A 57354-nucleotide genomic window follows, 5' to 3' on the forward strand; every position below is an offset into this window, starting at 1 on the left:
CCACCGGGCGCGGCTGGGGGGGGCGACCGGCTCGTGGGCGGCGGGCGTCGACGCGGTCAACGCGCTGGTCGCCGACACGGTCCACCCCACCACCGAGATGGCGCGGGTGATCGGCGCGGTGGCGCGCGGCGACCTCGGCCAAACCATGAACCTCGACGCCGACGACCGGCCGCTGCGCGGCGAGTTCCTGCGCATCGCCAAGGTGGTGAACACCATGGTGGACCAGCTGAACGGGTTCGCCGGGGAAGTGACCCGAGTGGCGCGCGAAGTGGGCACCGAGGGCAAGCTGGGCGGGCAGGCCAAGGTGAAGGGCGTGGCCGGCACCTGGAAGGACCTGACCGACAACGTGAACCAGATGGCCGCCAACCTGACCGGTCAGGTGCGGAACATCGCTGAAGTGACCACCGCCGTGGCCCGCGGCGACCTCTCCAAGAAGATCACGGTGGACGTGAAGGGAGAGATGCTCGAGCTGAAGAACACCATCAACACCATGACCGACCAGCTGAACTCGTTCGCGAGCGAAGTGACGCGGGTCGCCAAGGAGGTGGGCACGGAAGGCAAGCTCGGCGGCCAGGCCCGCGTCGAAGGCGTGTCCGGCCTGTGGCGGGACCTGACCGACAACGTGAACCAGCTGGCCGGCAACCTGACCGTCCAGCTGCGCGACGTGAGCGCCGTGGCGACGGCGATCGCGGACGGCGACCTGACGCGCAAGATCACGGTCGAGGCCGCCGGCGAGATCCTCCAGATCAAGGAGGTGATCAACGCGATGGTCGACCGGCTCTCCATCTTCGGCGACGAAGTGACGCGCGTGGCCCGCGAGGTGGGCACCGAGGGCAAGCTGGGAGGCCAGGCCGAGGTGCCCGGCGCGGCCGGCACCTGGCGGGCGCTGACCGAGAACGTGAACGCCATGGCCAACTCGCTGACCGCCCAGGTGCGCGCCATCAAGGACGTGGCGACGGCGGTGACCGAGGGCGACCTGACGCGGACGGTGACCGTCGAGGCCAAGGGCGAGCTGGACGAGCTGAAGCGCTCGGTCAACCAGATGATCGCCAACCTCAAGGAAACCACGGAGCGCAACCAGGAGCAGGACTGGCTGAAGACCAACCTGGCCAAGTTCAGCCGCATGATGCAGGGGCAGCGCGACCTGGAAAGCGTGTCGCGCCTGATCATGTCGGACCTCACGCCCCTCGTGGGCGCGCACCACGGCGCCTTCTTCATCGCCGAGGGCGAGGGGAGCAAGGACTTCCTCCTTCGCCTGATCGCCAGCTACGCGTACAAGGCGCGCAAGAGCGTCAGCAACCGCTTCCGCCCCGGCGAGGGGCTGGTGGGCCAGGCCGCGCTGGAAAAGAAGCCCATCCTGCTGACGGGCGTTCCCGACGACTACATCACCATCTCGTCGGGGCTGGGCGAGGCGCCGCCCCGCAACATCATGGTCCTTCCCATCCTCTTCGAGGGCGAGGTGAAGGCGGTGATCGAGCTGGCCAGCTTCCTTCCGTTCAGCCAGATCCACCAGGTGTTCCTGGACCAGCTGACGGAAAGCGTGGGCGTGGTGCTCAACATGATCACCGCCAACATGCGCACCGAAGAGCTTCTGCAGCAGTCGCAGAACCTCACCCAGGAGCTGCAGAGCCAGTCGCAGGAGCTGCAGGCCCAGCAGGAAGAGCTGCGGCGGACGAACGTGGAGCTCGAGGCGCAGGCAAAGACGCTCAAGGCCTCGGAAGAAGCCCTGCGCGACCAGCAGGAAGAGCTTCAGCAGGTGAACGAGGAGCTCGAGGAAAAGGCGGCGCTGCTGGCCGAGCAGAACCGCAAGGTCGAGCAGAAGAACCGCGAGGTCGAGGCGGCGCGCGCCGAGCTGGAGGAAAAGGCGCAGCAGCTGGCCCTTTCGTCCAAGTACAAGAGCGAGTTCCTGGCCAACATGAGCCACGAGCTGCGGACGCCGCTGAACTCGCTGCTCATCCTGGCCAAGCTCCTGGCCGACAACAAGGACGGCAACCTGTCGCCCAAGCAGGTGGAGTACGCACAGACCATCCTGGCGTCGGGCACCGACCTGCTCAACCTGATCAACGACGTGCTCGACCTGTCCAAGGTCGAGGCCGGGAAGATGGACATCAACCCGGGCGACGTGCTGCTGGCCGACATCAGCAACTACGCCGAGCGCTCGTTCGGGCCCCAGGCGGAGCAGAAGGGGGTGGAGCTCAGGATCGAGATCGACACCGAGCTTCCGCCGGCCGTGTACACCGACGGCCAGCGGCTTCAGCAGGTGCTGAAGAACCTGCTCTCCAACGCCTTCAAGTTCACGCACGAGGGAAGCATCACCCTGGGGATGCGCAAGGCCGACAAGGGCCGGCGCTACGCCAACCAGATGCTGAACGACGCCGACGTGGTGGTGGCGTTCTCGGTGGCCGACACCGGCATCGGCATCGCCGCCGACAAGCAGCGGCTGATCTTCGAGGCCTTCCAGCAGGCCGACGGCACCACCAGCCGCAAGTACGGCGGCACGGGGCTGGGTCTTTCCATCAGCCGCGAGATCGCGCGGCTGCTGGGCGGCGAGATCCGGGTGGAAAGCGCCGAGGGCCGGGGGAGCACCTTCACCCTGTTCCTGCCGCTGCGCTGGCCGGGCGACCCCGATGGCCGCGGCGGCGGCAGCGAGTCGCCGGTGGTCTTCGGGTCCGGCGCGGGCGCCGGGCCGGCCATGATCGAGGCGCAGCGCCGCAACGAGGCCGCGTCTGCGCTGCAGGAAGACCGGCGGCGCTACCCGCGCGACCCCAGCCAGGCGGGGATCCACGACGATCGCGCCAGCATCCAGCCGGGCGACCGGGTGGTGCTGGTGGTGGAGAACGACCCGCACTTCGCGCGCATCCTGCTCGACATGGCGCGCGAAAAGGGGTACAAGGTGCTCGTAGCCATGGACGGCGAAACGGGGCTGGAGCTGGTGCAGGAGTACCGGCCCGACGCCGTGACGCTGGACATCGACCTTCCGGGAATCGACGGGTGGACGGTGCTGGACCGCCTGAAGCACTCGCCCGAGACGCGGCACATTCCCGTGCACATCGTGTCGGGCGTGGGGCAGCGGCAGCGCGGCCTGCGCAACGGCGCGGTGAACTACCTGGAAAAGCCCATCAGCAAGGAGGCGCTGGACGGCGCGTTCGACCGCATCAACAACCTGCTGTCGGATGGAACGAAGCGCCTCCTGGTGGTGGAGGACGACGAGACGCAGCGGCAGAGCATCATCGAGCTGATCGGCGACGACGACGTGGAGATCGTGGCGGTCAGCAGCGCCGAGGAGGCGGTGGACCGGCTGCGCGAAACGCGGTTCGACTGCATGGTGCTGGACCTGGGGCTGCACGGCGAGGACGGCTTCGAGCTGCTCGAGCGGGTGAAGGGCACCCCCGAGATGCAGGACCTGCCCATCATCATCTACACCGGCAAGGACCTGAGCCCGCAGGAGGAAACGCGCCTGCGCCGCTACGCCGAAAGCATCATCATCAAGGACGCCAAGAGCCCCGAGCGGCTGCTGGACGAAACCGCGCTCTTCCTGCACCGGGTGGAAAGCAGCCTCCCCGACGAGAAGCGCCGGATGCTGGAGCAGCTGCACAAGACCGATTCGGTGTTCGGCGGCAAGAAGATCATGGTGGTGGACGACGACGTGCGGAACATCTTTTCGCTGACGTCGGTGCTGGAGCAGCAGGGGATGAACGTGATCTTCGCCGAGAACGGCCGCGACGCCATCGAGCTGCTGAAGGCGCAGCCCGACGTGGACCTGGTGCTGATGGACGTGATGATGCCCGAGATGGACGGGTACGAAACCACCCGCGCCATCCGGGGGATGCCGGAGTTCGGCAGCCTGCCCATCATCTCGCTGACGGCCAAGGCCATGAAGGGCGACCGCGAGAAGTCCATCGCGGCCGGCGCGTCGGACTACATCACCAAGCCGGTGGACGTGGACCAGCTGCTTTCGCTGATGCGCGTCTGGCTGTACCGCTGAGCGCGCCGGGGTCAAGCACGCACCTTGCCGTGCAACTCCGTTTCAGGCGCCGCGCGAAGCCCTCGCGCGGCGCACATGCGGAGAACCCGAAGGCAACGCAGTGGCGCAGGCACCCAAGGCACAGCTGCCCGACACACCCGCGGCGTACGACCGCGACCTGGAGCGCATCGAGGTGGAGCTGCTCCTGGAAGCCGTGTACCGGCACTACGGATTCGACTTTCGCAGCTACGCGTACTCGTCGCTCAAGCGGCGCGTGTGGAAGCGCATTCACCAGGAGGGACTGAACACCATCACCCAGCTGGCCGACCGGGTGCTGCACGACCCGGCGATGATGGAAAAGCTGCTGCTGGACCTTTCCATCAACGTCACGGCCATGTTCCGCGACCCGGGCTTCTACGCGGCCTTCCGCGAAAAGGTGGTGCCCACGCTGCGGACGTACCCGTTCATCCGCATCTGGCACGCCGGGTGCTCCACGGGCGAGGAAGTGTTCTCCATGGCCATCCTCCTGGAAGAGGAGGGGCTGTACGACCGGGCCCGCATCTACGCCACCGACATCAACGAGGTGGTGCTGCAGCGGGCGCGCGCGGGCATCTTTCCACTCGACAAGATGCAGGAGTACACGCAGAACTATTTGAAGGCGGGGGGCAAGCGGTCGTTCTCGGAGTACTACACCGCGATGTACGACGGGGCGCTGTTCAACGCCGCGCTCACGCGCAACGTGGTGTTTTCGCAGCACAACCTGGTCACCGACGGCTCCTTCTCGGAGTTCAACGTGATCGTGTGCCGCAACGTGATGATCTACTTCGACCGCAAGCTGCAGAACCGCGTGCACGGCCTGTTCTACGAAAGCCTGGGGCGATTCGGCGCGCTGGCGCTGGGCAACAAGGAAACGCTGCGGTTCACGGAGTTCGAAGACCGGTACGAGGTGGTGGACACCCGCGAAAAGATCTACCGGAGGCTGGCGTGACCTCGCCGCTCATCGGGTACCGCATCGTCGTCGTGGGCGCCTCGGCCGGCGGGCTTCACGCGCTGCGCACCCTGGTATCGGCGCTGCCGGAAGACTTCGACGTTCCCGTGGTCGTCGTGCAGCACCGGGCCAAGGAGTCGGAGCTGCTGTGCGAGCTCCTGCAGGAGTGCTCGCCCATGCCCGTGTACGAGGTGACCGACAAGCAGGAGATCGGGCCGGGGGTGTTCGTGGGCCCTCCCGACTACCATCTTCTCCTGGACCGCGACGGATATTTTTCGCTTTCCACCGACGAGCCGGTGCGCTACAGCCGCCCCTCCATCGACGTGATGTTCGAATCGGCCGCCGACGTGTACGGGATGGACACGGTGGGCGTGGTGCTGACCGGGGCCAACCAGGACGGGGCCGCGGGGCTGCGCCGCATTGCCGACGCCGGGGGCCACTGCGTGGTGCAGGACCCCGAAACGTCGGAGGTGCGGGTGATGCCCCGCTTTGCCGTGCGCGCCGTTCCCGACGCCTGCGTGCTCCCGCTGGAAGAGATCGGCCCGCACCTGGCCTCCATCCGCGGCCGCCGCGTTCCCCGCTGCCGCTCGGCCGCATGACACAGGCAGCCGAGGCAGTGGCGGGCTCGCGTGCCCGCATTCTGATGGTGGACGATCGCCCCGAGAACCTGATGGCGCTGGAGGCCATCATGGAGCCGTTGGGGCACGAGATGGTGCGCGCCAACTCCGGCGAAGAGGCGCTGCGGCACGTGCTGCTTCACGACTTCGCGGTGATCCTGCTCGACGTGCAGATGCCGGGGATCAACGGCTTCGAGACGGCGCAGCTGATCAAGTCGCGCGAGCGTTCGCGCTCCACGCCCATCATCTTCCTCACCGCCATCAGCAAGGACGAGCAGTACGTCTTCACGGGGTATTCGGTGGGCGCGGTGGACTACCTGTCCAAGCCCTTCAACCCCGACGTGCTGCGCAGCAAGGTGGCCGTCTTCATCGACCTGTACCTGAAGACGGAGCAGCTGAAGGACCAGGAGAAGCGGCTTCGCGAGAGCGAGGTGCGCGAGCTGGAGCTGGCGCACCGGGCGCGGCTGCTGGAGTCGGAGGCGCGCATGGCCGAGATCGTGGGGTCGGCGCTGGAGGCCATCCTCACCTTCGACGACGACCGCCGCATCACCCTGTTCAACTCCGCCGCCGAGCGCACCTTCGGCCGCCCCGCGGCCGACGCCATGGGCCTGCCCTTCGACGAGCTGCTGAGCCCCGCCTTCCGCGGGGTGGCGCTGGAGGAGATGTGCGCCGCCGCGGCGACCCGGGCCGCGTCGGTGCTCGAGGGCAAGCCTCCGGAAGACGACGACGCCCTTCACGAGCACGCCCTCGAGGGGATGCGCGCGAACGGCGAAGTGTTTCCGCTGGAGGGCTCCATCTCGTGCCTGCAGCTGGACAGCGAGCGGGTGTACACCGTCATCGCCCGCGACGTCACCGAGCGCAAGCGCGCCGAAGAGGCGCTCCGCAAGCAGGCGGCCGAGCTCAAGTCGCTGAACCGGCAGCTGCAGGCGCGCCAGCGCGAGCTGGAAAACGCCATGGCCTCGCGCAGCCGGTTCTACGCCTCCATGAGCCACGAGCTGCGCACGCCCATCAACGCCATCCTGGGCTACAGCTCGCTGCTGCTCGACAGCATCTACGGCCCGCTCAACCCCGAGCAGTCCCGCGGCATCGAGCGCGCGCACGCGGCCGCCAAGCACCTGCTGGAGCTGGTCAACGACATCCTCGACCTTTCCAAGATCGAGGCGGGCAAGGTGGACATCGAGGTGCAGCCCGCGCCGTTCCCTTCCCTCGTGCAGGACCTGTTCGTCACCGTGCGCCCCCTGGCCGACGAGCACGGCTCGGAGCTCACGCTGGAGTCCGATGGCGACGCGGTGATCACCACCGACGCGCGGCGGGTGCGGCAGATCCTGCTGAACCTGCTTTCCAACGCCATCAAGTTCGGCGACGGCAAGCCCATCACCGTGCGCTGCCACAAGCGCGAGGACGGCGGGATGGAGGTCGACGTCATCGACCGGGGCCGGGGGATCGAGCCGCAGGACCTCGACCGCATCTTCGACGAGTTCGTGCAGCTGGCCGATCCCGACCAGCAGGTGGGCACCGGGCTGGGGCTGCCCATCTCGCGCCGCCTGGCGGTGCTGCTGGGGGGAACGCTGACGGTGGAGTCCACCGTGGGCGATGGAAGCGCCTTCCGGCTGTGCCTGCCGCCCAAGCTGGACATGCGCCTGATTTCGGGAGAGGGCCTGCCCCTCCCCACCGCCACCACCGACCCGCCACAGCCGGCAGCCGTCGAAGCGATGGACGACGATGCGCCTGTCGACGAGGAGCCGACCGGCGATGAGCCTGCCGGTGGTGAACAGGCCGGCGGCGCACCGGGTGATGACGGTGCGCCTTCCGACGACAGCGAACCGGCCGCGTCCGGTGCACCGGCTGAAGACGGGGCCGACGAGGAGGTTCCGGCCGACGCAGACGAGTCCAGCCCCGCCCCACTGGCGAGTTGAGCCGACGGCGCCGGCCACAGCAAAGAAGGGCCCTCCGCGAGATCGTCGTGGAGGGCCCTTCGTCCGAGGCGCAACGTGAGCGGGTGAACCCGCTGGCAAAGCGGAGAAGCCCCAACACGCACCGCTCGACCCGGCGGAGGTGTTCACGTTCGGGCTTCACCTGCACGCATTCTCGTGGATCCGTGTCGACTCTCTGCCGCAATGATTCGGCCCTCTCGAGCATTTGCTCGGAAGGGCCGCTTTCATTCTCCGGGTGGTCCGCCGCCGCGTCGACGACCGCAGCGACTTAACGCGATTTTGCTTACTTCCTGTCCTTGCCCAGCACCATCTCCACATACCCGTTGTTCGGGTCCGCGCCCTGGCGCAGCAGGCCGTCCACGCGCTCGGGGCCGCGGTTGTAGGCCAGCAGGGCCAGCTGCAGGTTTCCGTCGTACTTCTTGACCAACGTGGCCAGGTAGCGGAAGCCGATGCGCAGGTTTGTGTCGCGGTCGAACAGGTCGTTGCGGTTCACGCCGGCCTTGAAGTAGCGGGCCGTCGAAGGCATCAGCTGCGTGAGCCCCACCGCGCCCACCGGGCTGACGGCGCGCCGGTTGAACTCGCTCTCGGCGCGCACCAGACCGAACGCCACCTCGGGCTCGATCCCCTCGGCCAGGGCGATGTCCTCGATGCGCTCGGCGAGATCCGCGGGAATGCCGAACCGCGCAGACTTTTCGTGGATGCGCTTCAGGCGGTCGATCTCCACCTGCTGAAGCTCGATGACGCCCTCGGGGGCGGAGGCCGCAAAGCCGCTGGCGAACGGCACGGCGACGCGCCCGTCCGCGGCCCGCACGCCCAGCAGGAACGCGCACAGGAACAGCGCCACCCCGGTAAGGGCGGTGCGCGCGGCGGCGGTCAATTCAAGCCGCGGCGCTTTGCGGGCCTCGACTTCGGCCTGCAGCTTGAGGATGATTGAATGCATGGGTGGTGCCTCCGTTCTTCACAGGTCGAGCCCCCAACAGAGCAAGCGGTATGCCGGGTCAGCCCCCGTCCGGGGCGGTCCAGATTCCGCTGCGGCCCCCCTCCTTGCGGAGCAGCCGCACGCCCTCGATGACCATTCCGCGGTCCCGCGCCTTGCACATGTCGTAAGCGGTGAGCAGGGCGCACGATACGGCCGTGAGCGCCTCCATCTCCACTCCCGTCCGCGCCTCCACCCGCGCCGTCGCGGTCACCCGCAGCCCCGGGAGCGAGGGGTCGGGCGCCACCTCCACCTCCACCGAATCGAGGGGAAGGGGGTGGCACAGGGGCACCAGGTCGGCGGTGCGTTTTGCGCCCATGATGCCCGCCAATTGGGCAATCACGAGCACGTTTCCCTTCGCGGTGCGCCCTTCGACGATGGCCGCGAGGGTGTCGGGCGACATGCGGATGACTCCTTCCGCGGTCGCAACCCGTTGCGTGGGCGCCTTTTGGCCTACGTCCACCATGCGGGGACGGCCCTGCGGGTCCAGGTGGGTGAAGCCGGGATCGTCACTCATGGGAGGTGGTGGGGCAGGTGTCCCAGGCAGGTGGGGCGGCCGTGACCGCCAAGTGCAAACGAATGACTCGTCAAGAGGCGCCGGTCACGATGCGCGGCGGGCGGACCCGGAAACTTCTTCTCGCCCGGCTTCCAGCGGCGGCATCGACTCGGTCTCGGCGAGGCGCTCCACGAACACGGCGCGCACACGCTCCGTGAGCGCCTCCAGGTCTTCGCCGGGGCGCACCGTCACCGGCGGCTCGAAGTAGACGTGGATGGTAGCCGGGCGCACGGAAAAGGTATCGGGGCGCATGATGTCGTAGCTGCCCGTCACCACCGTGGGAATGATGGGGATGCCTGACTCGTGCGCCAGGACGAACGCCCCCTTCTTGAACGGCTGCAGGCGCCCCGTGCGCGAGCGCGTCCCTTCCGCGAAGATGATCACCACGCTTCGCTGCTCCCGCATCTGCTGCCCGGCGACGCGCAGGCTTTCCACCGCGCGTTCGCGGTTGCTGCGGTCGATGGAGATGTGCCCCGCGGCCTTCCACGCCAGGCCGAACACGGGCACCCGCTCCAGCTCCTTCTTGGCGACGAAGTGAAAATCCACCTTCAGCAGCACGGCAATGGCGAAGACGTCGAACCAGGACACGTGATTGGCGACGAGGATGAAAGGCTCCCCCGGCTTCACGTTCTCCATCCCGTGCGCCACCGCCCGCGACTCGCTGGACCACAGCGCAATCCGCGCCCACTGCCGCGACCACGCGACGAACAAGTGGCCTCGCACCCCGAACAGCGCCAGGATGATCGCCATCCCCCCGTAGCTGAAGGTGGCGATCGTCATCCAGAACACCATCCAGAGCGCCCGGACGATCCCCATCAGGCGCCGTCGCGGAAGTGCTGCCATCCCCCGCCCTGCACGGGCGTCCGGTGCCCCTCGGCGTCCACGAACCAGACGCCGGCGCCCCCGCCCACGCGCCCGACGCAACTTAGCGGCACCCCGAAAGCCCGCACGAACGCGTCCACGTGGGGCTGCACGGCACCGACGGGCGCGGTGAAGCAGAGCTCGTAGTCTTCACCGCCGTGAAGGCCCGCGCGCACCGTGGTTTCCGGCGAGCGAGCGCGGGCGGCGGGGTGCACGGGAAGCAGCTCGGGAACCAGGAGGATGGCCACGCCGCTGGAGGCCGAGAGGTGCGCGGCGTCGCCCGCGAGGCCATCGGAAAGGTCGATCATGGCGGAGGGCACACCGCGGCCCAGCAGCCACAGGGCCTCACGGATGCGCGGCAGCGGACGCGCGAAGCGGGCGCGCGCGCCGGGCCTGGGCTGCTTTCCTGCCTCCAGCGCCGCCACGCACGCCGCGGCGCCGCCCAGTTCGCCGGTGACCCACACCTCGTGCCCGTGCGCGGCCCCGGAGCGCAGCACGGGACGCGGCGCCTCGCCGACGACGGTGACGTCCACCACCACCGGCCCGGGCGACCGGGTGGTGTCTCCCCCCAGCAGCAGCCCGCCGACGGACTCCGCCGCCTCGCGGCACCCCGCCATCAGCTGCTGGGCGAACTCGCCCGCGTCCTCCGTTGGCACCGCGAGCGACACCAGGATGCCGATGGGCCGCGCCGCCACCGCCGCCAGGTCGCTGAGCGCCGCCGCCGCCGCACGCCAGCCGATTTCGTGGGGGGTCAGCCAGTCGCGGCGGAAGTGCACCCCCTCCACGCTCATGTCGGTGGAGAGCGCCACCCCCTCGGCGGCCACGACGGCGCAGTCGTCGCCGGGCGCCACGCGCACGTCGGCTCGCGCCCCCTCGGCCGGCCCGTTCGCGAGAAAGCCGCGGATCAGGTCGAACTCGGGGCCGGGCGCAAGGCGGGGGCCGGGGGTGTTGGGCGGACGTTCGCGCATGCAGACAACATAGTGCGAAAGCGAAGGGAAGAAAGTGCGTGAGTGCGTTCGTGCGTGAGTGCGGCACTTCGGGACATTCGAAAGAACCCGGCTGCATCCCCCAAACGAGCCGCGCCGGCACCCGAGGAGGATGCCGGCGCAGCTTCGCAGTTCACTTCCGCACTAACGCACTAACGCACTCCCGCACGATCAGTACGCCGGCGGGTCGCTGGCCGGGAACGACTCCTCGGCGGCCTCGGTCACCCGGGCGCTGCCCTTGTCCTTGTCGTCGTGCACCACCGCGCCCGCGGCGACGGACGGCGACATGGCCTCAGGCTTTTCGCGGCCGCCCAGCAGCTGGCGCAGCACGTACTGCAGGATGCCGCCGTGGCGGTAGTACAGCACCTCCTGCGGCGTGTCGATGCGAACGAGGGCGCGGAACTCCTTCGCCTCGCCGTCCTCGCCCGTGGCCCGGACGGTGACCTCGCGCGTTTCCAGGTTGCTGGAGATCACCTCGCCCACGCCGACGATGTCGAAGTGCTCGCGGCCGGTCAGCCCGTGCGACTTCACGCTCTCGCCGTTCAGGAACTGCAGCGGCAGCACGCCCATTCCCACCAGGTTGCTGCGGTGGATGCGCTCGTACGTCTCGGCGATCACCGCCTTGATCCCCTGCAGGTACGGGCCCTTGGCCGCCCAGTCGCGCGACGAGCCGCTGCCGTACTCCTTGCCCGCCAGCACCACCAGCGGCGTGCCGTCGGCCTGGTAGCGCATGGCCGCGTCGTAGATCGTGGTGATCTCGTCGTCGGGGAAGTACGTGGTGTACCCGCCCTCCGTGTTGGGCGCCAGCTGGTTGCGGATGCGCACGTTGGCGAAGGTGCCCCGGATCATCACCTCGTGGTTGCCGCGGCGGGCGCCGTACGAGTTGAAGTCCTTGGCATCGACCCCGCGCTCCACCAGGTACGAGCCCGCGGGCGAGTCCTTCTTGATGGAGCCCGCTGGCGAAATGTGGTCCGTCGTCACGCTGTCGCCCAGCAGGGCCACGGCGCGCGCCTTCACGATGTCGCCCACCGACTCGGGCGCGTCGTGCGCCATGTTCTCGAAGTACGGCGGCTGGCGCACGTAGGTGGAGCTGTCGGCCCACTCGAAGCGGTCGCCGGCGGGCACCGGCATGGACTTCCACCGCTCGTCGCCCTCGAACACGCCGGCGTAGCTGCGCTCGTACATGGCGCTGTCGATGGACGACTGCACCGCGGCCTGCACCTCGGTCAGCGTGGGCCAGATGTCCTTGAGGAACACCGAGCGCCCCTCCGGGTCGGTGCCGATGGGCTCGTTGTACGGGTCCCAGTCCATCCGCCCGGCGATGGCGTAGGCCACCACCAGCGGGGGCGACATCAGGAAGTTGGCCCGCACCTCGGAGTTGATGCGCCCCTCGAAGTTGCGGTTGCCGGAAAGCACCGAGCAGGCCACCAGCCCGCGCTCCTGGATCTCGCGCGAAATCTCTTCCGGCAGCGGCCCCGAGTTGCCGATGCAGGTGGTGCAGCCGTAGCCCACGGTGTGAAAGCCCAGCCGGTCCAGGTACTCCTGCAGCCCCGCCTTCTCGTAGTACGCGGTGACCACCTTGGAACCCGGCGCCAGCGACGTCTTCACCCACGGCTTGCGCGTCAGCCCGTGCTCGGCGGCCTTCTTGGCCAGCAGCCCGGCCGCGATCATCACCGAGGGGTTCGACGTGTTGGTGCAGCTGGTGATGGCGGCGATCACCACCGACCCGTGGTCGATCTCCCCCGCCCCGCCCGACGGCGACGCCTCCGTGGCGGCGTGCGCTTCCTCCACCGCGCCCGCGCCCTCGCCCCACACCGCGGCATCGGCGCCGGGCTGGGCCTCCTTGCCGATCGCCGTCGCGTCCTTCACCGCCGCGACGGGGGCGCCCTTCTTCTCGGGCATCAGCTCCGGCAGGGCCGCCTTGAACGCCTTCTTGGCCTTGCTGAGGGGAATGCGGTCCTGCGGGCGGCGCGGCCCGGCGATGCTGGGCTCCACGCTGTTCAGGTCCAGCGTCAGCGTGTCGGTGAACAGCGGCTCGGGGCTGGCGGCCGTGTGGAAGAGCCCCTGCTCCTTCATGTACGCCTCGACCAGCGCAATGCGCTCCGCCGGGCGGCCGGTAAAGCGCAGGTACTCCAGCGTCACCTGGTCCGGCGGGAAGATGGCGCACGTTGCCCCGTACTCGGGCGACATGTTGCCGATGGTCGCCCGGTCGGCCAGGGCCAGGCTGGCGATGCCCGGTCCGTAGAACTCCACGAACTTGCCGACGACGCCCTTCTTGCGGAGCATCTCGGTGACGGTGAGCACCAGGTCCGTCGCGGTCGCCCCCTCGGGGAGCTCGCCCTCGAGCTTGAAGCCGACCACCTCGGGGATGAGCATGCTGATGGGCTGGCCCAGCATGGCCGCCTCGGCCTCGATGCCGCCCACGCCCCACGCCAGAATGCCCAGCCCGTTGACCATGGGCGTGTGGCTGTCGGTGCCCACGCAGGTGTCGGGATAGGCCTGCGGAACGTCGCCCTTCATCAGGTTGGGGTTCTCGTCGGTGCTGAACACCACGCGCGACAGGTACTCCAGGTTCACCTGGTGCACGATGCCCGTGTTGGGCGGCACCACCTGGAAGTTCTGGAAGGCCTGCTGCCCCCAGCGCAGGAACGCGTAGCGCTCGGCGTTGCGCTGGTAGTCCAGCTCCACGTTCTGCTCGAACGCCTCGGCGGTGCCGAACGCGTCCACCTGCACCGAGTGGTCGATCACCAGCTCCACCGGCTGCAGCGGGTTGATCTTCGACGGGTCGCCGCCCAGCTGCGCCATGGCGTCGCGCATGGCCGCCAGGTCCACCACGCAGGGAACGCCGGTGAAGTCCTGCAGCACCACCCGCGCGGGCGAGTAGGCGATCTCGCGGTCGGGCGGGTCCTTGGGGTTCCACCGCGCCAGCGCCAGGATGTCGTCGCGCGTAACGGTGACGCCATCCTCGGTGCGCAGCAGGTTTTCCAGCAGAATGCGCAGCGAGTACGGCAGGCGTGACACGTCCACGCCTTCGCGGCTCAGCGCGTCCAGGCGAAAGATCTCGTAGTCGCGTCCGCCGACCGAAAGGGTCGAGCGGGCGCCGAAGCTGTCGGCCATCAACGATCTCCTGTTCAGGAACCAGAACCCAGGGTGCGCCCCGCCGCCCTCACCACCCGGCCACCCGTCCGTGCGACGGGGCGCGTACCATCGACAGTTTATCCCCCGTGGCGCGCGTCCGAAAGTCGGGACGGCGCTCCAGGAGATGGGCCTGGCGGCGAACCCCGTACGAGCGTGCAAGCGACGCTCCATCCGCCGTGCAGGACCGGGCCGAATCCGTTACGTTGTGGGCCGCGCCGGCGGGTCCGGGCGAGCGAGGAAAAACACGGGAGACGTATCCGCGATGAGCCGCGAAGTGATCCTGATCGGGGACAAGGTCCTCATCAAGCCCGAAGAAGAGAACCAGCAGACGCCGTCGGGGCTGTTTCTGCCGCAGGGGGTGCAGCAGAAGGAGCAGGTGATGCAGGGATACGTGGTGAACACCGGCCCCGGCTACCCGCTGGGCGAGGCGGCGGCGGATGGAGAAACGTGGACCGGACGCACGCGCACCGAGCTGCGCTACGTGCCGCTGCAGGCGGAGAAGGGAGACTACGCGATCTTCCTGAAGACGCCCGCGGTGGAGGTGGAGATCGACGGCAGCAAGTACCAGATCGTTCCGCACAACGCCATTCTCCTCCTCATCCGCGACCGCATCCCGCTGCCGTGAGGATCGTCGAGGACGTGGATTGAGGGGATCGAGGAGGAACTGGTAGAAGGCGTATTTTCGTGAGATACCGCCGGTCTCATCTCCGGCGGTTGAGAAGAAAGGCAGGGATCTCGTGCAGCGCCAACCCGGATGCGGACCGGCGGCTCGCGCCCGGCGGTTGAAACCGCGTCTGGAAATTCACGAAGTCCGCCTGCGCGGACTGCGGTCTACAGGGGATCGTGCGAGGGAATTACGCGAAGCTCTACCTGCACCTGGTGTGGGCCACGTGGGATCGGCTGCCGCTGATCACCCCTGAGTTGCGCGTGCCCATCTACCAAGCCCTGCACGAGCAGGCGAACCGGACCGGTTGCGAGATGATCGCGGTCGGAGGAATCCAGGACCACGTGCACGTCCTCCTGAAGATGCCGACGACGGTTTCCATCGCGGAGATCGTCAAGAGCCTGAAGGGCGGGTCCACACACGTCGTCACGCACGCCGTGCAGCGCGGCTCGTTCTTCAAATGGCAGGGCAGCTACGGCGCATTTACTGTTTCCCGCACGCACGTCCCCATGGTCCGCGCCTACGTCTTGAACCAGGAACGGCATCATCGTGAAAACCGCCTCAGCCGCACGCTCGAGCGCATGTCCGAGCACTGAAGCCGCGGCCGCAGTCCGCGAAGGCGGACTTCGTGAAGTTCCAGCCGCGGTTTCAACCGCCCGGACGGAGGCCGGCCCTAACCGCACCTCACCCGCCGACGCACGACACCACGTCGCAGCCACCCTTCATTCGTCGTCGAGTCCGTCGCCCACCGCCAGATCGAACTCGGCGTCGACTTCTGTCATCTCTGCGGCGTAGTCAGGATCGCGCCCGGCTTCCTCGTACGCAGCGTACCCCGCACGGACCTGACGGACCCAACCCGTGCTGTCCGACATGTCTTCGCGATCACGCCACATACCGATGAACGGCTCTTGCTCGATGGGGATCATGATCTCCTCGCGTGAGCTGCCTCGAGTATAGTAATCCCGCGCCGTCCAAAGCGGCAGGGTTCTGCGTCAGACGCCCGCTTCGACGTGCTCCTCGGCGCGCCCGAGGGCCACGCAGCGGTGCTCCTCGAAGTCGCGGGGCTCGATCTGGATGGTCAGGTGGTGAAGGCCGAAGCGGTCGTGCAGCACGCAGTGCAGGTCCGCCAGGATCTCGCCCGAGTGGCGCCGCTCCATCCGCTCGCCGACCACGGCGTGCGCGCTCAGCGCATCCAATCCGCTCGTGATCGTCCACACGTGCAGATCGTGCACGTCCTCCACCCCGTCCACGCCCAGCATGGCCCCGCGCACCGCCCCCAGGTCGATGTGCGCCGGCGTGCCCTCCAGCAGCACCCCCACGCTCTCCTTCAGCAGGTGCCACGACGAGTACAGCACCAGCACCGCGATGGCCACGGAGACGGCGGGATCCGCCCACGCCCAGCCGAACGCCCAGATCAGCAGGCCTCCGGTGATGGCACCGACGCTGCCCAGCGCGTCCGTCAGCAGGTGAAGCCAGGCGCCGCGGATGTTCAGGCTTTCGTCCCTGCCGCCGTGAAGGATCACCAGCCCCGCCACGTTCACCGCCAGCCCGCCCACGGCAATGATCATCACCGTGAGCCCCGCCACCGGTTCCGGCGCGCGGAAGCGATGCCACGCCTCGACGAAGATGAAGAGGGCGATGGCGATCAGCGTGGCCGCGTTGGCGAGCGCCGCCAGGATCTCGGTGCGGTGATAGCCGAACGTGCGCCGGGGCGTCGCCGGCTTCTGCGCCATCCAGATGGCGAACAGCGACAGCGCCAGCGCCCCCACGTCCGACAGCATGTGCCCGGCGTCCGCCAGCAGGGCCAGGGAGTTGGCCAGGATGCCGCCGACCACCTCCGCCACCAGGTACACCGCGGCCAGGGCGAGCGTCAGCTTCAGCCGCCGCGTGTTGCGCGCGGCGCCGTGGGAATGCGAGTGGCCGTGCCCGTGGTGATGTCCGGCGCCCATGGGAGTGCGTGAGTGCGTTAGTGCGGGAGTGCGTGAGCGAACCGCCTGGATGCATACCGCGGGAGATGGCGGAAGTTCGCGTCCGCGGCAGAAACGAAAAAGGCGCGCCGGAGCGCGCCTCGATGCGTCAGCGGGAGATGGCTTCCACGGGAGGAGGGCCGTTGCGGAGTGCGCGCAGGCCGCGGACGACGAAGAAGATGCCCACGGCGATCATTCCCAGGCTGAGCGTCTGGCCCATGGTCAGCGGACCCAGCACCGTGCCGACCGGGTCGCCCGCATCCGTGAACTGCGCGTCCGGCTGGCGGAAGAGCTCCAGGAACGAGCGGATCAGGCCATATCCCAGCATGAACACCCCGCCGAGCGTTCCCGGGGCCAGGCGGATGCCGCGCTTTCGCGTCCACGCGTACAGTCCCCACAGCACCAGCCCCAGCAGCAGCCCTTCGGCCAGCCCCTCGTACAGCTGCGAGGGGTGGCGCAGCGGCACCTGCGCCTGCACCCGGTCCCACAGCCCCGTGCGGTACGCCTGCTCGATCAGCAGCTCGCGCTCGCGCAGGGAGCCGGCGCCCGCCGTACCCAGCAGCTGCGCGGCGACGGGGTCGGTGGGAAAGCGCACGGCCCAGGGCACCGCGTCCGTCGTCACCCGCCCGTACAGCTCGCCGTTGATGAAGTTGGCGGTGCGCACGGTCACGATGGCGGGCAGAACGGCCAGCGCCAGCCCGTCACCCAGGCGCAGGAACGGCACCTTGTGCTTGCGCGAGAACCACCATCCCGCTGTCAGCGCGCCCAGCAGGCCGCCGTGGAAGGCCAAGCCGCCTTCCCAGATGCGGATGATGCGCGCCGGGTTGGCCGCGAAGGTGGGGAAGTCGTAGAAGAGGATGTAGCCCAGCCGCCCGCCCAGGATCACGCCCAAAATGAACATGAACAGCAGGTCGCCCACCGAGTCCTGCTCCATGGGCACGTAGCCGTCGCGCGCCATCTTGCGCATCAGCAGGTAGCCGGCATAGAAGCCGATCATGAACGTGATCCCGTACCACCGGATCGCCAGGCCGCCCGGGAGTTCCAGGGCGACGGGGTCGATGCGGGGGAACGGGATCTCGATCAGCCCCAGCGGGGCCAGCACCACGGCAGAGAGCGTGGAAATCAGCGCTTCGCGGCGGCCCGGGAGCGCGCCTCGGCCAGGCGCATCTCGATCACCTGCGCCTGCTGCGAGCCTTCCTTGGCGTCCGCCAGCAGCCGCTCGTAGATGGCGACCGCACCGGCGAAGTCGTTGTTCTGCTCGTGCATCAGCGCGGCCTGGGCCAGCGCCTCCACCCGCTGGTAGTCGGCACCGGCCTTCTCGCCCGCCTGCTGGTAGGCACGGATGGCTGCCGCGCGGTCACCCGCCTGGGCGTGCGCCGAGCCCAGCATCATCGACGCCTGTGCGGCCAGCCGCGAGTCGCTTCCCGCCAAGGGGGCGAGCGCGGTGACCGCCGCCTTGGGGTTGCCGCTGTTCAGGCGGATCTCCGCCAGCAGCAGGCGAGCCTCGTCGGCCTCGACCGTGCCCGCGTGCGCCTTGATGAACGCCTCCACCTGCCCGGCGCCCGCCGCGGTGCCCACCGAGGGGTTGGCGCGGAGGGCCAGGAACTGCTCGGCGGCGCGCGCCGCCTTGCTGGCCGCGTTCACCCGGTACACCAGGTACCCGCCCACGGTCACCAGCGCCACGGCCGCGATCGTAACGATCATGCGGACGTTGCGCTTGGCCCACGCGGCCGCCTCGGCGGCGCGAACGGCGAACGCGTCGTCGGAGTCGATCGTGCTCTGCGGCCGGCGGGAACGTGCGGCGGTGGACGATGCCATGCGGGGACCCTCTGACGTGTGCTGGGGAAGGGGCCGGTGGCCCCGGATCGACGTTTCGACCCAAACGAAAACAGACGCGCACGCCGGCAGGCGCGCGCGGGGAAACGCGTAAAGGTATGCCAGGGCCTGTGGTTCGTCAACCGATGGGCGGCGCGGGTACTGGGTCGCGTTCGGCACCCGGCCTCCAGGTTTCGCAACACCGTGCACCGTGCCGCCCTACTGCCTCGCGTTCTCCCTCGTGCCGCGCTATCGCTGATTCGGGGGACGAAGGGCTTCCCACGCTCCGTAAACCCCTACGATTACGCAGAACAACCCCATGAGCAGGAGGAGGACGAACGCCGCGCGATCCGATGCTGTCTCGATCTGCATCGTCTGATAGGCATCGTATGCCATGGCGAACGCCAGAGCACCAAGCGCGATTGCAACAAGGGCGAACAGAACTCCGATCAGGCTACGCATACTTTGCGATCGGACGTGGGGAAAGGCGCCGTCCAGGGACCGGCTCCTCTACCAGCCCCGGCGCTAGAAAAAAATTTCGCCGGGCGTTCGGGTGGGCTCGCGCTTACAGGGCGTCGGGAACAAGAAGCGCGCCAAGATCAGGGGGGTCCACGCCGAGCCATGCCCTACCGACCCTTGCCATGCCAGGCCTTGCCTGCGCCGGTTCGGCGGCTACCCAAGTCCGCACGGGCGCGCCGGGGTCCGTACATTCAAACTGACCCACTACCGCGGCGCGCGCGTGCTCGCGGCGCCGCGCCCCGGCTTCATTATTGCCAACGCCGGGGCGGCGCCCCGCCCGGGAACGCGCGACAGCACTCCAATCCACCAAACGAAGCCATGGCCGACCGCTACGTTTATTTCTTTGGCGCGGGAGAGACGGAAGGCAGCAAGGAGATGAAGGACCTGCTCGGCGGCAAGGGCGCCGGGCTGGCCGAGATGGCGCGCATCGGGGTGCCGGTGCCCCCGGGGTTCACCATCACCACCGAGGTTTGCCGGCTGTACCTGCGCGGGGGGCGCTATCCCGACGGGCTGCGCGAGCAGGTGGCCGCGTCGCTCGCGCGGCTGGAGCGCGCCACGGGCAAGGTGTTCGGCGGGGACGAGGCGCCGCTCCTCGTTTCGGTGCGCTCCGGCGCGGCGTTCAGCATGCCGGGGATGATGGACACCATCCTGAACCTGGGGCTGAACGACCGTACCGCCGCCGCGCTGGCCGCCGGCAGCGGCGACGAACGCTTCGCCTTCGACAGCTATCGCCGCTTCGTGCAGATGTACGCCGACGTCGTCCTGGGCGTGCACGCGGAGCAGTTCGAGCGGCTGATCGAGGACACGAAGCGCGCCCGCGGCGTCAGCGAGGACACCGACTTGTCCGCGGAGGACCTGCGGGACCTCGTCGCCCGGTTCAAGGCGCTCGTGCGCGACCATACCCAGGCCGATTTTCCGGAGGACCCGCAGGACCAGCTGTGGGGCGCCATCCACGCCGTGTTCGGCTCGTGGGACACGCCGCGCGCCAAAGCGTACCGCCGCATCAACGGCATCAGCGACGACCTGGGCACAGCGGTGAGCATCTGCTCCATGGTGTTCGGCAACATGGGGTCGGACTCGGGGACGGGCGTGGCCTTCACGCGCGACCCCTCCACCGGCGAGCGGCGGCTGTACGGCGAGTTCCTGGTGAACGCGCAGGGCGAGGACGTGGTGGCCGGCATCCGCGACCCGCTTCACATCGACGGGATGGAGCAGGCCCTTCCCAACTCGTTCCACGAACTCGTCGAGGCGGCGCGGCTGCTGGAAGACCACTACCGCGACGCCCAGGACCTGGAGTTCACGGTGGAGCGCGGGCGGCTGTACCTGCTGCAGACGCGCAACGCCAAGCGCACCGGGCGCGCGGCCGTGCGCATGGCGGTGGAGATGGTGGACGAGGGCCGCATCACCCCGGAAGAGGCGGTGCTGCGGGTGGATCCCGGCCAACTGGACCAGCTTCTCCATCCCATGATCGACCCCGGCGCCTCCGTGCACCTGCTGACGACGGCGCTCCCCGCCTCGCCGGGCGCCGCATCCGGCCGCGTGGTGTTCAACCCCGACGAGGCAGCCGAGCGCGGGGCGCACGAGCCGGTGATCCTGGTGCGCCGCGAAACGTCGCCCGAGGACTTTCACGGGATGGTGGTGTCGCAGGGTATCCTCACCTGCCGCGGGGGGATGACGTCGCACGCCGCCGTGGTGGCGCGCGGCATGGGCAAGTGCTGCGTGGCGGGCGCCGGTGACGTGCTGATGGACGAGGCGCGGCGCCAGTTCTCCGCCGGCGGCACGACGGTGAAGGAAGGCGACTGGATCACGCTGGACGGCACCACGGGGCGGGTGATCCTGGGCAAGGTGCCCACGGTAGAGCCGGAGCTGACCGACGACTTCCACCGGCTGATGGAGTGGGCCGATGGGTTCCGCCGCCTGCGCGTGAGGACCAACGCCGACACGCCCAACGACAGCGCCGTGGCCCGCCGCTTCGGCGCCGAGGGGATCGGGCTGTGCCGCACGGAGCACATGTTCTTCGAGGGCGACCGCATCGACGCCGTCCGCGAGATGATCCTGGCCGAGACGGGCGCGCAGCGGGCCATCGCCGTGGCCAAGCTGCTTCCCATGCAGCGCGCGGACTTCGAGGGGATCTTCCGGGCGATGGACGGGCTTCCGGTGACCATCCGCCTGCTGGACCCGCCGCTGCACGAGTTCCTTCCGCACGGCCCGGCCGAGATCAAGGACCTGGCCCGCAAGCTGGGGATGGACCCCGTGCGCATGCGCGAGCAGGTGGAGCGGCACCACGAGGCCAACCCCATGCTGGGCCACCGCGGCTGCCGGCTGGGGATCACCTACCCCGACATCACCTGGATGCAGGCGCAGGCCATCTTCGAGGCCGCGGTCAACGTGCAGGCGCAGGGGGTGACGGTGTGCCCCGAGATCATGATTCCCCTCGTGGGCACGGCCGAGGAGCTGAAGCGGCAGCGGAAGATCGTCGACGAGGTGGCGGCGGAGGTGTTCTATCAGTGCGAGACCCGCGTCGACTACCTGGTGGGCACGATGATCGAGCTGCCCCGCGCCGCGCTGACGGCGGACCGCATCGCGGAGCACGCGCAGTTCTTTTCCTTCGGCACCAACGACCTCACGCAGACCACGTTCGGCCTGTCGCGCGACGATGCGGGGCGGTTCCTGCCCGAGTACGTGGCGGCGGGCGTGCTCCCTGACGACCCGTTCCAGACGCTGGACGTGGAAGGCGTGGGCAAGCTGGTGGACATGGCGACGCGCCTGGGCCGCGGCGTGAAGGCCGACCTGAAGGTGGGCGTCTGCGGCGAGCACGGCGGCGACCCGCGCTCAGTGGAGTTCTTTCACGCGGTGGGGCTGAACTACGTCTCGTGCTCGCCCTACCGCGTTCCCGTCGCGCGCCTGGCGGCCGCCCACGCGGCCCTGAACGACCGCACCACGGAGCCGGAGGCGGCGCCTGCGCCGGTGGCGGATGCGGAGGTACAGGAGATCGAGGCGATGGCCGCGGACTGAGGGGGGCGGCCTCCATACTCCGCTGGGGCGACTGAAGTCGCGGCAACGACGGCCCGAAGTCCGCCTTCGCGGACTGCATGCGAACTCGAGTGCGCTGAGCCAACCGGAGCGCACCAGGCTGGCTCCCTTCCCCCGCGCGGTTTGCGGGGGAAGGGTTGGGGATGGGGGGCAGCCAGGGACTGCACGGCCGCCCTCCAATCGCTCCAAGCAGACCAGCCCACGCACCGGCACCTACAACGCGTGAGGGCCCTTCTCTTGACGATATCCGTTGCAACGTATATAATGTACTTGAGCATCGGCATGCATCACATCGACAGGAGCCTAAGATGGCCTTCAACGGAACCAGCATCCTCCCGCACCGCGTGAGCGGCGGCCTCGCCTTCCTGCGCGTGATCGTGGGCATCATCTTCGTGGCGCACGGCGCGCAGAAGCTGTTCACCTACGGCCTGGCGGGCGTCTCGGGCTCGTTCGCCGGCATGGGCATTCCGCTGCCGGGCATCACCGGGCCCGCGGTGGCGTTCCTGGAGTTCTTCGGCGGCATCGCGCTGATCCTGGGCCTGCTGACCCGGCTGGCGGCGCTGGGGCTGGCCATCAACATGTTCGGAGCCATCTTCATGGTGCACTTCGCGGCCGGGTTCTTCCTGCCGCAAGGCTACGAGTTTGCGCTGGCGCTGCTCGGCGGCTCGGTCGCGCTGGCGATGGCGGGTGCCGGTGAGTACTCGGTGGATGCGGCCATCGCGCGCCGCCGCGACGACGCCGCCGGCCGCTTCTGAGCACTCCTCCTCTTTTCGCGAGGATACGCACGATGACGATCACCGATCGCGCCGCGGCCAGCGGCGAGCAAGGGGTGGCGCCCGCCGGATTCCGTCTTCCGGCCGCCACGCGGCTGGGGCGGGTGCGCCTGCAGGTGGTCGACCTGGCGCGGTCGCTGGCCTGGTACGGCAACGTCCTGGGACTACGTGTGCTGGAGCGCGCCGACGGGCAGGCCACCTTGGGCGCCCACGGCGACGAGCGTCCGCTGGTGGAGCTGCACGAGCGTCCCGGCGCGGCGCCCGCTCCGCACCGCGGACGGCTGGGGCTGTACCACTTCGCCATCCTGCTGCCGGACCGCGCAGCGTTGAGCCGCTTCGTCGCCCACCTGGCGGAGGTCGGCGAGCGGGCCGGCGCGTCGGACCACCTGGTGAGCGAGGCGCTGTACCTGAACGACCCGGACGGGCTGGGCATCGAGGTGTACGCTGATCGTCCGCGGAGCAGCTGGGTGTGGCAGAACGGGCAGCTGGCGATGGACACGCGTCCGCTTAACCTGGAAAGCCTCCTTCGCGCCGCCGACGGCCAGCCGTGGACGGGGATGCCGGCCGGCACGGTCATCGGCCACGTGCACCTTCACGTCGGCGCGATTGACGAGGCGGCGGCGTTCTACCATGGGGCGCTCGGGTTCGACAAGGTGGTGTGGAGCTATCCGGGCGCGCTCTTCCTGTCCGCGGGCGGCTATCACCATCACCTGGGCCTGAACACCTGGGCCGGCACCGGCGCACGGCCCGCAGGCGAGAACGACGCGCGGCTCCTCTCGTGGGAGATCATCGTCCCCGCGTCGGCCGACGCGGACGAGGCAGCGGCGAGCCTCCAGTCCGCGGGATACGCCGCGGATCGGATCGACGGTGGATGGAGATCGGCCGACCCGTGGGGCACCGAGTTGCACCTCGTCGCCGACGCCTGATCTCATCCAACGAACGCACGCGACGCCCGGAGCCAGCCGCTCCGGGCGTCGCTTTTTATCACCACGCTTGCCAGCCGCACCGCCGCGCGGTCATCTTTCGCCCGCTCCCCTGCTCTCCTCAACCGCGCGCGGCCGATCGATGGACTTCCTGACGGGCTACTGGTTCTTCGGCTCCCTGCCGATCCTGGCGCTGCAGATCTTTCTGGCCGTGCACGCTGTCCGCACCGGGCGTTTCTACTGGCTCTTCATCATCTTCTTCTTTCCGCTCGTCGGAAGCCTGGTGTACCTGTTCGCCGAGTACCTGCCCAGCGCGCGGGCCGGCCGCTCGGGGCTGTCGACGGTGACGAAGACGGTGAAGAAGGTACTGGACCCCGGCGCGGAGATCCGCCGGCTGGAGGACCAGCTTTCACTGACGGATACGCACGACAACCGGGTGGCGCTGGGGCGCGCGTACCGGCAGGCCGGCCGCCTGGACGATGCGATCCGCATGTACGAAAGCAGCCTGGAGGGGATGTACTCCGACGCGCCGCGGGCCCTGTCCGAGTTGTCCGTGGCGTACTACCTGGCGGGGCGGCTGGGCGACGCGCGCGCCACGTTCGACCGCCTGCGCCGCGCGCGCCAGCCCACGGCCGAGGAGTTGACGATCAGCGGGCGCATCGCCGAAGACTCCGGCGATTTGGACCTGGCCTTGCGCGAATACACCGCCGCCGCGCCCGGCGCCGGCGCCGAGGCCCGTTGCCGGCAGGGGCTCGTCCTTAAGCGGCTGAGCCGCGACGCCGAGGCCGCGCGCGCCTTCGAGGAGATCCTTCGCCACGCACGCGTGTCGCCAGGCCACTACCGCAAGGCCGAGAAGGAATGGATCGACATCGCCCAGCGCGAAACCAAGGGCGCCGGAGCCGCGCGCTGACCTCCTCCGGATAAGAAGGAGCGCGCCGCCCGGGATGGGCGGCGCGCGCTTTTTTGGCTTCAAAGCCTGGGAAAGGCCCGGCGTCGAGGTCAGACCCCCGCGGCCAGCGGCTCCAGGGCCGCTTCCATCCCAGCGCCCACGGTGCCCGCCAGGAAGCGCTCGGCCATCTCCACCTGGTCGGCGCTGCCGATGTACAGCGGGGTGCGCTCGTGCAGCGACTCCGGCTCGATTTCCATGATGCGGCTGGTGCCGGTGGACGCGCGTCCGCCCGCGTGCTCGGCGATCATGGCCAGCGGCGCGGCCTCGTACAGCAGGCGCAGCTTGCCGCGCGGGTTCTTGTCGTCCGCCGGGTACATGAACATCCCGCCGTACAGCAGGTTGCGGTGGAAGTCGGCCACGAGCGAGCCGATGTACCGCGCGCTGAACGGCTTGGGATTGGTGCCGTCGAGCCCCTTCAGGTAGTCGACCAGCGCGCGCTGCTGCGGCGACCACTTCATGAAGTTGCCCTCGTTGACGCTGAAGATGCGCTGCCCGGGGCTGGGGATGCGGATGTCGGGGTGCGAAAGCAGGAACTCGCCGATGGACGGCTCCAGCGTGAAGCCGTGCACGCCGTTGCCGGTGGTGTACACCAGCATCGTCGACGAGCCGTACACCACGTACCCCGCCGCCACCTGGCTGTAGCCCGGCTGCAGGCAGTCCTGGCCGCAGCCCCGCGGGTGGTCGCTCACCTTGCGATGCACCGAGAAGATGGTGCCCACGCTGACGTTGGCTTCGATGTTCGACGAGCCGTCCAGCGGATCGAACAGCACGCAGTACTTGCCCGTGGGAAAGCGGTCGGGGATGGGGATGAAGTCCGCCACCTCTTCCGACGCCATGCCGCACAGGTGCCCCGTGTGGTCCAGCGCCTTGAAGATCACCTCGTGGGCGTACTCGTCGAGCTTCTTGACCTCTTCGCCCTGCACGTTCACCTCGCCCGTGTAGCCCAGCACGTCGGCCAGGCCGGCGCGGCGCACCTCGCGGGCGATCATCTTGGCCGCGAAGGCGATGTCGTACAGGATGTTGGAAAACGCGCCCGTCGCTTCCGGGAACTGGCGCTCGGCCTCGATGATGTGACGCTCGATGGTCACCAGGGACTTGCTGGTCACGCCTTCCTCGCGGGTGCGGATTTCCGTTGCAATGCGGCAAACTCCTTCTGCCGCGCGTACGCTTCTACTTCGTACGGGTTCTGCCGATACCCGTGGCGCAGCCATTGGCCGCAGTACTTCAGCGGGAACAGCGGGTCGTCGTTCCACTGCCGCACGTGCACCAGCTCGTGCACGATCAGGTCTGGGGCGATGGGCCGGTCCGCGTCGAACAGGATGGTGCGCCCCAGCGTCACCGCCCCCGCGCGCTTTGTGCCGCCTCCCATGAACACCCCGCCGATGGCGGGGATCAGCCGGTTGCGGCGGATCACCACGCCGGGCGGCACCGGGTGCGGCAGCTCCGCGTCTGGCACCCGCGGCCCCAGCACGCGGTCGGCGATGCGCGCGGCCAGGCTCACGGCACCCTCGCCCACGACGTTCCGCCCTCTTCCACCAGGATGCGCACCGTGCCGTCCTGGTCCGTGCGCGCGGCCTCGATCCCCCGCGCCCGCAGGCGCGACAGGACCTCGCGGTGGGGATGCCCATACCGGTTGCGCGCCCCCGCCGAAACCACCACCAGTTCCGGCTTCACCGCGTCCAGGAATGCCGCGGACGATGACGTGCGGCTGCCATGGTGCCCGGCCTTCAGCACGTCGCCGCGCAGGGCGTCGGCGCCGTAGCGCTGGATCATGCGTTCCTCCACCCAGGCCGGGGCATCGCCGGTGAGCAGCGCGGTAAAGCCGCCGTAGCGAACGCGAACCGCCGCGGAAATGTCGTTTGCGTCGGCTGGGGTGTCAAGAGCGTCCACGGGGGGCCACAGGAAGAGGATCTCTACTCCGTCCACCCGCAAGCCCCGGTCCTGGCTTGCCGCAGCCCACGGCACGTTGCGCTCCTCTGCCGTCTTCAGCGTTTCCAGGTAGATGGGGGAGCCCACGGGAACGCCCGGCTCGATCAGCCGCCCCACCGGCATCCCCCGCATTACCGCCGCCGCCCCGCCGATGTGGTCCGCGTGCGGATGCGTGAGCACCATCGCCTCCAGGCGCCTGGCCCCGCTCGCCCGCAGGAACGGAAGCACCCGCCGCTCCCCCGCGTCCCACCCGTCGTCCCGCTCGCCCGCGTCGATCAGCAGCCACCGCCCCGCCGGTGTCCTCAGCGCCACGGCGTCGCCCTGCCCCACGTCGATGAACGCCAGCTCCATCCCGCCGTCCACCGCCCTCCCCGCGAAGGGAAGCAGCAGGAACGCCGCGGCCGACGACATCACCGCGACCGCCCACCTCACCCGGTCGCGCATCCGCGCCGTCGCGTCCAGCGCGAGGAGGAACGCGATGCCCGCCAATCCCCATAGCCACCATTGGGGCCGGGCGACCGCGGCGTGTCCTCCGGGGACGAGCAGGGCCACATCCACGACGCGGTTCAGCAGGTCCAGCGCCAGCCCCGCCCCGTCCGCAATCAGCCGCGCGACGGGCGGGGCCACGGGTTCCAGCACCGCCGCCGCCCCGATGCCCACCAGCGCCAGGCTGCTGAGGGGAATCGCCGGCAGGTTGGCGATGATCGATATCGCCGCGACCTGACCAAAATGATGGGCCACCACGGGCGCCGTCGTAACGAACGCGGCGACGCTGACAACCAGCGATTCCGTTGTCCATCTCGCGGCGGGGTTCCGCCGGTACCGCTCCGGGATGCGCCTCAGCATCGCGCCGCGCAGGAGGATGATCCCGAGCACGCCGGCGAAGCTCAGTTGAAAGCCCGGATCCAGCGCAGCCATCGGCTCGACGGCGAGGATCAGCAGCGCGGCGGCGGACACGATGGGGAGCGATGCGGACGGGCGCTGCAGCACGGTGGCGAGCAGGGCGAGCGCCATCATGATCCCCGAGCGGACGGCAGACGCCGGCGCGCCGATTAGGGCCAGGTACGCGGCGATCAGCGCGATGGTCAGCCAGGCGACGCGCGAGCGCGACAGCCGCAGCATCCGCCCGATCAGCACGAACACGTCGCCGAGCAGGGCCACGTGGGTTCCGCTGATGGCCAGCAGGTGCACCAGCCCGGTCTGCGCGAACCGGTCCGCCAGCGCGCGATCCAGCGTCTCGCGTCGGCCCAGCAGCAGCGCGTCCGCGAGAGGGCCGTGCCGCCCCATCAGCCGGTGCAGCTGCGCCTCCGCACGCCCGCGGGCCCAGAGCAGCGGGTGCGCGGCGGCGCGCGCGGGGGCGACCACGGCGAGCGAATCGGCCATCACGAACCCGGCCCAGGCGGGCTCGCGCGGCCAGGCGCTCCCCAGCACAGGCTTGGGCATCGGCCGCCATTGGCCGCGGAGGATCACCTCCGTGCCAGCCAGGGCGGGGCTGGACCCTCGCGGCAGGCGCACGCGCATCCCTCCCGTGCATCCCGCGATCGGTCCCCCCGCGGACGAGACGGCGCCCGCATCCACCGGGAGCAGGGGCCGGCGCGCGGCGGAATCCGGCGGCGGCATCCAGTTGGCCGCGAGCACGCCGCGGACGACGAGATCGTCCCCGTCCGCAAGCCGCACCCGGCAGTCGCGTTCGGCATCCGCCCGTGCGCCGGCGCCGTGCCCCGCCCCCGCGGCCATGATGGCGCCGAGGATCAGCAGCCCCCCGGTTCGCGAGGAGACTGCAGAGCCGAAGAGCCGGCGGTGAAGCCAGGGGGCAAGAAGAAGCGGCACCGCAGCTAGTGCGGTACCGCCTGTGACTCCATCGACGCGCAACCCGATCAACAGCCCGGCCAGGAAGGCAAGAAACGCAAGAACGAGGGGCAATCGAAGCTGGTTCACCTTTGTCGCGAGAGCGGGCGGAGACGGAGCATGTGGACGGTCCGCATGATAATCGCCACATCCCGATCCTCCAAACCGCGAGCCGCCACCGTGCGGATCGGGACGCCTGCGGCGCGCCGCAACTCATCTGAAGCGATTGGGGTGGGCGGGGTGCCGAGCGGGCCGGGGCGCGCCCCATCATCAAATCCACACGACAGCAGGCCAGTCCACGAAGGTGGACATCGTGTGGTTGTTGCAGCGAATTCATTCGCCCGGGGAGACTTGGGGCGCTCTTCCAGGCGAGGACCAGGACCGCGGCTCGGGGTTCCGTGTCGCTGCCGCGCCCAAGCCAAGAGGCATCCGCAACCAGATCCCACGGCCCTGCAGGGTATGCACTGCGTGCCGGTTCGGTGCGCTCGGGCCTCTGGATGACAGATTGCGCTTGGCCTGAGTATGGTGCGAATCGACCCAGAAAGCAGCACTCAATAGCAGGGAGCAGCGGCCGGGGCGCGTCCTATCCTTCTCTCCATAATGAAGGTGGCGGAGCGTCGCGGCCTCTCAAGGCGGCTCGCAGGCAACGAAAATCGCCGCTCCCTCACAAGGCAGCGGCGGTAATGATTGGGTGAAGCGGGTCAGTCCAGGGGACGATCGCCGTCACGCTGGTGGACGAGCGTGGGATCATTCTCGCGGCCGTCGCCGTCGACGAGGTAAGGTCCGCGAGGTCCAGTGCCGTCACCCTGGAATCGTGCCGTGTGATCGTCGGAGACGAAGCGTGCCGTCTCCTCCGCCTCGACGACAGGTACGTGGGCCGGCGCGGGCGCGCTCGGCGCCAGGACGGGTGAACCCTGGCCCGGCGCCGGAGCCAGCAGCCCGCGGGCGCGCAGCTCCTGGCGCATGCGCAGATCGTGGCGCAGGCTCAGCGCCAGCATGGCAAGCATGCCGGCCAGAAAGGCCAGGAACAGCACCACCGTGAGCGGCGCGCCGTAGAACGTTGCGATCCCGATGCTCACCACCGCGCGCTCGCCGCGGTTGAGCCAGGTGAACAGCCCCGCGGCCAGGGCAATGCCCGCCGGGGGCAGCCAGCGCGGGATCGTCACGCGGCTGCCAGCGCGGGAATCAGCTCTCCCGTGAACGTGGCCCCGGTGGTCGAAACCAGCGTCACGTCCACGAAGTAGCCGATCAGCTCGGCGGGAGCCTCGAAGGTGACCACCTTGTTGCTTTCCGTGCGCCCCTGCACGCCGCCGCGCCGGCCTTCCTTTTCCACCAGCACTTCTACGGTGCGCCCCACCTCGGCCTGGTACATCTCGGCCTGGATCGCGCGGTGCACGGCGATCAGCCCCTCGAGCCGGGCCTGGCCCACCTCGTCGGGAACGAACTGGTCGCGCGGAAGGCGCGTGGCGGGCGTGCCGTCGCGCTCGGAGTACTTGTACAGGAACGCGTCGTCGAACCGCACAGCGCGCACCAGGTCCAGCGTGGCCTGGTACTCCTCGTCGGTCTCGCCGGGGAAGCCCACGATGATGTCGGTGGAAAGCGCGATGCCGGGCATGGCTTCGCGCACCCACTCGATCTTTTCCATGTACTCGGCGACCGTGTACCGGCGCAGCATGCGCTTCAGCGTGCGGTCGTGGCCGGCCTGCACCGGCAGGTGAAGCTGCTTGCAGACCGTGGGCTCGGCGGCCATCACCTCCACCAGTTCGCGGGTGAAGTCGTTGGGGTGCGGGCTGGTGAAGCGCACGCGGCGGATACCCGGCACCCGCGCCACCTCGCGCAGCAGGCGGGGGAAGTTCCAGCCGCCGTGCTCGTACGAGTTCACCGTCTGGCCCAGCAGCGTCACCTCGGGAACGCCGTCGGCGGCCAGGGCGCGTACCTCGTCCAGGATGGCCTGCGCGTCGCGGTTCTTTTCGTCGCCGCGCACGTACGGCACGATGCAGTACGTGCAGCGGTAGTTGCAGCCGCGCTGAATGGGCACCCACGCCGAAACCGCCGACGTGCGGCGGGCGGTGATGCCCTCGTAGTTCTCGAACGGGTCGAAGTTCAGCACCGTCAGGCCGCGCGCGGCGATGGTGGCGGCCTGCGTGGCGGGCACCAGGCGCGCCGCCGCGGGGCCGCGGCGAGTCACCACCTCGGCCAGCTTTTCGGGGAGCTGGCGGTAGGCGTCGGGGCCCATCACCATGTCCACGCCGCCCGCCTTGCCCAGAAGCGACTCGCCCATTCGTTGCGCCATGCACCCCGTGACGCCGATGACGACGTCGGGGTTGTCGCGGCGGATCTGCTGAAGCTGGCCCACGCGCCCGATCACGCGCTGCTCGGCGTGGTCGCGGATGGCGCACGTGTTCACCAGGATCACGTCCGCGTCCTCGGGCTTGTCGGCGGGGGTGTATCCCTGCTCCGCCAAGATGCCGTGCATCAGCTCGCTGTCGCTGATGTTCATCTGGCACCCGTACGTTTCGATGTAGGCTCGCTTCATGGTAGGCACTGCCGATCCGGTTTGGGCGTAAGACTCCCGCGTACACCCGAGCCACCGATCAGTTCGCCAAGAGAGAAGGCTTGCGTGTCGCGCGTGGGGTTACGCGGCCAGCCGGGCGAGCGCGCCGACGGGCGAGACCGCAGGGATCCGTGACTCCCGGAAATCAGCAAGGTCGCGGGTCACGATCACGTCCACTCCCACTTTCTCCGCGCATACCGCCTGCACTGCATCTTCGAAGTCTCGCCACTGGAAAGCGAGCGCTTGCAGAAGGTCACCTCTTTCGACGGGAACAACCTCGAGCACACGGAGCAGGTCACCAATGGCGAAGGCAGCAGACTGGGTTCCTTCCATCCGACGAATGACGTAGAACGCGGTTGTGAGCGTGTGTCCGGCGACGAACCCGGTCGCGCGCTTGGTTTCGATCGCGGCGAACAGGGCTGCGGCGGCCTCCGCGAATCCGGGCCGCCGCTGCGCAAGGTCCAGCACGACGTTCGTGTCTACCAGGAGTTTCATCGACCGTACTTCTGCCAGAGGTATTCCTTGTAGTCATCCTCATCCGCGCCCTGCCGAGCGACGCCGAGCAGCCGCCTGGTGATCGGGGGGAGGGACTGAATCCATTCCTCATCGCGGTCGCCGTAGGACGTCGACCCGGATGACAGCGCACGGTCTCCAAGGTTTGTAGCTGAACCGTTGCCGTTGCCGTTCTGGTACGCCGAGCCACCATTGCCGCATCCGCCATTCACCGGCAGTGCCGCGATCAGTTCGTTTAGCACGTCGGCTACATCGGCCCCGTGCTCGCGGCTGTACTGGCGGACGCGGTTCGCCATCTCCGCGTCCAGATCGACGATCAGGGTTTCTTTCGCCATGATTCCCTCCGAGGTGCGGCTCCGATCAACAATGCGCACGAACCGGACATCCGTCAATGCCCCTGACGCAGACGGCCCCGCGGTGGCGGGGCCGTCGAGTGACGCCGCAGCGCAGGGTGCTGCGCGTCAGTCGGTGCCGGCGGGCTGGATGCCGGCGCCTCGGCGGCAGGCGTCGACGAAGGCGGGCTCCGCGCGCTCGCAGTGGGCGGCACGCCCGCTCGCGGTGTTTTCCAGCGAGGTGATGGTCTGGCCCACGGACCGGTAGCATTCCGTCTTTGCGCGCTCGTCCCGCACCAGTCCGCAGAAGCGGATGCCTTCGCCCGGGTCGGCGGCCAGGTTCACGAAGTTCACCGCCACGCTGGCGACGCACCACACCTCGCCCATCCCTTCCGCCAGGCCGCGCGCCAGGCCGCAGAACTCCAGCGAGCGCTGGTGGTTCTGCGCGGCGTACGCCGTGATGTCGCGCCCCAGGCTGCTGAAGCAGGTGTCGCGGTGTTCCAGTGGCGCCTCGCCGCAGGCGCGCGCGGCGGCGCCCAGGTTGCCCTGCGTGAAGTACAGGACGGCCGAGGTCTGCATGGTGTAGCACGAGGTCCGGTACTTCTCGGCGACGGCGTTGCAGGGATACTGGAAGTCGTTGCGGTCCAGCGCCTTCCACTCGCCGTGGTTCATCCCCGCCTGCGCCGTCCCGTGCCCCGCGTCCGCATCCGCCGAGCCCGCCTGGTGCCCGGCGTGCGCGTCCGCCGGTTGCGCTTGATGTCCCGCGTGCGGATTGGCGGCGGCGTGCTGGCCCTGCGTGCCGGCGTGGCCCTCCGCCGTGTGGTGCGGGTGCGTGACGTTGACGATGTTCTCCATGAACACGCCGCCGTAGCAGCTTCCGCGGATGAAGTCGTCGGTCGCCAGGTCGCACGCCTCCAGCGCCATGGGAACGTGGTTTTCGTGCAGCGCCATCACCCCGTGCCCCATGCCGTGCGCGCACTGGAAGAAGAGGAACATCGAGGATCGGTGCGGCTCGCACAGCGCGTCGATCTGCGGCGTCCCGATCGGCCGCCCCTGCGCCACCTGCGCCAGGAAGTATCCCTGGATCACCCCGTGATAGCACCCCGACATCTGCGAAGGCGTGCAGCCGGCGAAGGTGGCGGCGGCCGTCTCAGGCGAGCGGTACGCCGAGATCCCCAACCCGTGCGCCAGCGCGTGGGCGTTGCGGCGCACCTCCTCGTCCGTGGCAACCAGCGTGTCGAGCACCTCCATCGACTTGGCAATGCCCGCGGGGTCGATCAATCCCGTGAGCGCGCGCTCGACGCACGCCGCCCTGCTCCCCTCGGGACGCTGGCAGCCCTGGCGCATCCACACGGCGATCTCGCCCGCGGACGACTGCGCGCTCCACGACGCGGGCGCCAGCGAGGTGCGCGGGCCCACGTCGGCCGCCGATGGGCCATGGGTGCCGCGCAACGACGGCGAGCACGACGCGGCGAGCAGGGCAACGCAGCCGGCCGTGGCCGCGCGTAGGAAACGGGGAAGAACGGATGTCATCGGTCGGATGTGGATCGGTGAATCGGCGGGTGCAGATCGGCCTGTCCGCTCGCAAGTTGGCGGCCAGCCGCCGGTCGATCGCCGCTGGCCGAGGAGTCCAGCCCCGCGCCCTGGCGGCAGCTGGCCACGTGCTCCGGCTCGGCCAGCGCGCACTGCTCGGCGCGGCCCTCGGGGGTGGCGACCAGGCTGCGCATGAAGCGCCCGGCGGCCTCGTAGCACTCGCGCTTGGCCTCGGCGCCGTCGACGGCGCGGCAAAAGCGGATGCCGTCGCGCGCATCGGCGGTCTGGTTGATCAGCGTCTCCGCCGCGCCGACGAGGCACCACGACTGCTCCCGCGATCCCGTCACCATGCCGACGCGCCGGCAGGCCTCGATGCTGCGGCCGTGGTCCTGCGCCATCCACGCGGTCAGCTCTCGGCCCAGCCCGCTGAAGCAGGCCAGCCGCATCCCTTCGGGCGCGCCGGCGCACATCCGCGCCGTGGCTTCCAAGTCGCCCTGCGTCCACTGCATCACCGGCGAGCTCTGCATGTTGTAGCAGGCGCTTTGGTACTTCTCTTCGACCACGCTGCAGGGGTACCGCGGGTCCGCCGGGTCCAGCGCCTTCCACTCGCTATGCCCCGACGCGGCGCCGTGCCCGGCGTGCGCGTCGTGGCTGCCGTCCGCCGGATGAGCATCCGCCGACGCGTGCTGCACGTGCTCTCCGCCCTGGGTCTGCGCGTGGCCCGCGGCCGTGTGGTGCGGGTGCAGGGCGTTGACGATGTTCTCCATGAACGCGCCGCCGTAGCAGCTTTCCCGCACCACCGCGTCGCTCGCCTGGTCGCACGCCTCCAGCGCCATCGGCAGGTGGTTCTGGTGCACCGTCACCAGCCCATGCCCCATGCCGTGCGCGCACTGGAAGTACAGGAACGGCTGGTCCCCGTGCGGCGCGCAGAGGCCGTCCAGCACCGTCCGGTCGATGGATTGGCCCTTGGCGCCCAGGTCCAGGAAGTAGCCCTGAACGACGCCATGATAGCACCCCGACATCTGCGACGCGGGGCAGCCCGCGAAGGTCTGCGCCACCGTCTCGGGGGATCGATACGCGGAGATGCCCAGCCCGTGCGCCAGCGAGTGTGCGAGCGCCTTCACCACGGGCTCCCTGCCCGCCAGCGTGTCCAGCACCTCCATGCTCTTGCCGACCCCCGCCTGGTCGATCAGGGAGACCAGCGCCCGCTCCACGCAGGGCCCCGCGCCTCCGGACGCGCGCTGGCACCCCTGCCACGCCCACGCCGCGATCTCGGGCGCGGGCGACTGCGCCGTCCATTCCCTCGCCGCAAGCGGCGCCGCGGGCTCGGGTCCCGGGGACGGGCGTACGGGCTGGCAGGCGGCCGTCAGGGCCACCGCGCAGGCGGCCATCACCGCGCGAACAAGGCCTCGGTACATGGTGGGAGTCATCGTGGACCTGGATGGAGGATGATACGGAGAGCCGCCCGGGAATTCCGCCCGGGCCACTCTCAATCGTCAGACCGGCGCCGCCGTCCCCACGAGGGACTCCAGTTCCTCGGCCCGGTGCTCCGCGGTGTGCTCGGCGACGATGCGGGCGCGCGCCGCCAGGCCGATGGCGCGGCGGTCGTCGTCGTGCGTGTCGGCGAGGATCTGGACGACTTCCTGCGTGGTCGAGGGGAGCAGGATCTCCTTCCCCGGCGTGAGGAAGTGGTCGATCCCCGGCCAGCGGTCGCTGATGATGGCGGCGCCACAGGCCGCGGCCTCGAACAGGCGGACGGAGGGTGACCAGCCCGCGGCCACCATGTCGGCCCGGGTGGCGTTCAGCTGCCAGCGCGCGCTGCTGTAGAACACCGGGTGCAGCGACGGCGGCAGGTGCGGGTTGTGGAGCACGTTCGCCGGCCACGCGGTATCCGCCGGGTACTGCGGGCCCGCGACGTAGAACTTGCGCTCCGGCATCCGCCGCGCCGGCTCCAGCAGATAGCGCTCGAGCACCGGCTGCCGGTCGGGCGCGTAGGTGCCCATGTAGGCCAGGTCGCTCACCAGCAGCGGATCGATCTCCGTGGGCTGGTAGCGATCCACATCCACCGAGCAGTACAGCGGCCTCGCCTCCCGCGCACCCAGCTCGCGCTCCAGCACCTCGTGGAGGAAGGGGCCGCCGGTGAACGAAAGGTAGCGGGTGAACAGCGGAACCTGGTCGGGGCGCAGGTACTCGGCGCTGTCCGTCCGCAGCGCCGCGACGGTGACGGGCGTGTCGATGTCGTAAAAGAACAGCGGGTCCACACCGGCCTCGGCCAGCGCATCGATCACCCGCGGCCCGTCCTTGACGTACGAGCCGACGATGACCGCGTCCGCTTCCTTCGCCTCGGCGACGGCGCGCGGGGCGACGGCGTTCCATTCCTCGTACAGCTTCAAATCCACGAAGCCGGGACGCGCCATGTCACGGTTGCCGCTGTACCAGGGCGCATCCCACTCGTAGAAGGTGATCTCGTGGCCGCGCTCGCGGAAGGCGCGCAGCAGGGCGCGGTACGTGGTCGCGTGACCGTTGCCCCAGCTGGACGAGATGGTCAGGCCGAAGACGACCAGCTTCATACGGCGCTCCCCACCGGCGCGCGCAGGATGGCATCCATCTGCAGCGCCCGCTGTGCGTAGGTGTGGTCCGCCAGTGCGCGGCTGCGGCCGGCCTGGCCAATGCGCCGGGCGTCATCATCCGACGTTTCGCGAACGATGCGCGCCACGTCCTCGGCGCTGGCGGCCACCAGGATCTCGTCGCCCGGCGCGAAGAAGTCCTCGATGCCCTTCCACTCGTCCGTCACCTGGCAGCTTGCCGCGCCCGCCGCCTCGAACATGCGCGTGGCGGGCGACCAGCCGTTCTGCACCATGCTGTCGCGGTGGATGTTCAGCACCAGCCGCGCCGACGCGTTCACCGTATTGTGCCGCGCCGTGGGCACGTGGCCCAGCGAGGTGACGTTGGCCGGCATCTCCTGCTTCCATCCCCACCCCTCGCCACCGAGCAGGAACTTGTGCTCGGGGCAGAGCGCGGCGGCGCGAAAGAAGAACTCCTGTACGCGCGACTCTCGGTCCGGCAGGCGGTTGCCCATGAACAGGATGTCGTACACCACGTCGATGCCTTCCACGGGCCGGTGCTCGTCCGGGTCCAGCGCGTTGTAGATCGGAGTGCAGGCGCGGGCGCCCCAGCTCTCGTACTCGGCCACGACGGGCGGCCCGCCGCCGTAGGTGAACACGTGGTCGTAGCGCGGGATGCACGCGCGGAACGGGTCCGCCTCGTCCGCGGCGATGCGGCTGAGCGTGGCGGGCGCGTCCACGTCCAGGAAGGCCGTCATCACCGTGCCTCCCGACCGCGCGGCGACCGCCTCCTCCAGCTCCGCGTCCCACACGCCGACGCCGCTGCACTTGATCACCCAGTCGCTCTCGGCGAACGCCTGCTCGATCAGGGCGTCGCGCTCGGCTTCCGTCGTGTAGACGATCACGCGGGCGTAGGGCGGATCGTCCTTGAGGTCGCGGTTCTTCTGGCGATCGTACGCGTCGGGCTCGCAGAAGGTGACCTGGTGCCCCAGCCCGTGCAGCGCGCGGATCAGCCCGCGATAGTAGGTAGCGGCGCCGTTCCAGTACGAGGAGACCAGGGACGAGCCGAAGAAGGTCAGGTGCATGCCGCCTCCGTGGTGGCGAGGGTGCCCGCGGCCCCGGCGCTCGCCAGCTCGCCGACGATGTCCAGCAGCTGGGCCGCGCGATGGTCGCAGGTGTGGCGCGCCAGGATCGTTTCAAGCCCGCGCTCCGCCTGGCGCTGGCGCGCGTCGTCGTCCGTGGCGAAACGGCGCAGCGCGTCACCCATCTCCGCCGGGGACTGCACGGCCACGTAGTCGCCCGGGCGGAAGAGGTTTTCCGAGTCCAGCCAGGGGGCGGAAACCAGCGGAATGCCGCAGGCCAGCGCCTCGAACACGCGGATGGTCGGAATCCCGCGAAGCGCCTCGACGTAGGCGCGGCGGGGAACGTGGAGCGTCACCCGGCTGTGCGCGAACGCCTCCGGCACCTGCAGCGACGGCGCCCATCCCCGGAACTCCACCCCGGCGTCGGCCAGCTCGGCCAGCGCGTAGTCGGGATAGCGGACGCCGTGGGCCACGAAGCGCAGCTCGGGAAGGCGCCGCGCGTTGCCCAGCCAGTAGTCGCGCAGCTCCTGCGTGCGCTCCTCGTCGCCCCAGTTGCCGATCCACATCACGTCCTGCGTCTTCGGCCGGTCCAGCGGGCGGAAGCGCACGACGTCGGCCGCCTCGTGAAAGGTCCAGGCGCGCTCCACGGCGAACCGCTCGCGATACACGTCGCGCAGCACGTCGCCAAACGCCAGCACGCCGTCGTACGCGGCCAGGTCGAAGCGGGCGATGACCTCTGGCTGACTCCACGGACGGTGGTGCGTGTCGTGGAACAGGGCGATGCCGCCCGCCGCGCGCACCGCCGGAGCGATGGCGTTCACCACGTGCGGATCGTTCCACTCGTGCACCAGGACCACGTCCGCGCCGCCGACTGCCGTAGCCAGGTCGTCGCCCAGCGTGGCCGATTGTGGATCGAACGAGCGGACGTCGATCTCGGGATAGGCGCGGGCGAACTCCACCACCGGGCCCACGCCGTGGTCGCGCAGCAGGTTTTCCAGCGACCAGGCGCCGCGCGGCTCGTAGCTCACCACCTGGTGCCCCAGGCGGGTGAGCGCGCTCATCAGCCCGCGGACGAAGTGCGCGTTGCCGTGGTTCCAGTCGGAAACGGCGCTGTGGACGAAGAAGACGAATTTCATGATGCCGCAGCCAGCGCGTCGGCGCGGCGGCGTTTCGCCTCGCCGCCGCGCGCCAACTCGTGATAGAGTTCGATGTATTCGCCCGCCATGCGCGCGGCCGTATAGCGCCGCGCGGCGCGGGTGCGCGCGCCGGTCGCCAGCCGCTCGCGGAGCCTGGGATTGCCTGCCAGCCGGCGGATGGCCTCCGCGAGCCCCGCCGCGTCGCCGACGGGAAAGAACTCCGCGCAGCCGTCCCACAGCTCGCGGAAGCTGCCGATGTCGCTCAGCACCAGCGCGCACCCGTGCAGCGCGGCCTCCAGGGGCGCCAGGCCGAACGGCTCGTAGCGGCTGGGGGCGGCGTAGATGGAGGCGCGGCGCATCCACTCGTCCACCTGCGCGCGCTCCACGCGGCCGTGCGAGACCACGTGGCGCGGCTGGTACGCGTCGCCATGAGCGACGGTCTCGCCGATCACGTGCACCGGCGGCCCGTCCGGCCCCAGCACCCCGGCCGCGGCATCCAGCACGTCCACGCCCTTGCCCGCGTCCCACAGCCTGCCGACGGTCAGCACCAGCGCATCGGGGCGGGGCGCGGGCTCGTCCGGGGCGAGGTGGGTGCCGTTGTGGATCACCCGGGGCGCGGGCACCCCGTAGTGACGCGTCACCAGGTGGCCCTGGTATGCCGTGGGTACGACGATGGCGTCCGCGGCCAGCAGGCCCGCGCGCAGCCACTCGCGGTAGGCGCTCCACTCCGCGGCGGGCGCCTCTTTGCCCTCCACCTCGGTGAACCACGAAAGCACGTCGCTGTGCACGGCGACCAGCACGGGCGCGCTGAACGGATGGACCGCGTAGGCGACCTGGTTCAGGTGTACCACGTCGGCCGCGCAGAGCGTGCACAGGCTGCTCAGCCACTCGCCCGCGGCGCGGACGTCCGCCTGCGCATCGGCCATCCACTCCAGCTTGTACGGCCGCCACACCACCTGCACGCCGGGGGGGAGGGCGGCCAGCCGCTCGTCGCGCGGCTCGCCGATGGCCGCCACCAGCACCTCGTGCCCGGCCGCGTCCAGCTCGCGGGCCAGGGTGACCGTGTGGTCCCACACCCCGCCGACGGTGTCGGTGGTGAGCAGGATCTTCATCGACCGTAGATGCGGCCCAGGACGGCGGCCACGTCCACCAGCCGCTCGGCCTCGGGATCGAAGCGCGCGCCCTCGGACAGGCGCCGCGCCCAGTCCACCGCCGCGCGGCCGCCCCACTCGTCCGGCGGGGTCGCCAGCGTTTCGCGGGAGGTGCCATGATACGCCTCGGCGGTGAAGTCGTAGAACGAGCCGTTGACGTTCCTGAGCGCCGCGCCGCCGCCCGTGCCGTAGAACGAGGCGCCGATCACCGCGTCCTGTCCGGCGGAGAGCTTCCACGAGCAGGCCAGCTGCACCGTCGTCCCGTCCGCCAGGTCCACCGTCGCCGACGCGTAGTCTTCGCACCGGTCCGCCGCGGCGCCCAGCGGCTCGCCGCCCGCGAAGAGGCGCGAGCGGACGTTCTCCGCCGCGGGAAAGCCCAGCGTCCACAGGGCGAGATCGACGAGGTGCACGCCCAGGTCCATTACGCAGCCGCCGCCGGAAAGGGCGGGATCGTAGAACCAGGGCTTGTCGGGGCCGTAGGCGTTGTGGAAGACGAGGTCCACCGCGTACACCTTGCCCAACTCGCCGCGATCGATGCGCTCGCGAATGGCGCGCATCCCCTCCGTGAAGCGGTAGGAGAGGTCGACGGCCAGCAGGCGGTCCGCCGCGCGCGCCGCGTCGACCACGGCGCGGACCTCGTCCGCCGTGCGCCCCAGCGGCTTCTGGCAGAACACGGAGACGCCGGCGTTCAGCGCGCGGATGGACTGCTCGGCGTGCATGGCGCTGGGCGTGGCGATGACGATGCCGTCCAGGTTCATCGCCAGCAGCGCATCCAGCCCGTCCACCACCTCCGCGTCCGGCGCCGTCTCCTTCGCGGCGGCGATCATTTCCGGGGACGTGTCTGCCACCGCGGCGACGCGCCCGAAGCCGGCGTTGACGATGGCCTCCATGCGATTCCGCCCGATCCAGCCGACACCCAGGAACCCAAGTGCGGGAGTGCGGGAGTGCGGGAGTGCGGAAGTGGCTTCCGCACTCGGCGTCGCAGGCTGCGCTTCGGTCAGGACTTCGCTCACTCTCGTCTCCGGAGGATCTACAAAGCTGTGAAAAAAACGGGCTGCCCCGTTTCGTCTGTTTCGTGGCGGACCCGCCGTGTGTGGCGGATCCCTCAGTCGCTGCCGTCTATCGTGTGAGTGCCGGGCCGGCGTGGCCGCTCCATCGGGATGACATCCGCCGGGCCCGTCGTTTCACTTCCGCACTCACGCACTAACGCACTTTCCCTCAACCATCAGTGCGCACCAAAGCTTTGAGAAACCCGTCCGGGCGGTCGCGCGTGGCGTTCAGCGCGTCATCCAGCTGGTCGAGCGCGAACGTGTGCGTGTACAGCGGTGTGGGGTCCAGCCGCCCCGAGGCGACCGCGTCCACCGCCAGGCGGATGCCCTCGATGTACACCGCCGGGTCGCGCTCGTGGGCGTTGATCACGTCCAGGCCACGCCAGTTCCACATCTGCATGTTCACCTGCCGCGGCCCGTCCTGGTGATAGCCCGCGATGATCAGCCGGCCCCGCTCCTTGGTGATCTCCGCCGCCAGGTCCAGCGGCCACTGCTTGCCCACCGCCTCGATCACCCGGTCGGCCAGCACGCCGCCCGTCAGCTCCTTCACCTTTTCGATGATCGCCCAGTGGTCGTCCATGGCGATCGTCTCGTCCGCGCCCATCTGCCGGGCGACGTCAAGTGAGAAGGGACGGCGGCTGATGGCGATCACCCGCGCGCCCGCGTCCTTGGCGAGCCGCGTGAGAAGCGCGCCCAGAAAGCCGATGCCCACGATGGCCACCGTCTGCCCCGCCTGGATGTCGCTGCGGCGGAAGATGTTCATGGCGCACCCCAGCGGCTCGCCAGGGAACGGCTGGCCGTCCAGCGACGCGGGGAGCTTGACGGTGGCGGAGGCGTCGGCCACGTCGTACTCGGCGTACGAGTTGTACGAGAGCGCCGCCACGCGGTCACCGACGGCGAACTCGTGCACGCCCTCGCCCACCGCGTCCACCACGCCCCACCCCTCGTGCCCCATGCCGCCGGGGTCGGTGGGAAACTTCATCCAGTCGGGGCCGGACCACGGCGTCAGGTTGCTGGCGCAGACGCCGCATCCCTCCAGGCGAATCCGCACCTGCCCGGGTCCCGGCTCGGGAACCGCCACCTCGTCCACCGAAATCCGGCCCGGGCCGGTCAGCCGCACCGCGCGCATGGTCGCGGTGATGGTCTCGTCTTGAATCGTCATCTCCAGGAAATTCAGGGCACCGCGGCGGCCTGCGCCAGCAGCGCCTCGTCGGCTTCGGCGGCAAGGCTGGGTACGGGAGACATCAGGTCGGCCTCGCGCAGCCAGCCGACCAGGTTCTCCAGCCCGGCCTTCCACGAGGTGCGCGGCTTCCACCCCAGCACCCGCTCCAGCTTGGCGTTGTCGCTCACGTAGATTCGCTGGTCGCCGGGGCGCCAGTCGGCCATGCGCACGGGAACGGAGCGGCCGGTGATCTGGATCAGGCGGTCGATCACCCCGCGCACCGTCACCGCGTTGGCCGCGCCGCCGCCCACGTTGAACACCTGGCCGGCCACCGTGTCGATGCGCCCCATGGCCAGGCGCATGGCCTCGACCAGGTCGTCGATCCACAGGATGTCGCGCACCTGGCAGCCGTCGCCGTAGATGGTGATGGGCTCGCGTCCGAAGAGCGCGCGCCCGAAGTGCGCCACCCACCCCTGGTCCTCGGTGCCGAACTGGCGGGTTCCGTAGATGCAGCTCATCCGGAAGACCACCGTGGGCAGCCCGTAGATGCGGGCGTAGTCGTGCACGTACTGGTCGGCCGCGCCCTTGCTGCAGCCGTAGGGCGAGTGAAAGTCCAGCCGCGCGTCCTCGCCCACGCCGGCGCGCCGGTCGGCGTAGCGGTAGGCGTCGCCCGCCAGCTCCACCTTCACCTCGTCCATCCCCCCGTACACCTTGTTGGTGCTGGTGAAGAGAACGGGGGGCGCCCCGCTCTTCATGGCGCGGGCCGCCTCGAGCACGTTGAAGGTGCCCAGGATGTTGGTCTGCAGGTCGTCGAGCGGGTCCTGGAGCGAGGTGGTGACCGCCACCTGTGCGGCCAGGTGGAACACCTGCTTGCTCTGCTTGACGAGGGCGCCGATGCGGGCGGCGTCGCGCACGTCCACCTGCTCGATGCGTACGCGGTCGCCGTGCTGGGCGCGCAGCCACTCGGCGTTCAGCCGCACCCCGGCACGGGAGAAGTTGTCGGCCACGATCACCCGCTCGCCGTCGCGCAGCAGCGCGTGCGCCAGGTTGCTGCCGACGAAGCCCGCGCCGCCCGTGATCAGGATGTGGTCACGCGTTCCCTTCATCGTCCCCTCCTCACAGCGTAAGTCCGCGGGCGGCCAGCTCGGCCGCGTGGGCTTCCACCCCGTCCTGCGGGCGGTCCTGCTCCTGCAGCCAGGCCACCAGCTCTTCCATCCCCTGCTCGAACGTCACCCTGGGCTCGTATCCCAGCACCTCGCGGGCAAGGGAGATGTCGGAGAAGCAGTGCCGGATGTCGCCGACGCGGTACTTGCCCGTCACCTGCGCCTGGACGTCGCTCCCCAGCACGCGGGCCAGCGTTTCCGCCACCTCGCGCACGCTCACGCCGCGCCCCGAGCCCACGTTGAAGGCCTGGCCCGCCGCGGCCTCTTCGTCCGCCGCCAGCAGCAGCGCCTGCACGATGTCGTGCACGGAAACGAAGTCGCGCCTCTGCCCGCCATCCTCGAAGATCAGCGGCGGCTGCCCGTTCAGCAGGCGCGCGCTGAAGATGGCGGCCACCCCGGTGTACGGGTTGGAAAGCGCCTGGCGCGGGCCATAGATGTTGAAGAAGCGGAGCGCCACCGAGGGAATGCCGTACGCCGCGCCGATCTGCAGGACCATCTTTTCCTGGTCGGCCTTGGTGAGCGCGTAGATGCTGGTGGGGTCCAGCGGCTTGCCCTCATCGGTGGGCAGGGGCCGCAGCTCGGTGCCGTCCACGTCGCGCGGCTCCCACTGCTGGGCGCGCAGCTGGTCGGCGGGGCGCAGGGTACCGCGCGGCGCGGCGCCGTCGGGGCGCCCGTAGCGGCCCTCGCCGTAGATGGACATGGACGAGGCCACGATCAGCTTGCCCACCTGGAGCTTCTTCGGGCCGTTCCGGTCGTCCACCAGGGCCTGCAGCAGGTGCGCGGTGCCCATGGTGTTGACGGCGGTGTAGTCGGCGATCTGGTACATCGACTGGCCCACGCCCACCGCCGCGGCCAGGTGGTAGACCACGTCGATGTCGGCCAGGCTGGCGAGCACCTGATCGGCGTTGCGCATGTCGCCCTGGACGAACTCGGCGTCGGAGGGCACCCAGTGCGGCCGACGCCCCTCGGGGTGAACCTGCGGATCGAGGTTGTCGAAGATGCGCACCCGGTCGCCGCGCGCCAGCAGCGCGTCTACCAGGTGGCTGCCCACGAACCCCGCCCCTCCCGTCACCAGCACTCTCCGAGCCGACACTCCCCACCTCCGTTCGCGGTGATCCCACGGCGGCGCCGCGCCCCCGGCGCGCCCGCCCTGCTCCCTTCCCCTCCCCTGCTCCGAGCACCCGATGCGTCCCGTTCGGCGCGCTCACGCGGCCAAAATCGTCCCTGAGCGCCCGTGAATCAAGCAGTACGTTGCGGCCACCCGGCACCACATCCCTGCATCTTCAACATCTACATACGTTTGCGGACCGCGCCCGGTTCGACGACCGCCTGCCTCCACAAGCGGCGCGGGGGACCGAAACCGATCCCCCGCCCGCGGAGAGGCCGTGTCAGGCGCGGACGCCGCGTCCGCTCCGTACGCCGTGCATCGGCAGCCGGACCCGTTCCAGGAGCCTCACCCCTGCTCCGCGCCCAGCCGGCGGGCGTAGTCCCCGTCCCAGCGCTCCATCCGCCCGTTCACTTCCTCGGCCGGCACGCCCGCGACCAGGCGCTGCGCCAGGCGCACGCCCAAGCGGCGCTCCTGGGCGCGCAGGTACTCGGCGGAGTGGCCGCGATCCAGGTGCTCGGACGCTTCCATTTCCAGCGAGAAGGCCAGCTTGTCGAGGTCGGTGAAGATGCGGCCGCGAAGGTCGACCGCCTCAGGGGTGTCGGTGCCGCTGGGCTGGCTGAGCATTCAGGTACGCGTGGAACGGGGGTTCAGGTACCTCCCGGGCCCGAAAACCCGCGTGGCGCCGGGCTTTTCGGCAAACGTATGTAGATGCTCAGGCAAAGAACATGCCGTTCACTTTTCGAACGGCGCCTCAGAAATACGGGCTGTTCCGGACGGGGTGGATGCAAATTCCATGTACCCCCGGAGGCAGCGCCACGCGCCCGGCGCCACCTGGGCGGCGCCGGGCGCGGTCCATCCACCGATCAGCCAGTCAGCTCCGCGCCCACTCCCCGTAGAGGGGGAAGCGCGAGCACAGCTCGGCGACCTCGCCGCGGACGGTGCGGGCCACGCCGTCGTCGTCCGGCTTCTGGATCACGCGGTCGATGAAGGCGCCGATGGTCCGCATTTCGTCCTCGCCCAGGCCGCGCGTGGTCAGCGCCGGCGTGCCGATGCGCACGCCCGAGGTGACGAACGGCGACTCCGTCTCGCCCGGGACGGTGTTCTTGTTGACCGTGATCCCCGCCCGCTCCAGCGCCTTCTCGGCCACCTTGCCGGTGACGCCCTTGCTGCGCAGGTCCACCAGCATCAGGTGGTTGTCGGTGCCGCCGGAAACCAGGGTGAAGCCGCGCTCCATCAGCTCGGCGGCCAGGGCGCGCGCGTTGGCGATCACCCGGCCGCTGTAGTCGCCGAACTCCGGCCGCAGCGCCTCGCCGAAGGCCACGGCCTTGGCGGCGATCACGTGCATCAGCGGGCCGCCCTGGATGCCGGGAAAGATCTGCTTGTCGATGGCCTTGGCGTGCTCCTCGCGGCACAGGATCAGCCCGCCGCGGGGGCCGCGAAGCGTCTTGTGCGTGGTGGAGGTCACCACGTCGGCGAAAGGCACCGGGTTGGGATGGTGCCCGGTGGCCACGAGCCCCGCGATGTGCGCCATGTCCACCACCAGCCGCGCCCCGCACTCCTGGGCGATCTCGCCGAACGTCTCGAAGTCGATCTGCCGCGGATAGGCGCTGGCGCCGGCCACGATCACCGTGGGCCGCACCTTCATGGCCTGGTCGCGCAGGGCGGCGTAGTCGATCCGGTGGTCGTCGGGGCGAACGCCGTACGCCACCACGTTGTACAGCCGCCCGCTGAAGTTCACCGGCGAGCCGTGCGTCAGGTGGCCGCCCTCGCTCAGGTTCATCCCCAGCAGCGTGTCGCCGGGCTGCATCAGGGCGAAGTAGACGGCCATGTTGGCCTGCGCCCCCGAGTGGGGCTGCACGTTGGCGTGCTCGGCGCCAAAGAGCTGCAGAAGGCGCTGGCGGGCCAGGTCTTCCACCACGTCCACCACCTCGCAGCCGCCGTAGTAGCGCTTGCCCGGGTAGCCCTCGGCATACTTGTTGGTGAGCACCGAGCCCATGGCCTGCAGGACGGCCTGGGAAACGAAGTTCTCCGAGGCGATCATCTCCAGCTGGGTTTCCTGCCGGCTGGCTTCGTCCACCAGCAGGCGGTGGATCTCGGAGTCGGTCTGCTTCAGCGCGTCCATGCGTCTTTTCCCGGGCGTCACGGTCAGGATCGGGGCACCTCCAAGGCGCGCAAACTACCCCGCGCCGGCCCCGGTGTACAGTGCCGGGCGCGCCCGTCGCACGCCGTGGAATCTGCTACGGGCGCAGCGGCCCGCAGCTTGCTGGATGGGAGAACACATGTCGGTGCGCCCGTGCGTCGAGGGCCGCGCGCCGAAGGACGTGATCCAATCCGCGTACGGAGTGACCGATGAGAAACCTGCGCCACCTGGGCATCATGGCGCTTGCCGCCGGCCTGCTGACCACCTCTGCCTGCTCGGGGAACGACCGCGCGCGCAACCTGCCCGGCGTGCTCCGCCCCAGCGTGGGCGAGCGCGACGGCCGCGATCGTGACCGCGACGGGAACCGCGACGCGCGGCCGGACAAGGACAAGGGCCGTCGCGACGAAACCCGCTGCAACGCCGGGCGCGGCAACGGAAACGGCAACGGGCGCTGCCGCAACGGAAACAAGGGCAACGGGCGCAACCCGTAACCTGTCGTCGCGGCCTTTGGCCAGATAAAAAACAACAGCGAAGTTTCAGAGGAACAGAGAAAAGCCAGAGATACAGAGGACCCGTCTTCCTCTGTATTTCTGGCTTTTCTCCGTACCCTCTGTACCCCCGCTGTTCAGCGAGTCAGGCGGTAGATGAGCAGCGCGGCGCGCTTGATCTGCAGCGGCAGCGTTTCCAGGTCGATGCGCTCGTTGGGGCCGTGCGCCCCGGAGCCGTGCACGCCCAGCCCCGCCAGCGCGTTGGTGTACGGCGCCACGAACGACACGTCCGCCGCCCCGCGCCGGCCGGGATCGAACGCCTGCATCGGCGCCGTCCCCAGGTCGCGGTTCACGCTGTTCAGCACGTCCAGCAGCGCCTGGTTTCCTTCGGTCGGGGGCATGGACGGATAGCCCTCGCCGAAGGTGATCTCCGCCTCCGTGCGCGGAAGGTGGCGGGCGACGATGGCCCTCATCCGCTCACGCGTGCGCTGCAGCTGCTCGTCGGTGAGCGTGCGGATGTCGCCGGTGACGATGGCCGTCTGCGCGATGACGTTGGTCTTGCCGAACGCCGTCCCCGCGCTTCGCCGCGGATCGTACTCCACGTCCGTCCCGCCGACGATCACCCCCGGGTTGAAGGTGAGGTTGGGCTCGCCGCGCAGCTCCTCGTGAAAGGCGGTGAGGATGCGCGCCGCCTCGAAAATGGCCCCGCTCCCCGAGCCCTCGCCGAACACGCCCGACGAGTGCCCCGTGCGGCCGCGCACCCGCAGCGTCCACCCGCTGCTGCTGCGCCGCGCGACCACGGCATACTCGCCCAGCGAGTCGCGCGACCCCGTCTCGAACTCCAGCGCCGCGTCGCTGTTCCGGCCCGCCTCGATCAGGTGGTGCCGTGAAATTTCCAGCGGCCGCCCCGCCGATTCCTCGTCCCCCGTGAGCGCCACGGTGACGGTGGTCCCCTCGAGCACGCCGGCCGCGTGAAGCGCCCGCAGTGCGTACAGGATCACCACGTCGCCGCCCTTCATGTCGTTCACCCCCGGCCCCGTGGCGTACCGCCCGTCGCGCACGAAGCGCTGAAAGGCGTCGTCCTCTTCGAACACGGTGTCCAGGTGGCCGATCAGCAGCACGCGCTTGCCCTGCGTCCCGGTGCGGTAGGCGAACAGGTGCCCGGCGCGGTTCAGCGAGTCGGGCATGCTGATCCACCGCACGTCGAACCCCAGCGAGTCCAGCGGCGCCTCGAAGTGCCGCCCCACCTCGCGCACGCCCGCCGGGTTCAGCGTGCCGCTGTTGATGTTGACGATGCGCTCCAAAAAGCTCACGGCGTCGGCCGCATGGGCGTCTACCGAGCGAACGATGGCCTGCTCCTGCGGCGAAAGCTGCTGCGCCGCGGCGGGCGCGGCGGCCAACGCCAGCAGCGGAACGAGCGCGGACGGGATCAGTCGAGAAGTCACGGCACTTCGGGGATCGCTGGGAAGATGGAAAACGGGGGATTCGTGACGATAGCGCGTGGCCGAGCACCGATCAACCGATCCCCGCCAATTTCCGGAGCCTTAACCCTGCTACGGGACCAGCGAAGACACATGTTTGGCATGCTGAATGCTTTCCCGGCCCATCCCGAAGCCGGAAACAGAAGATGTAGGAACTACGCAATGAAGCGCGTCCTTCTTGCCCTCGCGGCGACGTTCGCCCTGTCCGCGTGCCTGGATTCGCCGTCCGGGGTGGGGGAACCCGAAACCCCGCCGGACCCGCCGGTGGGCACGGACCCGGTGGCCGCGGCGCAGGCCAGCACCACCTGCCAGGGGCGCTGCCTGGTACGGCTGGGCACCATCGGGCACTTCAGCTACGCGTCGCTGAACGAGCACGCGGAAGTGATCGCGGCCGGGCACCGGTGGACCAAGGCCACGGGACTCGTGCGCAACAACGGTGAGGGGTGGCGTGCCATCAACAGCTGGCACCGGCTGATCGCCGGCACCTCCGAATCCATGCCGGTCGTGTGGGAGAACAACCGCATCAAGAGCCGCATCACGCTCCCCGACATGCGGTTCGGCGAGGCCATGTCCATCAACGACTGGGGCCGCGTGGTGGGGAACTACCGCACCAACGGCGACATGCACACCCGTGCGTACCGCTGGTCTCCATACGGGGGCGGCACCGTGCTCCCCTGGCTGGAGCGGCACGGCAGCTCGGCCGAGGACATCAACCACAGCGACGACGCCGTGGGCTACTCGGTTCCCGCCGACGGTGTGCGCAAGGCGGTTCTCTGGCCCAAGGCGGGCGGGATCCGCGAGCTGGGTACGCTTCCGGGCTACGTGGGCAGCATGGCGATGGCCATCAGCAACAAGGGCGCGGTGGCGATGGTCAGCTGGAAGGAGGAGGTGGAGCGCGGAGTACCGGAGATGCGGGCCGCGCTGTGGACCCCCGAGGGCGGGCTGCTGAACCTGGGCACGCTGGGCGGCAACTTCAGCGAGGCGTACGACGTGAACCACTGGGGCGAGGTGGTGGGCTCCAGCACCACCCGCGACCTGCCCGCCACGGGCGGCTTCGACGGCCAGGTGCACGCGTTCACCTGGCACCCCTCCACCGGCATGGTGCGGCTGAACGCGGGCGGCGCCACGCAGAGCCGTGCCCTGGCCATCAACAGCTGGGGCGACGTGGTGGGGATCTTGAACGACAACGAGCTGGTGGCCTGGGTGTGGGAAGAGAACCTTCACCGCTGGCGGTAGCGGCCACGCGCACGAGAGGGAACACGGGCTCCCCGCCGGGATTTCGGCGGAGGGCCCGTTCGCATCCCGCGGTGCTTGCGGACCGGCACCACGGATCGGGATCTTGGGATGACCATCCTTGCCCCGTCCTCCCCGTCCGCCGATGCGAATCCGCCCAGTCCTGACCGCCGCGACCGCGATCGCGCTTCTCGCGGCCTGCGCATCCACCCGCGAACCGTCGCCCGGAGCGGTCTCCATCGACCAGGTGCGCCGGCTGCCGGTAGCGTCGGGCGGATCGGTGGAAGGTGTGGTCACCATGGCATCCGGCACCTTCGACGGCGGGTTCGCCGTGCAGGACGGCACCGCCGGCATCTACGTGCTCCCGCCCGCCGACTCCGCACGCTACCCGGCCGGCACCAGGCTGCGCATCACCGGGACGATCTCCGATCCGCAGAACCAGCTCGCCATCCAGCCGTCGCGCATCCAGGTGATCGGAGCGGGGACGATTCCGGACGCGCGGCCGATTCGCACGGGCGCGGTGGACGAGGCGAGCGAAGGGCTGCTGATCCGGGTGCGGGCCCGCGTGACGGGCGACGTGCTGGATGACCAGCCGTGGGGATGGAAGCTGATGCTGGACGACGGGTCCGGGGCGCTGCTGGTGTTCGTGGATGCGCAGGCGGGGATCGACGTCAGCGCCATCCGCGCCGGGCAGTGGCTGCAGGTAACGGGCTACTCCGGCCAGTACGAGGAGCACCGCGAGATCCTGCCCCGCACCCAATCAGACCTGCGCCCGATCGGCGAGCCGTGATCCGGCGAACGCGATTCTTGCGCCGTTGTACGCAGCCCCGGGATCCTGGAAGCCCATCCTAGCTTCAACCCCCGACCAGGCCTACGATGCGACGCCTACCTGCCCTGCTGATCCTCCTCACCGCCCTGCCGGCCGTTCCCCTGCAGGCGCAGACCGCGGGGGAAACCTCGGTGGGAGTGTCGATGAACTTCGGTCCGCGGCTGGGCGCTACGCTCTCGATCAAGCGATTCGTGCAGGACGAAGTCGCCGCCCAGTGCGGATTTACGGTGGGACCCGGCCTGCATGCCGTGGGATGCGGTGCGCAGCGCTACGGGCTGATAGGAACCCAGACGTATGCCGGGATCGACATTGGCGTGACGACGCTCTCCGCGTTCACCACCCGGCGCGAGGGCGAGCCGGCGGCGAAGCGGCCCCCGAGGTTCGTGTTTGCCGCGGGGACCCTCGGGCTGCAGGCGCGCCCGTCGACGGTGGAGGAGGTGCGCCCGTACGTCGGCCTGGGGCCGGCGCTAGCGATCGGGCCGGGCTCGGAAGTCGGCAGCTTTCTGCAGGGAATGCCCCGGCTCGGCGCCGTGCAGACCATGTTCACGCTGGACGTGGGGCTGGAGCTGTACCCGGTCAGCCACTAAGGGCCGCTGCGCGCATCCCGACGGCGGCGGGCTCCCGCAGGATGTCGGCGAGCGGCGAGCTTCCCGTCAGGGCGACCTGCGCCATCGCGCGGCCGCAGAGGGCGCCGATGACGTTGCCGGTGCCGCTGTAGCCGCCCGCCGCCCACACGCCGGGGCGAACCTCCTCCAGCACCGGCAGCCCCGACGGCGTGTAGCCCACGGAGGCCGCCCATCGGTGCGTGACCGGCGCCCTGACGCCGATGCGCTCGCGGAGAAACCCTTCCAGCCGCGCCTGGACGGTCTCGGACGGCTCCCACTCCTCCGTCCACTCTCCTTCCCCGCCGAGGTCGCGGAACCCACCCAGCGCGATCCGCCCATCCGTCAGCTGCTGCCAGTACTCGTAACCCCAGCGCGCGTACACGGGCCGCGGCAGGCGCACCTCGTCGGTGGGCGCGGTCGCCAGCATCTGCAGGCGGGCGGTGCGCACGCGGCCCCGCAGCTCGGGGAACAGGCCTTCCAGCCGCCCGTCCGCCGCCACGATCACGGCCCCGCACCGCACCCGTCCCACGGGCGTGACCACTTGGCCTTGGCCGATCTCGATGGCGGGCGAGTGCTCGTACAGGCGCGCGCCGCGCACCGCCGCGCGGCGCGCGAGCGTGCGGCAGCGGCGCAGCGGCTGGAAGGCGGCATCGGCGGGAAAGAGCAGGCCGCGCCCCTCCGGCCCGTCGTAACACTCCACCGCAAAGCCGTCCGCCTGCAGGCCTTGCATCTGGCTCCGGCAGTCGTCTTCTTCCTCGGGCGTGTCCACGATGCGCAGCGACCCGGTGATCCGCACGGCATCCGGCGTTTCCGCGGCCATCCGCGCCACCTGCTCCAGCGTCAGCCGGTAGACCGAACTCGCCCACTCGCGGCCCAGCTTGCGGACGGCGTCGTGGTAGAAGTCGTACGTCCCCGCCAGCAGGAAACCACCGTTGCGTCCCGCCGCGCCGCCCGCGACCATCCCCGCATCCACCCCGACGACGCTCAGCCCGTGGTCCAGCAGCTCCGTGACGCCCGCCAGCCCCGAGCCTCCAAGCCCCACCACGCAGACGTCCGCGGAAACGTCGCCCTCCAGAGACGGGAGCGCGGTCCAGGGCTCGTCGTCCCACACGGGCGTGTTCGGCCGCGGCTGGCCGGGAGAGGCAGGATGGTGATTCATGCGACAAAGACGAGGTGCCGGCTGGCTCGGAGTTCTCACGCGGGTGCCGGGATCACGCAAAGATATCGCGGAGCGATGGTCGATCGCGAGTGTTCAGGCGGCGGAAGAGGAGCGGCGGATGGTCATCGCATTGAGGCGGGTCGCGTTGCTGGCCCTGCTGGCGCTGCTCGTTTCCTGCATGAACATGATCGGGTGCTGCGCCAGCGACTGCGAGCGGTTTCCACGGTAATGCGAAGCGAACCGGCTCGCGCAATCCACAGCCGCCACCACGACCCTGGCCTCCTTCGCCATCTTCGTCGTGTCACTCGCGGCCTCGTTCCGCATGCGACGGCGCACTACGCACGAATAACCCAATAGAGACAAAATTTCCGTTGACCGGAGCCCGACGGAGCGCGCACCTTGGGGGACCACGCAGGTCTTTCACCCACTCCGCACCCCGGAACCCACCATGAAGCCCCCAACGTTTTTCCGCGCCGCACTCACCCTCCTCGGCGTGGCCGCACTGGCCGCCTGCGCCGACCAGCCCCTGGCCCCTCGCGCGACCCAGCCAGCAGGACCCGCGCTCACCGTGATTCCCACCAACGCGCTGGCCTCCATCGACGCCGGCTCCACCCACAGCTGCGGCCTGACCTCCGCGGGCCAGGGCTGGTGCTGGGGCCGCAACAACGTCGGCCAGCTGGGCGACAGCACGGCCGCATCCACCACCGTGCCCGTCCCCGTCTTCCATCCCTCGGGCGTCACCTTCACCCAGGTGAGCGCGGGAGCCATCCACACCTGCGCCATCACCTCCGCGGGGCAGGCCTACTGCTGGGGCAGCAACGGCGACGGCCGCCTGGGCGACAGCACCACGGTCCTGCCGCTGATGCCCGTGGCCGTGAAGCCGCTCGGGGCCATCGCGTTCACCAGCATCAGCGCGGGCGGGTCCCACACCTGCGGGCTGAACGGCTCGGGCCAGGCGTACTGCTGGGGGAACAACTCGTCGGCGCAGATCGGCGACAGCACCAAGACCTTCGCCGTGACGCCGGTGGCGGTGCGCATGCCCGCCGGCGTCACGTTCAGCGCCATCGCCGCGGGGGGAACACACACCTGCGCCCTGGCCACCACGGGCCAGGCCTACTGCTGGGGCTACGGCGGCGACGGCGCGGTGGGCAACAACTCCACGCTGGGCAGCCGCATTCCCGTCGCGGTGCAGCAGCCGGCGGGGGTAACGTTCACCTCCATCGCCACCGAGTACAACCACTCGTGCGGGCTGACCTCGGGCGGGCAGGCATACTGCTGGGGCTACAACTTCTACGGCCAGGTGGGCGACAGCACCACGGTGTCGCCGCGCAAGGTTCCCGTGGCCGTCGTGCAGCCCGCCGGCGTCACCTTCGTGCAGCTGTCCACCGGCGGCTCCCACACCTGTGGCGTGACCAGCGGCGGACAGGCTTACTGCTGGGGCCGCAACACGCAGGGGCAGTTCGGCGACGGCACGCTGACGGGGGCGCTCACCCCCACCGCGGTCTCACAGCCCCTGGGCGTCAGCTACGGCCTGGTGACGGCCGGATCCGAGCAGACCTGCGGGCTGGACGGCGTGGGCCAGGCCTGGTGCTCGGGCCGCAACGACTTCTCGCAGCTGGGCGACGGAAGCACCACGCGGCGCACCTCGCCCGTAGCCGTTTCGCACTGAGCACATCAGGCAGTTGATTGGACGGACGCGGCGGGCCGGATGCATCGGCCCGCCGCGTCCTTCGTCGGGGTACCTGCATCATGCGTCCACCACCGTCTCTTAGCCGAGAAGATCAAGCGATGCCAGGTCGCGGTGGCCTGTTGATCAGGGGACCTTTGCCGCGGCCCTGCTTCCGCTTGCGGGGTGCACGGCCATGGGGCCAGGCGACGGGTTGATGTGGGGTTTTTTCGTTCCAAGGCATAGACTCGGCTCCGGGTGGGCGGGGGTAAAACGCAAAAAAGCCCCAGCCACCCGGAATTGGGTGTGGGGCCTGTGGCGGTCGAGTTGTCTCCGCGCCATTGGCGCGTGTCACAAGTATTACAAGGCTCGGCGCACCAGTCAACCCCCTCACTCGTTGAAATGAGCACCCAGCACGCGCGCGCGGGATTTGCGGCGGGCGTCGTCCCTCGCGGGTCGGCTCACACGAGATGGGAGATGCGGATGAAGGTGCTGGTGATCGGGGCGACGGGAACCATCGGCCTCGCGGTGGCCGAAGCGCTGCGGGCGGAGCACGAGGTAGTTTCGGCGGCGCGGAGCAGCGGTGACGCGCGCGTGGACATCGCCTCGCCGGAGTCCATCCGCGGCCTGTTCCGGCAGGTGGGGCGCGTGGACGCGGTGGTGTCGTGCACGGGAAGCGCGGCGTTCAAGCCGCTGGACCAGCTTTCGGACGAGGACTTCGCGTTCAGCCTGTCGAACAAGCTGATGGGCCAGGTGAACGTGATCCGCTCCGGCCTGGAGCACGTCGCAGACGGCGGGTCCATCACCGTCACCAGCGGCGTGCTGAGCCAGGAGCCCGCCCCCGGCACGTCGGCCATCAGCCTGGTGAACGCGGGGCTGGAGGGCTTCGCGCGGGCGGCCGCCCTGGATGCGCCGCGCGGAATCCGCATCAACGTGGTCAGCCCACCGTGGGTGAGCGAAACGCTCGAGGCGATGGGCCGCGACCCGGCCGGCGGCCTCCCCGCCGCGATCGTCGCCCACGCCTACGTGGATGCCGTCTCCGGCGCGTTCAACGGCCAGGTGCTCGACGCGCGAAAATACGCCTGATCCTCGGCGCAACGTTCACAGCAGAGCAGCAGGGGGAACTTCGCTCAGTTCCTCTGCTGCTCTGCTGCTCTGCGTGCGATCATCAGCCGATGCCGTACTCGCGCGCGAGGAGTTCGTACGAGCGCCGGCGGGCGGCGTGGCTGTGGACCGTGGTGATCACCATCACTTCGTCCGTGCCCGTTTCCACGACGACGGCGTCGATGCGCTCCCGCACGTCGGCCGGGGTGCCCACGAAGGTCAGCGCGCGGTAGCTCTCGGCCACGGCGCGCTCGCGCGGCGTGTAGGGATACGCCGTGGCTTCTTCGGGCGTGGGGATGGGGCCGAACTCGCGCCGCTGCAGCCGCACCCACGCCAGCTGCATGGACGAGGCGAGAAACTCCGCTTCGTCGCGCGTTTCGGCGCACACGGCGGACACCGCCACGATGGCGTGCGGCGCCGGGAACGCGTCCGACGGCTGAAAGCTCTCGCGGTAGGCCTGGAACGCGGGCGCGGGCGGGCTGGGGCTGAAGTGCCGCGCGAACGAGTAGCCCAGCCCCAGCGAGCCCGCCAGCCGGGCGCTCGCGCCGCTGGAGCCCAGCAGCCACACCGGCGGCAGCGGCACGTCGCCGGGCACCACGCGCACCCCGCGGAAGGGGTGCCCCTCGCCGTAGCCGCCGCGCGAAAGCGAGAACATCTCCTCCAGCTGCTGCGGAAACTGCTCGGCGTCGAAGGGCCGCAGCGCGCTCGACGTCACCGGGTCCGTCCCCGGGGCCCGGCCGATTCCTAAGTCGATGCGGCCGGGATGCAGCGCGTTGAGCGTGTGGAACGCCTCGGCAATGCGCAGGGGGGCGTGGTTGGGCAGCATGATGCCGCCCGACCCCAGGCGGATGCGCGAGGTGGCCGCGGCCACGTGCGCGATGACGATCTCCGGGACTGAGCTGGCGATGCTGGGCATGCCGTGGTGCTCGGCGTACCAGCACCGGGCGAAGCCCAGCCGCTCGGCGAACTGCGCCAGGTCTACCGCGTTCCTCAGGGCCTCGCTCGCCGTCGACCCCGACGCGACGGGCGCCAGGTCCAGCACCGAAAGGGGAACCGCCATGTCCGATCCTTCTCCTCGACAAAACGAAACGATCAGGCGCGGAGCAAAGCGGCCCACGGCGGAGTTGCCGCCGTGGGCCCTGGTGAGGCGCTCCCGCGGCCCGGTCCGCGGCTACGGTCTGCGTACCGAGATGGACGACGACTGGATCAGGTCCTCGACGCGAAGCGCCACCCGCTCTCCAGGCGCCACGCGCACGCTCCCGCTGGTGTACCTGGCATCACCACCGATGACGTCGGCGCCGACCTGCAGCGTCTCGGACTGCCCCGCCGACATGCCGCGGTAGGTGAACGTCGCCGTCCGCCCGGACACGACGGTACCCAGCCGCACCGACGTGCCGCCGCGGACGACGTACACCCGCACGTCGCGCCGGTTCTGGTTGCTGACCTCCACCGTCACCGGCTCCGCCGCCGCTTTCCGGCTCGAGCCCGACGCCGAAGCACACGCCGCCGCAACGAGAACGGCCGCCGACATCACCAGCGCGCGTAGTAGGTTTTTCATGGTTCCGTCCGGGTTCGAGACGTGGCTCGACCCTGATGGGCAAGCCGTGAAGGAGAGGGGAAGCAACGCGTGGTGCGGGATGAAAGCGGCGCCCGGGGAATGGTCCCCCGGGCGCCGCATCGATCAGCCTGCACCGGCCGTGCTCAGCACCCTGGCGCCGAGCCCGCGCCACCGCGCGCGAGGCACTCCACGAAGGGAATCGGGAAGAACTCGATCGACTTGTCGCCCGAACGCGGATAGTTGGTCAGCGTGCCCAGGCGGCCGAAGCGGCGCAGGTCGAGCCAGCGGTACCCGCCCTCGTACATCAGGGAGTACCGGCGCTCGTACAGCAGCGCGGTGATGAACGCATCGTCGGTCGTCGGCATTGCGATCGCCGCCAGCCCGCCCGAGTTCGTGCGCACGAAGTTCAGGTCCGCCAGCGCGCCGGGCTTGTCACCCGTGAACCAGCGAGCTTCGGCGCGCGAAAGGATCAGCTCCTCGTTGCGCACCCAGGGAATGGGCGAAGCCGCGCCGCCGGAGCCGAAGAACGGCGCCGCGCGGTAATGCTTGAATCGCAGCGAGCTGATGATGTTGTACCGGTTGATGGTGGTGCCGGTGGTGTCCACCTTGAGCAGGAAGCGCTCGTCGCGCGTCCCGTTCGCCTTGAGCTGCGCGTCGGTCCGCAGCGTGGGCTCCGCCACCTCGGGCGAGCCCGTGGCGAGCGCGTTCGCCCGGTCGCCCGAGGCGGCGCTGAAGGTGTAGTACCCACCGCGGTTGAACTCCGCCCGCGAACCGCTCGAGGTGCTGATGAACGACTCGCCAAGGCTCGTCAGCGCGGCGGCGTAGTCCTTGGTGAGGATGTCCAGCCGCGAGCGAAGCCCCCGGTTGAACTGCCGGAACGTCGTGCTCGGGTTGCTCAGGTTCAGCCCCGAGCCGGTCAGGCCGGAGGGCAGCTTGAAGGTGAACGTCGTTCCGCCCTTGGCCAGGTGGACCGCGCCTTCGTCGAGCAGCTGGCGCGCCTTGGCGTAGACCTCCGCCTGCGGCTTCAGCGGCGCCGGTTCCGCGAGCGGGTCGGCGCTCACGTCGACCACGCCGTACTGGTGCATCATGGCGATCACCAGGTACTCGCTCCCCATCACCGTCTTCACGAAGCCGCGGAGCCCCTCCTTCTGCGCGTCGGTGTACTCCGTAGCCGCCACCTTGTCGATGGCCGTAAGGAGCACGTTCCCCTGCGCGATGGTGCCGTACGGGTTCAGGAAGTTGTGGTTGCCCGCGAAGCTCGACGGGTCGATCTGGCCGGTGACGAGCTCGGTGACGTACCGGCT

50 protein-coding genes (1 of these 50 only partly in view) are annotated in these 57354 nt (G+C 69.8%); 16 read left to right on the top strand and 34 right to left on the bottom strand.

Translation table 11 applies throughout. The features are described 5' to 3' along the window. The 4 genes from VF632_RS20740 to VF632_RS20755 all read left to right on the top strand — a co-directional run. Window positions 1-3985, top strand: a 3985-nt coding sequence (locus VF632_RS20740; RefSeq protein WP_331024829.1) for a response regulator, incomplete at its 5' end; no start/stop codon positions are given. 100 nt (window positions 3986-4085) lie between these two features. Beyond that, window positions 4086-4952 carry a protein-glutamate O-methyltransferase CheR gene (locus VF632_RS20745; protein WP_331024830.1) on the top strand — a complete coding sequence of 289 codons (867 nt, stop codon included), beginning with the start codon at window positions 4086-4088 and terminating at the stop codon, window positions 4950-4952. Beyond that, complete coding sequence (locus tag VF632_RS20750; RefSeq protein WP_331024831.1) at window positions 4949-5551, top strand: chemotaxis protein CheB; 603 nt, start codon at window positions 4949-4951, stop codon at window positions 5549-5551. Before VF632_RS20745 ends, VF632_RS20750 begins: the two co-directional genes overlap by 4 nt. Continuing rightward, window positions 5548-7485, top strand: coding sequence for an ATP-binding protein (locus VF632_RS20755; RefSeq protein WP_331024832.1), 1938 nt, complete (start codon window positions 5548-5550; stop codon window positions 7483-7485). The genes VF632_RS20750 and VF632_RS20755 overlap by 4 nt, the downstream gene beginning before the upstream one ends. Before the next feature lie 301 nt (window positions 7486-7786). On the opposite strand, the gene VF632_RS20760 is transcribed toward VF632_RS20755, so the two are convergent. The 5 genes from VF632_RS20760 to acnA form a co-directional block, all read right to left on the bottom strand. Next, window positions 7787-8443, bottom strand: a complete 657-nt coding sequence (locus VF632_RS20760; protein WP_331024833.1) for a transglycosylase SLT domain-containing protein — start codon at window positions 8441-8443, stop codon at window positions 7787-7789. 58 nt (window positions 8444-8501) lie between these two features. Further along, window positions 8502-8996, bottom strand: coding sequence for a cyclic pyranopterin monophosphate synthase MoaC (gene moaC / locus VF632_RS20765; RefSeq protein WP_331024834.1), 495 nt, complete (start codon window positions 8994-8996; stop codon window positions 8502-8504). 84 nt (window positions 8997-9080) lie between these two features. After that, window positions 9081-9878 carry a lysophospholipid acyltransferase family protein gene (locus VF632_RS20770; protein ID WP_331024835.1) on the bottom strand — a complete coding sequence of 266 codons (798 nt, stop codon included), beginning with the start codon at window positions 9876-9878 and terminating at the stop codon, window positions 9081-9083. Next, window positions 9851-10864, bottom strand: coding sequence for a thiamine-phosphate kinase (thiL, locus tag VF632_RS20775; protein WP_331024836.1), 1014 nt, complete (start codon window positions 10862-10864; stop codon window positions 9851-9853). The genes VF632_RS20770 and thiL overlap by 28 nt, the downstream gene beginning before the upstream one ends. Before the next feature lie 189 nt (window positions 10865-11053). Beyond that, entirely contained in the window at window positions 11054-13999 is a 2946-nt protein-coding gene (acnA, locus tag VF632_RS20780) for an aconitate hydratase AcnA (protein WP_331024837.1), read from the bottom strand. 283 nt (window positions 14000-14282) lie between these two features. On the opposite strand from acnA, the gene VF632_RS20785 reads away from it, so the two are divergent. Further along, entirely contained in the window at window positions 14283-14645 is a 363-nt protein-coding gene (locus VF632_RS20785; protein WP_331024838.1) for a co-chaperone GroES family protein, read from the top strand. 218 nt (window positions 14646-14863) lie between these two features. Continuing rightward, a complete protein-coding gene (tnpA, locus tag VF632_RS20790; protein WP_331024839.1) occupies window positions 14864-15280 on the top strand; it encodes an IS200/IS605 family transposase in 417 nt (138 codons plus the stop codon). A gap of 126 nt (window positions 15281-15406) precedes the next feature. Here the strand turns inward: tnpA and VF632_RS20795 are convergent, their stop codons facing one another. The 4 genes from VF632_RS20795 to VF632_RS20810 all read right to left on the bottom strand — a co-directional run bounded on the left by VF632_RS20795 (window position 15407) and on the right by VF632_RS20810 (window position 18469). Beyond that, window positions 15407-15610, bottom strand: a complete 204-nt coding sequence (locus VF632_RS20795) for a hypothetical protein (RefSeq protein WP_331024840.1) — start codon at window positions 15608-15610, stop codon at window positions 15407-15409. Window positions 15611-15676: 66 nt separating this feature from the next. After that, entirely contained in the window at window positions 15677-16633 is a 957-nt protein-coding gene (locus VF632_RS20800) for a cation diffusion facilitator family transporter (protein ID WP_331024841.1), read from the bottom strand. A 127-nt stretch (window positions 16634-16760) separates the two neighbouring features. Further along, window positions 16761-17753 (bottom strand): prolipoprotein diacylglyceryl transferase, encoded by a 993-nt coding sequence (gene lgt, locus VF632_RS20805; protein ID WP_331024842.1) that lies wholly within the window; start codon window positions 17751-17753, stop codon window positions 16761-16763. A 20-nt stretch (window positions 17754-17773) separates the two neighbouring features. Continuing rightward, window positions 17774-18469 carry a tetratricopeptide repeat protein gene (locus tag VF632_RS20810; RefSeq protein ID WP_331024843.1) on the bottom strand — a complete coding sequence of 232 codons (696 nt, stop codon included), beginning with the start codon at window positions 18467-18469 and terminating at the stop codon, window positions 17774-17776. 834 nt (window positions 18470-19303) lie between these two features. Between VF632_RS20810 and ppdK the strand changes: the two genes are divergently transcribed. The 4 genes from ppdK (at window position 19304) to VF632_RS20830 (ending at window position 24624) form a co-directional block, all read left to right on the top strand. Next, on the top strand, window positions 19304-22000 hold the full coding sequence (gene ppdK / locus VF632_RS20815; RefSeq protein ID WP_331024844.1) for a pyruvate, phosphate dikinase: 2697 nt from the start codon (window positions 19304-19306) through the stop codon (window positions 21998-22000). Between the two features lie 326 nt (window positions 22001-22326). Continuing rightward, window positions 22327-22773 (top strand): DoxX family protein, encoded by a 447-nt coding sequence (locus VF632_RS20820; RefSeq protein WP_331024845.1) that lies wholly within the window; start codon window positions 22327-22329, stop codon window positions 22771-22773. A 32-nt stretch (window positions 22774-22805) separates the two neighbouring features. Continuing rightward, complete coding sequence (locus VF632_RS20825) at window positions 22806-23717, top strand: VOC family protein (protein ID WP_331024846.1); 912 nt, start codon at window positions 22806-22808, stop codon at window positions 23715-23717. Window positions 23718-23856: 139 nt separating this feature from the next. After that, window positions 23857-24624, top strand: coding sequence for a tetratricopeptide repeat protein (locus VF632_RS20830; protein WP_331024847.1), 768 nt, complete (start codon window positions 23857-23859; stop codon window positions 24622-24624). Between the two features lie 89 nt (window positions 24625-24713). On the opposite strand, the gene fbp is transcribed toward VF632_RS20830, so the two are convergent. From fbp to glyA, 19 genes are all read right to left on the bottom strand, one after another. Further along, a complete protein-coding gene (gene fbp / locus VF632_RS20835) occupies window positions 24714-25769 on the bottom strand; it encodes a class 1 fructose-bisphosphatase (RefSeq protein ID WP_331024848.1) in 1056 nt (351 codons plus the stop codon). Further along, window positions 25766-26164, bottom strand: a complete 399-nt coding sequence (locus VF632_RS20840; RefSeq protein ID WP_331024849.1) for a hypothetical protein — start codon at window positions 26162-26164, stop codon at window positions 25766-25768. Before VF632_RS20840 ends, fbp begins: the two co-directional genes overlap by 4 nt. Then, the gene (locus tag VF632_RS20845; RefSeq protein ID WP_331024850.1) at window positions 26161-28422 is read right to left on the bottom strand and encodes a DNA internalization-related competence protein ComEC/Rec2; all 2262 of its coding nucleotides are present in this window, start codon (window positions 28420-28422) and stop codon (window positions 26161-26163) included. Before VF632_RS20845 ends, VF632_RS20840 begins: the two co-directional genes overlap by 4 nt. A gap of 719 nt (window positions 28423-29141) precedes the next feature. Next, on the bottom strand, window positions 29142-29606 hold the full coding sequence (locus tag VF632_RS20850; RefSeq protein ID WP_331024851.1) for a LapA family protein: 465 nt from the start codon (window positions 29604-29606) through the stop codon (window positions 29142-29144). Beyond that, the gene (gene miaB / locus VF632_RS20855; protein WP_331024852.1) at window positions 29603-30976 is read right to left on the bottom strand and encodes a tRNA (N6-isopentenyl adenosine(37)-C2)-methylthiotransferase MiaB; all 1374 of its coding nucleotides are present in this window, start codon (window positions 30974-30976) and stop codon (window positions 29603-29605) included. Before miaB ends, VF632_RS20850 begins: the two co-directional genes overlap by 4 nt. A gap of 99 nt (window positions 30977-31075) precedes the next feature. Beyond that, window positions 31076-31489 (bottom strand): PIN domain-containing protein, encoded by a 414-nt coding sequence (locus VF632_RS20860; protein WP_331024853.1) that lies wholly within the window; start codon window positions 31487-31489, stop codon window positions 31076-31078. Then, window positions 31486-31842 carry a hypothetical protein gene (locus tag VF632_RS20865; RefSeq protein ID WP_331024854.1) on the bottom strand — a complete coding sequence of 119 codons (357 nt, stop codon included), beginning with the start codon at window positions 31840-31842 and terminating at the stop codon, window positions 31486-31488. Before VF632_RS20865 ends, VF632_RS20860 begins: the two co-directional genes overlap by 4 nt. A gap of 126 nt (window positions 31843-31968) precedes the next feature. Then, the gene (locus VF632_RS20870; RefSeq protein ID WP_331024855.1) at window positions 31969-33372 is read right to left on the bottom strand and encodes a hypothetical protein; all 1404 of its coding nucleotides are present in this window, start codon (window positions 33370-33372) and stop codon (window positions 31969-31971) included. Beyond that, window positions 33369-34790 (bottom strand): hypothetical protein, encoded by a 1422-nt coding sequence (locus tag VF632_RS20875; RefSeq protein ID WP_331024856.1) that lies wholly within the window; start codon window positions 34788-34790, stop codon window positions 33369-33371. Before VF632_RS20875 ends, VF632_RS20870 begins: the two co-directional genes overlap by 4 nt. Window positions 34791-34868: 78 nt before the next feature. Beyond that, entirely contained in the window at window positions 34869-35942 is a 1074-nt protein-coding gene (locus VF632_RS20880) for a CgeB family protein (protein ID WP_331024857.1), read from the bottom strand. Beyond that, entirely contained in the window at window positions 35939-37021 is a 1083-nt protein-coding gene (locus tag VF632_RS20885; RefSeq protein WP_331024858.1) for a CgeB family protein, read from the bottom strand. Before VF632_RS20885 ends, VF632_RS20880 begins: the two co-directional genes overlap by 4 nt. After that, a complete protein-coding gene (locus VF632_RS20890) occupies window positions 37012-38154 on the bottom strand; it encodes a CgeB family protein (protein ID WP_331024859.1) in 1143 nt (380 codons plus the stop codon). The genes VF632_RS20885 and VF632_RS20890 overlap by 10 nt, the downstream gene beginning before the upstream one ends. Next, entirely contained in the window at window positions 38151-39266 is a 1116-nt protein-coding gene (locus VF632_RS20895) for a glycosyltransferase family 4 protein (protein ID WP_331024860.1), read from the bottom strand. Before VF632_RS20895 ends, VF632_RS20890 begins: the two co-directional genes overlap by 4 nt. Beyond that, window positions 39263-40225: a Gfo/Idh/MocA family oxidoreductase gene (locus VF632_RS20900; RefSeq protein WP_349264025.1), complete on the bottom strand. Its 963-nt coding sequence runs from the start codon at window positions 40223-40225 to the stop codon at window positions 39263-39265. The genes VF632_RS20895 and VF632_RS20900 overlap by 4 nt, the downstream gene beginning before the upstream one ends. Window positions 40226-40523: 298 nt before the next feature. Further along, window positions 40524-41516: an MDR/zinc-dependent alcohol dehydrogenase-like family protein gene (locus VF632_RS20905; RefSeq protein ID WP_331024862.1), complete on the bottom strand. Its 993-nt coding sequence runs from the start codon at window positions 41514-41516 to the stop codon at window positions 40524-40526. A gap of 11 nt (window positions 41517-41527) precedes the next feature. After that, window positions 41528-42622 carry an SDR family NAD(P)-dependent oxidoreductase gene (locus tag VF632_RS20910; protein ID WP_331024863.1) on the bottom strand — a complete coding sequence of 365 codons (1095 nt, stop codon included), beginning with the start codon at window positions 42620-42622 and terminating at the stop codon, window positions 41528-41530. A 10-nt stretch (window positions 42623-42632) separates the two neighbouring features. Next, window positions 42633-43772 (bottom strand): NAD-dependent epimerase/dehydratase family protein, encoded by a 1140-nt coding sequence (locus tag VF632_RS20915; RefSeq protein ID WP_331024864.1) that lies wholly within the window; start codon window positions 43770-43772, stop codon window positions 42633-42635. A gap of 360 nt (window positions 43773-44132) precedes the next feature. Next, the gene (locus VF632_RS20920) at window positions 44133-44411 is read right to left on the bottom strand and encodes a hypothetical protein (RefSeq protein WP_331024865.1); all 279 of its coding nucleotides are present in this window, start codon (window positions 44409-44411) and stop codon (window positions 44133-44135) included. Window positions 44412-44658: 247 nt separating this feature from the next. Next, a complete protein-coding gene (gene glyA / locus VF632_RS20925; protein WP_331024866.1) occupies window positions 44659-45909 on the bottom strand; it encodes a serine hydroxymethyltransferase in 1251 nt (416 codons plus the stop codon). Window positions 45910-46136: 227 nt separating this feature from the next. On the opposite strand from glyA, the gene VF632_RS20930 reads away from it, so the two are divergent. Then, window positions 46137-46418: a hypothetical protein gene (locus VF632_RS20930; RefSeq protein WP_331024867.1), complete on the top strand. Its 282-nt coding sequence runs from the start codon at window positions 46137-46139 to the stop codon at window positions 46416-46418. 134 nt (window positions 46419-46552) lie between these two features. Here the strand turns inward: VF632_RS20930 and VF632_RS20935 are convergent, their stop codons facing one another. Next, complete coding sequence (locus tag VF632_RS20935) at window positions 46553-47860, bottom strand: M20/M25/M40 family metallo-hydrolase (protein ID WP_331024868.1); 1308 nt, start codon at window positions 47858-47860, stop codon at window positions 46553-46555. A 198-nt stretch (window positions 47861-48058) separates the two neighbouring features. Between VF632_RS20935 and VF632_RS20940 the strand changes: the two genes are divergently transcribed. The 3 genes from VF632_RS20940 to VF632_RS20950 all read left to right on the top strand — a co-directional run bounded on the left by VF632_RS20940 (window position 48059) and on the right by VF632_RS20950 (window position 50545). After that, a complete protein-coding gene (locus VF632_RS20940) occupies window positions 48059-49132 on the top strand; it encodes a hypothetical protein (protein ID WP_331024869.1) in 1074 nt (357 codons plus the stop codon). Between the two features lie 142 nt (window positions 49133-49274). Then, window positions 49275-49919 (top strand): hypothetical protein, encoded by a 645-nt coding sequence (locus VF632_RS20945; RefSeq protein ID WP_331024870.1) that lies wholly within the window; start codon window positions 49275-49277, stop codon window positions 49917-49919. 86 nt (window positions 49920-50005) lie between these two features. Further along, window positions 50006-50545: a hypothetical protein gene (locus VF632_RS20950; protein WP_331024871.1), complete on the top strand. Its 540-nt coding sequence runs from the start codon at window positions 50006-50008 to the stop codon at window positions 50543-50545. Here VF632_RS20950 and VF632_RS20955 read toward each other — a convergent pair. Both VF632_RS20955 and VF632_RS20960 read right to left on the bottom strand, forming a co-directional pair. Further along, window positions 50535-51722, bottom strand: coding sequence for an FAD-binding oxidoreductase (locus tag VF632_RS20955; RefSeq protein WP_331024872.1), 1188 nt, complete (start codon window positions 51720-51722; stop codon window positions 50535-50537). The genes VF632_RS20950 and VF632_RS20955 overlap by 11 nt on opposite strands. Before the next feature lie 93 nt (window positions 51723-51815). After that, window positions 51816-52013 carry a hypothetical protein gene (locus VF632_RS20960; protein WP_331024873.1) on the bottom strand — a complete coding sequence of 66 codons (198 nt, stop codon included), beginning with the start codon at window positions 52011-52013 and terminating at the stop codon, window positions 51816-51818. Window positions 52014-52170: 157 nt separating this feature from the next. Between VF632_RS20960 and VF632_RS20965 the strand changes: the two genes are divergently transcribed. Both VF632_RS20965 and VF632_RS20970 read left to right on the top strand, forming a co-directional pair. Next, window positions 52171-53391, top strand: a complete 1221-nt coding sequence (locus VF632_RS20965) for a hypothetical protein (RefSeq protein WP_331024874.1) — start codon at window positions 52171-52173, stop codon at window positions 53389-53391. Window positions 53392-53871: 480 nt separating this feature from the next. After that, on the top strand, window positions 53872-54474 hold the full coding sequence (locus tag VF632_RS20970) for a short chain dehydrogenase (RefSeq protein ID WP_349264026.1): 603 nt from the start codon (window positions 53872-53874) through the stop codon (window positions 54472-54474). A gap of 82 nt (window positions 54475-54556) precedes the next feature. On the opposite strand, the gene VF632_RS20975 is transcribed toward VF632_RS20970, so the two are convergent. The 3 genes from VF632_RS20975 to VF632_RS20985 form a co-directional block, all read right to left on the bottom strand. Further along, window positions 54557-55552, bottom strand: coding sequence for an LLM class flavin-dependent oxidoreductase (locus VF632_RS20975; RefSeq protein ID WP_331024876.1), 996 nt, complete (start codon window positions 55550-55552; stop codon window positions 54557-54559). Between the two features lie 111 nt (window positions 55553-55663). Further along, the gene (locus VF632_RS20980; RefSeq protein WP_331024877.1) at window positions 55664-56050 is read right to left on the bottom strand and encodes a hypothetical protein; all 387 of its coding nucleotides are present in this window, start codon (window positions 56048-56050) and stop codon (window positions 55664-55666) included. Between the two features lie 143 nt (window positions 56051-56193). Beyond that, window positions 56194-57354 carry the 3' portion of a RagB/SusD family nutrient uptake outer membrane protein gene (locus VF632_RS20985; RefSeq protein WP_331024878.1) on the bottom strand. Its footprint extends 255 nt past the window's final position, so the window shows 1161 of its 1416 coding nt (coding positions 256-1416); its start codon lies off the right edge, out of view — the gene reads right to left on this strand; its stop codon occupies window positions 56194-56196.

Source organism: Longimicrobium sp. (genome assembly GCF_036388275.1).
Lineage (GTDB): Bacteria > Gemmatimonadota > Gemmatimonadetes > Longimicrobiales > Longimicrobiaceae > Longimicrobium.

Excerpts from the sequence above, each read along its gene's own strand:
- VF632_RS20965 (WP_331024874.1), top strand. The coding sequence starts at position 52,171 with ATGAAGCCCCCAACGTTTTTCCGCGCCGCACTCACCCTCCTCGGCGTG.
- VF632_RS20920 (WP_331024865.1), bottom strand. The coding sequence starts at position 44,411 with ATGCTCAGCCAGCCCAGCGGCACCGACACCCCTGAGGCGGTCGACCTT.
- VF632_RS20860 (WP_331024853.1), bottom strand. The coding sequence starts at position 31,489 with ATGAAACTCCTGGTAGACACGAACGTCGTGCTGGACCTTGCGCAGCGG.
- VF632_RS20755 (WP_331024832.1), top strand. The coding sequence starts at position 5,548 with ATGACACAGGCAGCCGAGGCAGTGGCGGGCTCGCGTGCCCGCATTCTG.
- VF632_RS20960 (WP_331024873.1), bottom strand. The coding sequence starts at position 52,013 with ATGGCGAAGGAGGCCAGGGTCGTGGTGGCGGCTGTGGATTGCGCGAGC.
- VF632_RS20820 (WP_331024845.1), top strand. The coding sequence starts at position 22,327 with ATGGCCTTCAACGGAACCAGCATCCTCCCGCACCGCGTGAGCGGCGGC.
- moaC (WP_331024834.1), bottom strand. The coding sequence starts at position 8,996 with ATGAGTGACGATCCCGGCTTCACCCACCTGGACCCGCAGGGCCGTCCC.
- VF632_RS20870 (WP_331024855.1), bottom strand. The coding sequence starts at position 33,372 with ATGACATCCGTTCTTCCCCGTTTCCTACGCGCGGCCACGGCCGGCTGC.
- VF632_RS20880 (WP_331024857.1), bottom strand. The coding sequence starts at position 35,942 with ATGAAGCTGGTCGTCTTCGGCCTGACCATCTCGTCCAGCTGGGGCAAC.
- VF632_RS20890 (WP_331024859.1), bottom strand. The coding sequence starts at position 38,154 with ATGAAATTCGTCTTCTTCGTCCACAGCGCCGTTTCCGACTGGAACCAC.
- VF632_RS20800 (WP_331024841.1), bottom strand. The coding sequence starts at position 16,633 with ATGGGCGCCGGACATCACCACGGGCACGGCCACTCGCATTCCCACGGC.
- VF632_RS20955 (WP_331024872.1), bottom strand. The coding sequence starts at position 51,722 with ATGAATCACCATCCTGCCTCTCCCGGCCAGCCGCGGCCGAACACGCCC.
- VF632_RS20970 (WP_349264026.1), top strand. The coding sequence starts at position 53,872 with ATGAAGGTGCTGGTGATCGGGGCGACGGGAACCATCGGCCTCGCGGTG.
- VF632_RS20910 (WP_331024863.1), bottom strand. The coding sequence starts at position 42,622 with ATGAAGGGAACGCGTGACCACATCCTGATCACGGGCGGCGCGGGCTTC.
- VF632_RS20930 (WP_331024867.1), top strand. The coding sequence starts at position 46,137 with ATGAGAAACCTGCGCCACCTGGGCATCATGGCGCTTGCCGCCGGCCTG.
- miaB (WP_331024852.1), bottom strand. The coding sequence starts at position 30,976 with ATGAAGCGAGCCTACATCGAAACGTACGGGTGCCAGATGAACATCAGC.
- VF632_RS20825 (WP_331024846.1), top strand. The coding sequence starts at position 22,806 with ATGACGATCACCGATCGCGCCGCGGCCAGCGGCGAGCAAGGGGTGGCG.
- VF632_RS20770 (WP_331024835.1), bottom strand. The coding sequence starts at position 9,878 with ATGGCAGCACTTCCGCGACGGCGCCTGATGGGGATCGTCCGGGCGCTC.
- VF632_RS20865 (WP_331024854.1), bottom strand. The coding sequence starts at position 31,842 with ATGGCGAAAGAAACCCTGATCGTCGATCTGGACGCGGAGATGGCGAAC.
- VF632_RS20950 (WP_331024871.1), top strand. The coding sequence starts at position 50,006 with ATGCGACGCCTACCTGCCCTGCTGATCCTCCTCACCGCCCTGCCGGCC.
- VF632_RS20975 (WP_331024876.1), bottom strand. The coding sequence starts at position 55,552 with ATGGCGGTTCCCCTTTCGGTGCTGGACCTGGCGCCCGTCGCGTCGGGG.
- VF632_RS20895 (WP_331024860.1), bottom strand. The coding sequence starts at position 39,266 with ATGAAGATCCTGCTCACCACCGACACCGTCGGCGGGGTGTGGGACCAC.
- VF632_RS20810 (WP_331024843.1), bottom strand. The coding sequence starts at position 18,469 with ATGGCATCGTCCACCGCCGCACGTTCCCGCCGGCCGCAGAGCACGATC.
- VF632_RS20980 (WP_331024877.1), bottom strand. The coding sequence starts at position 56,050 with ATGAAAAACCTACTACGCGCGCTGGTGATGTCGGCGGCCGTTCTCGTT.
- VF632_RS20785 (WP_331024838.1), top strand. The coding sequence starts at position 14,283 with ATGAGCCGCGAAGTGATCCTGATCGGGGACAAGGTCCTCATCAAGCCC.
- thiL (WP_331024836.1), bottom strand. The coding sequence starts at position 10,864 with ATGCGCGAACGTCCGCCCAACACCCCCGGCCCCCGCCTTGCGCCCGGC.
- ppdK (WP_331024844.1), top strand. The coding sequence starts at position 19,304 with ATGGCCGACCGCTACGTTTATTTCTTTGGCGCGGGAGAGACGGAAGGC.
- glyA (WP_331024866.1), bottom strand. The coding sequence starts at position 45,909 with ATGGACGCGCTGAAGCAGACCGACTCCGAGATCCACCGCCTGCTGGTG.
- VF632_RS20885 (WP_331024858.1), bottom strand. The coding sequence starts at position 37,021 with ATGCACCTGACCTTCTTCGGCTCGTCCCTGGTCTCCTCGTACTGGAAC.
- VF632_RS20760 (WP_331024833.1), bottom strand. The coding sequence starts at position 8,443 with ATGCATTCAATCATCCTCAAGCTGCAGGCCGAAGTCGAGGCCCGCAAA.
- VF632_RS20945 (WP_331024870.1), top strand. The coding sequence starts at position 49,275 with ATGCGAATCCGCCCAGTCCTGACCGCCGCGACCGCGATCGCGCTTCTC.
- acnA (WP_331024837.1), bottom strand. The coding sequence starts at position 13,999 with ATGGCCGACAGCTTCGGCGCCCGCTCGACCCTTTCGGTCGGCGGACGC.
- VF632_RS20875 (WP_331024856.1), bottom strand. The coding sequence starts at position 34,790 with ATGTACCGAGGCCTTGTTCGCGCGGTGATGGCCGCCTGCGCGGTGGCC.
- VF632_RS20905 (WP_331024862.1), bottom strand. The coding sequence starts at position 41,516 with ATGACGATTCAAGACGAGACCATCACCGCGACCATGCGCGCGGTGCGG.
- VF632_RS20830 (WP_331024847.1), top strand. The coding sequence starts at position 23,857 with ATGGACTTCCTGACGGGCTACTGGTTCTTCGGCTCCCTGCCGATCCTG.
- VF632_RS20940 (WP_331024869.1), top strand. The coding sequence starts at position 48,059 with ATGAAGCGCGTCCTTCTTGCCCTCGCGGCGACGTTCGCCCTGTCCGCG.
- VF632_RS20795 (WP_331024840.1), bottom strand. The coding sequence starts at position 15,610 with ATGATCCCCATCGAGCAAGAGCCGTTCATCGGTATGTGGCGTGATCGC.